Annotated in this window: 43 protein-coding genes and 1 pseudogene (1 of these 44 running past the window's edge); 40 read left to right on the forward strand and 4 right to left on the reverse strand. The window is 41.1% G+C overall.

Annotation, left to right across the window (positions count from 1 at the left end):
• Positions 1 to 9 precede the first annotated feature (9 nt).
• The 13 genes and pseudogenes from AMS59_RS10460 to AMS59_RS10515 all read left to right on the forward strand — a co-directional run bounded on the left by AMS59_RS10460 (position 10) and on the right by AMS59_RS10515 (position 22821).
• Entirely contained in the window at positions 10 to 2790 is a 2781-nt protein-coding gene (locus tag AMS59_RS10460; protein ID WP_255350013.1) for an amino acid adenylation domain-containing protein, read from the forward strand.
• A gap of 357 nt (positions 2791 to 3147) precedes the next feature.
• The gene (gene fabD, locus AMS59_RS10470; protein WP_053483699.1) at positions 3148 to 4416 is read left to right on the forward strand and encodes an ACP S-malonyltransferase; all 1269 of its coding nucleotides are present in this window, start codon (positions 3148 to 3150) and stop codon (positions 4414 to 4416) included.
• Positions 4407 to 9116, forward strand: a complete 4710-nt coding sequence (locus AMS59_RS10475) for an SDR family NAD(P)-dependent oxidoreductase (protein ID WP_053483700.1) — start codon at positions 4407 to 4409, stop codon at positions 9114 to 9116. The genes fabD and AMS59_RS10475 overlap by 10 nt, the downstream gene beginning before the upstream one ends.
• 28 nt (positions 9117 to 9144) lie before the next feature.
• The gene (locus AMS59_RS10480; protein ID WP_053483701.1) at positions 9145 to 14043 is read left to right on the forward strand and encodes a beta-ketoacyl synthase N-terminal-like domain-containing protein; all 4899 of its coding nucleotides are present in this window, start codon (positions 9145 to 9147) and stop codon (positions 14041 to 14043) included.
• On the forward strand, positions 14036 to 16042 hold the full coding sequence (locus tag AMS59_RS10485) for a type I polyketide synthase (RefSeq protein WP_053483702.1): 2007 nt from the start codon (positions 14036 to 14038) through the stop codon (positions 16040 to 16042). Before AMS59_RS10480 ends, AMS59_RS10485 begins: the two co-directional genes overlap by 8 nt.
• A 99-nt stretch (positions 16043 to 16141) precedes the next feature.
• Positions 16142 to 17527, forward strand: a complete 1386-nt coding sequence (locus tag AMS59_RS10490) for an MATE family efflux transporter (protein ID WP_053483703.1) — start codon at positions 16142 to 16144, stop codon at positions 17525 to 17527.
• 69 nt (positions 17528 to 17596) lie between these two features.
• Entirely contained in the window at positions 17597 to 18307 is a 711-nt protein-coding gene (locus AMS59_RS10495) for a thioesterase II family protein (protein ID WP_053483704.1), read from the forward strand.
• A gap of 13 nt (positions 18308 to 18320) precedes the next feature.
• Complete coding sequence (locus AMS59_RS10500; RefSeq protein ID WP_053483705.1) at positions 18321 to 19253, forward strand: ABC transporter ATP-binding protein; 933 nt, start codon at positions 18321 to 18323, stop codon at positions 19251 to 19253.
• Positions 19254 to 19273: 20 nt separating this feature from the next.
• Positions 19274 to 20407 (forward strand): ABC transporter permease, encoded by a 1134-nt coding sequence (locus AMS59_RS10505; RefSeq protein ID WP_053483706.1) that lies wholly within the window; start codon positions 19274 to 19276, stop codon positions 20405 to 20407.
• Entirely contained in the window at positions 20404 to 21528 is a 1125-nt protein-coding gene (locus AMS59_RS10510; RefSeq protein ID WP_053483707.1) for an ABC transporter permease, read from the forward strand. Before AMS59_RS10505 ends, AMS59_RS10510 begins: the two co-directional genes overlap by 4 nt.
• Positions 21529 to 21605: 77 nt before the next feature.
• A pseudogene (locus AMS59_RS26965) lies at positions 21606 to 21719 on the forward strand (hypothetical protein); the annotation flags it as partial.
• 206 nt (positions 21720 to 21925) lie between these two features.
• A complete protein-coding gene (locus tag AMS59_RS25815; protein ID WP_199777725.1) occupies positions 21926 to 22084 on the forward strand; it encodes a hypothetical protein in 159 nt (52 codons plus the stop codon).
• 281 nt (positions 22085 to 22365) lie between these two features.
• On the forward strand, positions 22366 to 22821 hold the full coding sequence (locus AMS59_RS10515) for a hypothetical protein (RefSeq protein WP_053483708.1): 456 nt from the start codon (positions 22366 to 22368) through the stop codon (positions 22819 to 22821).
• A 54-nt stretch (positions 22822 to 22875) separates the two neighbouring features.
• On the opposite strand, the gene AMS59_RS10520 is transcribed toward AMS59_RS10515, so the two are convergent.
• Both AMS59_RS10520 and AMS59_RS10525 read right to left on the reverse strand, forming a co-directional pair.
• On the reverse strand, positions 22876 to 23280 hold the full coding sequence (locus AMS59_RS10520) for an NUDIX domain-containing protein (protein ID WP_053483709.1): 405 nt from the start codon (positions 23278 to 23280) through the stop codon (positions 22876 to 22878).
• Between the two features lie 13 nt (positions 23281 to 23293).
• The gene (locus AMS59_RS10525; RefSeq protein ID WP_053483710.1) at positions 23294 to 23716 is read right to left on the reverse strand and encodes an NUDIX hydrolase; all 423 of its coding nucleotides are present in this window, start codon (positions 23714 to 23716) and stop codon (positions 23294 to 23296) included.
• A gap of 1036 nt (positions 23717 to 24752) precedes the next feature.
• Between AMS59_RS10525 and AMS59_RS10535 the strand changes: the two genes are divergently transcribed.
• A complete protein-coding gene (locus AMS59_RS10535; protein WP_053483712.1) occupies positions 24753 to 25163 on the forward strand; it encodes an Asp23/Gls24 family envelope stress response protein in 411 nt (136 codons plus the stop codon).
• Between the two features lie 83 nt (positions 25164 to 25246).
• Here AMS59_RS10535 and AMS59_RS10540 read toward each other — a convergent pair whose 3' ends face one another.
• Entirely contained in the window at positions 25247 to 26446 is a 1200-nt protein-coding gene (locus AMS59_RS10540; RefSeq protein ID WP_082337461.1) for an MFS transporter, read from the reverse strand.
• Between the two features lie 464 nt (positions 26447 to 26910).
• Here AMS59_RS10540 and nusB point away from each other — a divergent pair, with 464 nt between their 5' ends.
• From nusB to AMS59_RS10615, 16 genes are all read left to right on the forward strand, one after another.
• Positions 26911 to 27291 (forward strand): transcription antitermination factor NusB, encoded by a 381-nt coding sequence (gene nusB / locus AMS59_RS10545; RefSeq protein ID WP_053483714.1) that lies wholly within the window; start codon positions 26911 to 26913, stop codon positions 27289 to 27291.
• Positions 27292 to 27324: 33 nt separating this feature from the next.
• Positions 27325 to 28191 carry a bifunctional methylenetetrahydrofolate dehydrogenase/methenyltetrahydrofolate cyclohydrolase FolD gene (gene folD, locus AMS59_RS10550; RefSeq protein WP_053483715.1) on the forward strand — a complete coding sequence of 289 codons (867 nt, stop codon included), beginning with the start codon at positions 27325 to 27327 and terminating at the stop codon, positions 28189 to 28191.
• A gap of 486 nt (positions 28192 to 28677) precedes the next feature.
• On the forward strand, positions 28678 to 30030 hold the full coding sequence (gene xseA, locus AMS59_RS10555; RefSeq protein WP_053483716.1) for an exodeoxyribonuclease VII large subunit: 1353 nt from the start codon (positions 28678 to 28680) through the stop codon (positions 30028 to 30030).
• Between the two features lie 2 nt (positions 30031 to 30032).
• A complete protein-coding gene (gene xseB / locus AMS59_RS10560) occupies positions 30033 to 30266 on the forward strand; it encodes an exodeoxyribonuclease VII small subunit (protein WP_053483717.1) in 234 nt (77 codons plus the stop codon).
• 3 nt (positions 30267 to 30269) lie between these two features.
• Positions 30270 to 31151 carry a polyprenyl synthetase family protein gene (locus AMS59_RS10565; protein WP_053483718.1) on the forward strand — a complete coding sequence of 294 codons (882 nt, stop codon included), beginning with the start codon at positions 30270 to 30272 and terminating at the stop codon, positions 31149 to 31151.
• A 164-nt stretch (positions 31152 to 31315) separates the two neighbouring features.
• Positions 31316 to 33217 carry a 1-deoxy-D-xylulose-5-phosphate synthase gene (gene dxs, locus AMS59_RS10570; protein WP_053483719.1) on the forward strand — a complete coding sequence of 634 codons (1902 nt, stop codon included), beginning with the start codon at positions 31316 to 31318 and terminating at the stop codon, positions 33215 to 33217.
• The gene (locus AMS59_RS10575; protein ID WP_053483720.1) at positions 33217 to 34035 is read left to right on the forward strand and encodes a TlyA family RNA methyltransferase; all 819 of its coding nucleotides are present in this window, start codon (positions 33217 to 33219) and stop codon (positions 34033 to 34035) included. Before dxs ends, AMS59_RS10575 begins: the two co-directional genes overlap by 1 nt.
• Before the next feature lie 100 nt (positions 34036 to 34135).
• The gene (ahrC, locus tag AMS59_RS10580; RefSeq protein ID WP_053483721.1) at positions 34136 to 34585 is read left to right on the forward strand and encodes a transcriptional regulator AhrC/ArgR; all 450 of its coding nucleotides are present in this window, start codon (positions 34136 to 34138) and stop codon (positions 34583 to 34585) included.
• Positions 34586 to 34620: 35 nt separating this feature from the next.
• The gene (recN, locus tag AMS59_RS10585) at positions 34621 to 36312 is read left to right on the forward strand and encodes a DNA repair protein RecN (protein ID WP_053483722.1); all 1692 of its coding nucleotides are present in this window, start codon (positions 34621 to 34623) and stop codon (positions 36310 to 36312) included.
• A gap of 120 nt (positions 36313 to 36432) precedes the next feature.
• Positions 36433 to 37380 (forward strand): SpoIVB peptidase S55 domain-containing protein, encoded by a 948-nt coding sequence (locus AMS59_RS10590; protein ID WP_053483723.1) that lies wholly within the window; start codon positions 36433 to 36435, stop codon positions 37378 to 37380.
• A 327-nt stretch (positions 37381 to 37707) separates the two neighbouring features.
• Complete coding sequence (spo0A, locus tag AMS59_RS10595; RefSeq protein ID WP_053483724.1) at positions 37708 to 38499, forward strand: sporulation transcription factor Spo0A; 792 nt, start codon at positions 37708 to 37710, stop codon at positions 38497 to 38499.
• A 285-nt stretch (positions 38500 to 38784) separates the two neighbouring features.
• Complete coding sequence (locus tag AMS59_RS26655; RefSeq protein WP_255350006.1) at positions 38785 to 38907, forward strand: hypothetical protein; 123 nt, start codon at positions 38785 to 38787, stop codon at positions 38905 to 38907.
• Positions 38908 to 39792: 885 nt separating this feature from the next.
• The gene (locus AMS59_RS10600; RefSeq protein ID WP_053483725.1) at positions 39793 to 40173 is read left to right on the forward strand and encodes a PH domain-containing protein; all 381 of its coding nucleotides are present in this window, start codon (positions 39793 to 39795) and stop codon (positions 40171 to 40173) included.
• Positions 40174 to 40248: 75 nt separating this feature from the next.
• The gene (locus AMS59_RS10605; protein WP_053483726.1) at positions 40249 to 40443 is read left to right on the forward strand and encodes a hypothetical protein; all 195 of its coding nucleotides are present in this window, start codon (positions 40249 to 40251) and stop codon (positions 40441 to 40443) included.
• A gap of 296 nt (positions 40444 to 40739) precedes the next feature.
• Entirely contained in the window at positions 40740 to 42311 is a 1572-nt protein-coding gene (locus AMS59_RS10610) for a DUF342 domain-containing protein (protein WP_053483727.1), read from the forward strand.
• Positions 42304 to 43029, forward strand: a complete 726-nt coding sequence (locus AMS59_RS10615) for a glycerophosphodiester phosphodiesterase (protein ID WP_053483728.1) — start codon at positions 42304 to 42306, stop codon at positions 43027 to 43029. Before AMS59_RS10610 ends, AMS59_RS10615 begins: the two co-directional genes overlap by 8 nt.
• A gap of 68 nt (positions 43030 to 43097) precedes the next feature.
• On the opposite strand, the gene AMS59_RS10620 is transcribed toward AMS59_RS10615, so the two are convergent.
• On the reverse strand, positions 43098 to 43334 hold the full coding sequence (locus tag AMS59_RS10620; protein ID WP_053483729.1) for a DUF2627 family protein: 237 nt from the start codon (positions 43332 to 43334) through the stop codon (positions 43098 to 43100).
• 598 nt (positions 43335 to 43932) lie between these two features.
• Here AMS59_RS10620 and AMS59_RS10625 point away from each other — a divergent pair.
• From AMS59_RS10625 to AMS59_RS10670, 10 genes are all read left to right on the forward strand, one after another.
• Positions 43933 to 45027 carry a Glu/Leu/Phe/Val dehydrogenase gene (locus AMS59_RS10625; protein ID WP_053483730.1) on the forward strand — a complete coding sequence of 365 codons (1095 nt, stop codon included), beginning with the start codon at positions 43933 to 43935 and terminating at the stop codon, positions 45025 to 45027.
• A gap of 139 nt (positions 45028 to 45166) precedes the next feature.
• The gene (gene lpdA / locus AMS59_RS10630; RefSeq protein ID WP_053483731.1) at positions 45167 to 46594 is read left to right on the forward strand and encodes a dihydrolipoyl dehydrogenase; all 1428 of its coding nucleotides are present in this window, start codon (positions 45167 to 45169) and stop codon (positions 46592 to 46594) included.
• A gap of 57 nt (positions 46595 to 46651) precedes the next feature.
• Positions 46652 to 47668, forward strand: coding sequence for a thiamine pyrophosphate-dependent dehydrogenase E1 component subunit alpha (locus AMS59_RS10635; protein WP_053483732.1), 1017 nt, complete (start codon positions 46652 to 46654; stop codon positions 47666 to 47668).
• A complete protein-coding gene (locus tag AMS59_RS10640; protein ID WP_053483733.1) occupies positions 47668 to 48651 on the forward strand; it encodes an alpha-ketoacid dehydrogenase subunit beta in 984 nt (327 codons plus the stop codon). Before AMS59_RS10635 ends, AMS59_RS10640 begins: the two co-directional genes overlap by 1 nt.
• A 494-nt stretch (positions 48652 to 49145) precedes the next feature.
• A complete protein-coding gene (locus AMS59_RS10645; protein ID WP_053483734.1) occupies positions 49146 to 50489 on the forward strand; it encodes a dihydrolipoamide acetyltransferase family protein in 1344 nt (447 codons plus the stop codon).
• A gap of 120 nt (positions 50490 to 50609) precedes the next feature.
• Positions 50610 to 52313, forward strand: a complete 1704-nt coding sequence (locus AMS59_RS10650) for a methylmalonyl-CoA mutase family protein (RefSeq protein ID WP_053483735.1) — start codon at positions 50610 to 50612, stop codon at positions 52311 to 52313.
• On the forward strand, positions 52310 to 54463 hold the full coding sequence (gene scpA, locus AMS59_RS10655; protein WP_053483736.1) for a methylmalonyl-CoA mutase: 2154 nt from the start codon (positions 52310 to 52312) through the stop codon (positions 54461 to 54463). The genes AMS59_RS10650 and scpA overlap by 4 nt, the downstream gene beginning before the upstream one ends.
• Positions 54463 to 55560, forward strand: a complete 1098-nt coding sequence (gene meaB / locus AMS59_RS10660) for a methylmalonyl Co-A mutase-associated GTPase MeaB (protein WP_053483737.1) — start codon at positions 54463 to 54465, stop codon at positions 55558 to 55560. Before scpA ends, meaB begins: the two co-directional genes overlap by 1 nt.
• 189 nt (positions 55561 to 55749) lie before the next feature.
• Positions 55750 to 56190, forward strand: a complete 441-nt coding sequence (locus AMS59_RS10665) for a BrxA/BrxB family bacilliredoxin (protein WP_053483738.1) — start codon at positions 55750 to 55752, stop codon at positions 56188 to 56190.
• A gap of 522 nt (positions 56191 to 56712) precedes the next feature.
• On the forward strand, positions 56713 to 57671 hold the 5' portion of the coding sequence (locus tag AMS59_RS10670) for an aromatic acid exporter family protein (protein WP_053483739.1). The gene runs 19 nt beyond the window's last position; only the first 959 of its 978 coding nucleotides appear in the window; the start codon lies at positions 56713 to 56715; its stop codon lies off the right edge, out of view.

Below are 57671 nucleotides of genomic sequence, written 5' to 3' on the forward strand. Positions count from 1 at the left end.
ATTGTCGGATTGTTTATCAATACCATCCCGATAAGAGTTCGATCCAGAGAGAACATGACCATGTTGGAGCTGTTGAAAGAGCTTCAAAATCAGGGGACTGAGAGCGATCAGTATTCGTATTGCTCTCTCGCTGAAATTCAATCTTTGAGTCAGCAAAAAAATGAACTGATCAAAGTCTTATATGCATTTGAAAATTACTTTGTTGATGAAGAAAAGTTGAAGGCCGAAGAAGGAGGGCTTTTGTTTGAATTCGAGTCGGGTCGAGGACAGACCAGCTACAATATTAGCCTGGCTGCCTATTTAAAAGGTGACAACCTGATTTTCGATCTTCTATATAACCCTCATCTGTACGCGAAAGAGGAGATCCAGAGCATCCTGACAAGAATTGAAGTTGTCTTGCAGGCGATTGCGACTAACCCAAATGGGAAATTGTCGGAGATCGAAGCGATTACCGAACAGGAGCGAGTTCAAATCCTTGGTGAGTTCAACAATACGGCCCGCGAGTATGCTAAGGACCAAACGGTTGTGGACTTGTTTGAGGAGCAGGTTAGTAAAACGCCTGACGGGATCGCGCTTGTCTTCCAAGATGAGCAGTTGACCTATGCGCAGCTGAACCAGAAAGTGAATCAAGTGGCATGGAAACTCCGCGAGTTGGGTGTGAAGCCTGGTGATCGGGTGGCGATCATGGCGGAGCGCAGTATCGAGATGATTGCTGGAATTTACGGCATCATGAAAGCGGGCGGCGCGTATGTACCGATTGATCCTACGTTCCCGGCAGACCGTATCCAGTTCATTTTAGAGGATTGCCAGCCACAAGCGGTGCTGCTCTACCAAACGAACCTAGAAACGGAGCTGCCTGTCCTCGATCTTGCAGGCTGTGTGCTCTGGAAAGGTTCGTCTGACAATCCAGAAAAGGTCAACAAGCGCGATGATTTGGCGTATGTCATCTACACATCGGGAACCACTGGCCAGCCAAAGGGCGTCATGCTCAAGCATCAAGGTGTTGCAGCGTTGCGTATCTATCTGCAGGACCTGTACCAGGTAACCGAGCAAGACAACGTGTTGCAATTTGCCAACTATGTCTTTGACGCGGCGGTCTGGGAAATGACCCTGTCGCTGTTGCTTGGTGCAAGGCTGACGTTGATCTCGAAAGAGATCATTGCAGATATCGGAAGCTTCAACGCATTTGTGAATCAGAGTGGAATTACGCTGACCGTGTTGCCGCCGCAGTATTATCTACAGACCGAGCTGACAGGCCTAAAAGTGCTAACGACCGCTGGATCGGCATCGAATGCGGAAATCATTCAAAAAGCAGGCAATCATTGCCGATACGTCAATGCCTATGGACCGACGGAAAACACCATACAGGCTACTAGTTGGGAATATGACGGGTTGAGTGACATCCCGTATCCAATACCGATCGGCAGACCAATCTCCAATACGCAGGTATACATCATGAACGATATGAATCTGTGCGGAATTGGCATCCCAGGGGAATTGTGCATCGCTGGGGACGGCGTGGCACGAGGGTACCTAAACAAGCCGGAACTGACAGCCGAGAAATTCATCGCCAATCCGTTTGGGGAAGGTAGACTGTATCGTTCGGGAGACCTGGCAAGATGGCTGCCTGATGGCAATATCGAGTATCTTGGTCGAATCGACCAGCAGGAAAAGATTAGAGGGTTCCGCATCGAGATGGGAGAAATCGAAAGTGTGCTACGGAAGCTGGAACACATCGTCGATGTCGCAGTAATCGCAAGAAACGATCAACAAGGTGACAAGGCCCTCTATGCATATGTCGTATCCGATGTCGAGATCGGGACGACAGAGATCAAGGATGCCTTAAAAGGAGTATTGCCCGACTACATGATCCCTGCTTTCATCATGCAGATCGACAGTATTCCAATCACCAGAAGTGGCAAGTTGGATAAAGATGCGTTGCCAATGCCTGATTTGGACCTGCTTCGTAAGAGCAATAGCTTCGTGGCTACACAGAATGAGCGTGAGCATGATCTAGCTGTTATCTGGAAGAGCATCCTTCGTTTCGACGAAATCGGTATTCATGACAATTTCTTCGATTTAGGTGGCAACTCGTTATTGATTACCAGCATGTTTTTACAAATCGAAGAGAAGTACCCTGGCACTGTCAAGGTGGGAGATCTGTTCGCCAATCCGACGATTGCACAACTTGCTGCACATATTGAAGCGAACGGTCTTGGAACTATGAATTGCAAGCAGATTCCATTTCCTGATTCCTACTTCAAACAGTCCAATAAAGCGCTTCTTGATTCTGTATTCAAATTGACGGATACGGGGAACTTGTATCAAATTGTTAAAGCCATGCACGCTGCCAATGAATCAGAGCTTCATGCACGGCTGCTGTTCGCCTACAACTATCTGCTGTTTGATGCAACTGGCCAGCAAGAGCTTACCGTATGCACCGCCAATCAAAAGGACTATGTTTCCTTTGATATGGTAGGCGAAGAGGATCTAAATGTTCTATTGGAAACCATCAGCCAGAACTATCAGGATGCACCAAAATTCCAGAGGGCGAAGATCCGAATCGAAAGCAAGGAAAAAGGCCTGATGCCGATTTTCCTCTACCAGTTTAGCGGAAACGAATTCTATAAGGACTATTATGATTTTTCTATTATTTTCCATCTGGGAGAAGAATCTGTCACATTTGCCGCCGAGGTATTGAACAAGAGAATCTCGGAGGAAAAAATAAAAGAGCTACTGGAAGGGTTTGTTCAAATCTTCCAACATATGTTGGGAGCTACTATAAAGTAAAGGTATGCGAAGAGGATAGGATCGGATCTAAATGTTCTCATGGAAGTCATCCGCCAGACTATCAGGATGCGCCAAAATTCCAGAGAACGATGATCCGAATCGAAAGCAAGAAAAATGGCCTTACGCTGATTTTCCTCTACCAATTTAGCGGAAACGAATTCTATAAGGACTATTATGATTTTTCTATTGCTTTCCATCTAGATGAAGGTTCTGTTACATTTGCCTCCGAGGTTTTGAACAAGAAAATCTCGGAGGGAAAAATAAAAGAGTTACTGGAAGGATTTACTCAAATCTTCTAGCATCTGTTGAGATCTACTTAAAAGTAAAAACCATAACAAGTAAAGGGTGATAAAAATAATGCAAAAAAAAGCATTCGTATTTCCGGGGCAAGGCTCTCAGTATGTTGGAATGGGGAAGAAGCTTGTTGAAAATTTCAAACTTGCGTCTGATGTGTTTGAAGAAGCCAATGAAGCTTTATCCTTCGATCTGAAAAAAATGTGTTTTGAGGGTGATAAGTCGGAATTGACGCTCACGTATAACGCACAACCGGCGATTCTGACTACCAGTGTTGCGATGTTCCGTGTGTTGATGGCTGAAGAAGGGATTACGCCTGACCTGATGGCAGGTCACAGCTTGGGTGAAATCTCCGCGTTGACAGCTGCTGGCGCGATCGATTTTGCCGATGCGGTCAAGATTGTCAGAAAACGCGGGGAATTCATGCAGCAGGCGGTTCCACCTCAACTAGGGTCCATGATCGCGGTGATGACCCGCGATGTAGAAAAACTCAAAGACATCTGCCGTTCGGTTTCTGGTTCTAGCGGGATTGCAAGCATTTCCAACTTCAATTCCAGAACACAGACCGTAATTTCGGGTAATCGACATACGGTTGATCAAGTGGTCAAGATCTTGGAGGAACAACAGATCAAATCGAGTCAGCTTAATGTCAGCGCACCTTTCCACTGCGCGCTGATGGAGCCAGCTGCGGAGATGTTTAAGCAGGAACTGGCCAATTATACATTCCATGATTTCAAGTATCCGATTCTCTCGAACGTAACGGCTAAACCTTATCAGGGCAAAGAGGACATTGTCGAGAATTTGACCGCTCAGATTGTGATGCCAGTGCGATGGGTTGATTGCATGACCTACGCCAAGATGGCAATGGTGCAGTATGCGGTCGAAATTGGACCAGGCAATGTACTGAAAAATATGATGGGAGGCATCTATTCGGACATCCCGTTCTATTGCTATGACATTCCTGCCAATGTAACCGTTCTGAAAAAACATATCGAAAAAAGCTACATCCCGTTCTTGTCGAGAAGTTTGGGAATCTCTGCAGCAACACGCAATCACAACTGGAATGAGGAAGAGTATCGCAAAGGTGTTATCGAGCCTTACAATCGAATCAATGAACTTCAGCAACACATCGAAAAAGATGGCCGAACAGCCACGCTAGAAGAAATGCAGCAGGGCATCGAGATGCTGCTCACGATGTTCCAAACTAAGAAAACCCCTCTTGATGAGCAAGTTGCAAGGTTCCAGGAACTGTTTCGTGATTCGGGAACTGAAGCTTTGTTCCAAGATTTTGACTATCGTGCTATCAAACAAGGGGGATTTGCATGGATTTGAATACTTTAAAGAAGCTATCAATTTCCAAACAGAGTCCTGTGTCTGAATCCTCTTCTACCGAAGTTCATGCCAATGACATTGCGATTATTGGCCTAAACGCAGAAATTGGAAGTGCTAAAAACGTCGAGGAACTCTGGGGAAATCTGTGCAATGGCTTTGATTTGATACGAGATTTCCCAGAAGAACGTTGGGGAGATGCTAATCGGTTGCATCAATTGAAGTTTCACAAGCCGTTGTCTGAAGAACTGATTCCGTGCTCCTATCTGGATCGATTGGATCAGTTTGATGCAGGACTGTTCCAGCTTTCTCGGACAGAAGCGGAAGTGATGGACCCAGCTCAACGGTTATTTCTCGAGTCGGCCTGGTCCGCATTGGAGGATGCCGGATACGGCGGGGTCCAGTTGAAAGGGAGCAAAACTGGGGTGTTTCTAGGGTATAGAAGCGAGTATAACTCTTACGGTGCGATGATTGGAGCGGCTGACGCTAATACATACGGCGTCGCGTTATCCGGGAATTTGGATGCGATTATTGCAAGCCGGATCAGTTACTTGTTGAATCTGAAAGGGCCGGCGGTAAACATCGACACTTCTTGCTCATCCTCGTTGGTGGCCGTACATCTTGCCTGCCAGCAAATCAGAGACGGCGAGATTTCAATGGCGCTAGCGGGTTCCATTCGTTTGAAGACGGTGCCGCCTGTGCAGGTCGATAAAAAGATGGGAATAGAGTCCTCTTCCGCCCGAACAAAAACATTCGATGACCTTGCAGATGGTACCGGTGCAGGCGAAGGTGTCATCTGCATCGTTCTCAAGTCGCTCCGGCAGGCTATACGGGATCGTGATAATATCTATGCAGTTATCAAGGGCAGCAGCATTAACCAAGATGGTGCATCTGTCGGCATCACCGCACCGAATGCAGAGGCACAGGAAGAGGTCATCCGTGACGCATGGAAGAATGCCGGAATTAATCCGGAATCGATTTCCTATATCGAGGCGCATGGTACGGCAACGAATCTTGGCGACCCGATCGAAATCAGCGGCATTGAACGAGCATTCGGCCGTTTTACTGACAAAAAACAATTTTGTGCCGTCGGTTCTGTGAAGACAAATGTCGGCCATCTTGACTGCGCTGCAGGGCTGGCTGGTTTACTAAAAGCGGTCTTGATGCTAAAGAACAAGAAAATACCGCCTACACTCCATTTTGAGGTGCCGAACCGTAAGATCGACTTTAGTTCGTCTCCTGTTTATGTCAATGACAAATTGATGCCATGGGAACCGGGAGACAGTCCGAGAAGATGCGGGGTCAGCTCCTTTGGAATGAGCGGGACGAACTGCCATCTGGTTCTGGAGGAAGCGCCCATGCTGGACGGCACTGAGACAAGTGCCGCTCCTGTACGAGTCTTGACTGCCTCGGCTAAGAACAAAGATACGGTTCTGCATTTACTTAAGAAGTATCAGGCCCATCTCAAGCAGTTTCCAAATTGCAACTTGGCCGATTTCTGCTATACGGCCAACATCGGCCGCGGACATTACAACTATCGCTTTGCGATGGTCCTCGATTCGGTCGATGATTTTGTAAATATAGCCTTTGACCAAAGTCTGCTTGACGATGAACGTTGCTTCTATCACGAGCACAAAGTAATCGATACGGAAACGCAGTTGGAGGGATATATCTCTTCCTCTTGGAAAAAGACGCTGACCGAGCAAGCAACACTGTTGATCGAACAAGCTGCAGGGGAGCATGATGCCGCTGCGTACAAGTTTCTGTTGCAAGAGATAGTGAAGCTGTATGTCCAGGGTGCGGATGTTCCATGGGAGCGGCTATATAAAAAGGAAGCCCGGCACAGACTGAGCATTCCTACCTATCCTTACAATCACAAACGCTACTGGATTACGCTTCCCGACAAGAAAATTCCGTTGCTGCAAAAAAAGGAAAAGGCAAAGCTCCATCCCTTGATTCATCAATGCGTCCTAGATACCCATCAAATGCAAGTGTATGAAACTGAGTTAAGCATCGATACCTGCTGGGAACTGAAGTACCACAAGATCAACGGCGTACATGTACTGCCAGGAACCGCCTTTATCGAGATGGCTCAGTTTGTCAGTAGACGGTATTTGAAACGCGATCGTTTCGAGCTCCAGGAACTTATCTATATGATTCCGCTTGTCTGTAAGGTAGATGAGGTACGGACCGTTCACACAATGGCGAAAATGGAAGACTCCGTGTTGACTATCACCTGCTACAGCAAAAATGAAGACGAACACGAGTGGACGAGTCATCTGGAACTGGTGGTTCGAGAAGAGTGTGAACAAGTCGACTTTATCTTACATTCGGATGAAATTATCAACCGCTGTGAACAGGTGGATAGGTCAAAAAAATTAAACACACTGTCGTTCGTCGAGGTCGAAGGAGATAAGTGGAAAAGCTTAAAGAACGTCTATTTAAATGACGAAGAAGTCTTGCTTTACTTTCAAATAAATTCGTCCCTTTCACAGGAAATGAAAGAGTACTTTTTGTATCCGTCCTTGTTGGATCCGGCGATTAACGGTGGGGGACTCTTTATGTCAAACGTTTGTTTGCCGTTCTCTTGTTCAAAAGCCAGATTTTATGAAGCGCTACCGGAAAAAATGTACAGTCACATCAAAAGGAAAAACCAAGGCAAGGATACGAATGAATTCATAGCCTTCGACATTACACTTTTTGCGGATGATGGACGGGTGGTTGCCGAACTGGAGGACTATATCATTAAGAACGTACATCAGCCAGAATTTTTCATGATGAATCAAAACAGTCAACATAATATGTACCATGCAACAAGCTGGGTTCCTTATGAAAAAACTTATGCAAACTATTTGGAATACCAAGGCGATAACGATCTTCTTCTAGTGTTGCACCGTCCTGACCAAGAATCCAGTTCTCTGATAGAACAACTGCATCACCGGTTTGGCCATCGATTGGTGACAGTTCAACTGGCTGAAGAAAATGATTTTGATAGCTTGCTCAGCAGCCTTCCGAAAGAGAACATCAAGCATATCGTCCAAATGGCATCTCTTGTGAATCCAGTCCTTCAGTCCGTCGAGGATGTGGTGTCTGAGACAAAACTTGTTTTGAAAAGTACATTTGAGCTTGTCAAAGCGCTACTGAATCACAACGTAAGGCAGGAAATCCGTTTAACCCTGATGACATCGAAAGCTACTCTTGTGACGGGCGATGAAGAGCAGATTCATCCGATGCACCGTGCGTTAATCGGAATGGGTGCTAGCATTGGGGAAGAGTACGCGAATATCTTAACCCGTGCAATAGATTGTGACGGACACACCGATGAAGGAAGTCTTTTGGAAGAACTGTTGCACGATGAGCCTATGTATGCAGTGGCATACAGAGGCAACAAGAGATACATTGAACAGATGGACACCTTGCCATATGAGCAATTAGCTGAACAAAAGCTGGAACTCAAAGATCAAGGCACGTACATCATCACCGGTGGATTGGGTGGCATGGGGCTTGCTTTGTGCAGATATCTGTTCAGCGTGAATCCAGAGATTCATGTCATCCTGCTGAATCGAACGTATTCGCGTGAAGCGTTTGAAGCATTGACAGCCCATGACGATGTTCTGCTTCAGAACAAGATCGACCAAGTGAACAAACTTTGGACAGAAGGAAAGAACCTAGACATCTTGCAAGTCGATATCGCTGAATATGATCAGATAAAAGCGACACTGCAGGACATCCGCGATCGGAACGGAGCAATCGACGGAGTGATTCATGCAGCCGGTGTAGCCGGTGACGGATTCATACTTACGAAAGATTGGGAAACATTTGAAGAGGTCTTGAGTCCGAAGATTTATGGGACATGGGTGCTTCATGAATTGACCCGCGACGATCAACTTGATTTCTTCGTCATGTGTTCATCCTTGACATCTGTATTTGGGACGGCGGGCCAGAGCGATTACATTGCGGCCAATGCTTATATGGACAGCTTTACGTACTATCGAAGAAATCAGGGAGTACCGAGCCTGACCATAAACTGGACCGGCTGGAGTGAATCCGGCATGGCGGTTAGCAACGGTGTAAATGTTAACGGCATGTATGTTCATTTCGTGAAGGATACGGAAGGGGCCAATGCGTTTGCTCACGCCCTGCAGACCGGGTTGCCTCGAGTGCTGGTGGGTGAGATCAACTACTCAGTGTTGGCATCTGGTGGTCAAACCTATGCCAAAAAGATTAGGCTGTCCGAAAAAATGACGGAAAAGCAGGGCGCTACTGCGAAGGTAATAACACCTACCGCCAACCGTGATATACAGAATGTCGTCGTGACCGGCAAGAGCATGGACAAACTGACGGAGATTGAGAAGAATGTCATAGCCGCATGGGTTCAGACCCTTGGCGTCGATGAAGTGGACGTTCATGACAAGTTCTTCGAATCCGGAGGGAACTCGTTGCTGGCTTCTTATCTGCACAAAGAAATGAACAAAGTCTATCCAGGGATGACGGCTATTACCGATATTTTTGTTTATTCTTCGGTGGTAGAGATTTCGAGCCATATCGAATCGAAGATGGGGCCAAGTGCTGAAAAACTTGTGATCGAGGAAGATGACAACAAACAGAACGAAGAAGATCTCGAGAAATTGGTCGAACAATTTGCCAGCGGCGATATGGATCTTAATCAAATGTTGGCGCTGCTTATTGATGAAAAAAATTAAGAGTAGACACGATTAGGGAGTGAATCAGTTGAACAACGTAAAACGATTTATTTTGGATCAGCTCGGCAAACAGTTGTTGTCGCAGAAAGAAGCGGTCCAATTGTTAAGTGAATTGCAAACGAAAGACACGAAGAACACGCAGGAAATTGCTATTATCGGTACGGCATGTAGATTGCCGATGGCAGGAGATACTGAAGCGTTCTGGGACAATCTGATTAACGGGAGAACCTGTTTAACACCGAAGCCAGCGGGACATCTGTTCTACGAAGAAGCCTATAAAAATAAGCACTATGCGGAATTTGTCGGGATGACCGAGGGACTGCCGGATGATACTGAAAATTTGGAAAGTTTCAGTGGCGCTTATGTTGAGCACACGGATAAATTTGATGCAAACTTCTTCGGCATCCCTCCAAGAGAAGCGCGCTACATCGACCCTGAACAGCGCGTTTTCATGGAAGTGGCTTGGAGCGCAATTGAAGACGCAGGCTATGGTGCCTCGAATATCAAAAATACCAAAACAGGTGTGTTTGCCGGCAAGGACGGTACCAACTCAATCAACTACAAGTACATTACCGAAGATGATCCAATGAAACTGATCGGCACCTGGAACGGGATTCTGGCCAGCCGCATCAGCTACCTCTTTAACTTTAAAGGACCAGCGATAGTATTCGATACAGCGTGCTCCTCCGGTTTAGTTGCGATCCATGAGGCGTGCAACGCGATTCGAAATCAGGAATGTGAAATGGCGCTCGCTGGCGGGATTTCTATTGGCGCGGGTGGCACAAGAACGGATGAAGAAGAAGAGATAGACGGCGATGACAGCCTCGTGCAGGCCTTATCGTCCAGTGACAACCGGGTGCGTTCTTTTGATAAAAAGTCCACTGGTACTGTTTTTGGTGAAGGTGTTGTCGTGTTTCTGCTGAAGCCGCTCGCCAAGGCGGTAAAAGACCGTGACCATATCTATGGTATTATCAAAGGCAGTGCCATCAACAATGACGGTGCTTCCAACGGTCTGACTGCTCCGAACCCGCTGGCACAGGAAGAAGTGATCATCGACGCGTGGAAACGGGCAAAGGTCTCGCCTGAGACGATCAGCTACGTGGAAGCGCACGGGACGGCTACACTGCTCGGCGACCCAATTGAGGTCCTTGGTCTCTCGAATGCCTTCTTGAAATTCACTGATAGAAGACAATTTTGTGGTATTGGTTCGCTCAAGACCAATATTGGCCATACGATCGGTGCTTCGGGGGCTGCTAACCTGCTGAAAGTGGTTTTGTCCATGAATCACCACACGTTGCCACCGAGCCTGAACTTTGAAGAACCGAACCCGCATATCAACTTCATGGAATCAGCGACCTATGTCGTAGACAAAGTCACTCCTTGGGATAACGAAGAACAGCCACTGCGCGCAGGTATCAGTTCCTTCGGGTTCAGTGGAACCAATTGCCATATGATTGTTGAGGAATATAAAACTCCGCTGGAAATGGAGACGGTCACAGACAAGACCAACATCCTGACGCTGTCTGCAAAAACCGAGACGGCCATGATCAATATAATCAAGAATTACAAGAAGTTCCTCGAAAACAAGACCGATCTGAACATGAACGATGTTTGTTTCACAGCCAATACGGGACGCGGGCATTACGTCTACCGCTTGGCTTTGGTTGTCAACAGCTTGGATGAATTGAAGGGGAAAATTGATTTGGTTGCAGCAAATGGTTTGAAGTCCATCGAGGACGAGAAGATCTATTACAGCAAGAACAATGTTGTATCCGACAAGCGTCAACAAAAGCTGGAAGGCGAAATTTCGGAAAGTGAACTACGCATTTTCACGACCCAAGCCAAAGCTATCATCGACACACTGAAGGATCATGCAGACGATGAGGATTATCGGACGAAGCTTGTTAATTTATGTGCCTTGTATGTCAAGGGTGCCAATGTGGACTGGACACGGCTGTATACTACTGAGCTTGTCAAGCGCATCCCGCTTCCAACCTATCCGTTTGACAGAATTCATTACTGGGGCGACGTCAAAAAGACCAAAATCAAGAGCGAAGATGTCGAGGATACTCAAACGCTCCATCCTTTGGTCGAGAAGTGCCTAGTTGATTCCATGAAACAAAACATTTACCTGGTGAACTTCAATCTGAAGAAACATTGGGTACTGCAGGATCACAAAATCATGGGCGGCAATCTTCTGGCCGGAACAGCTTTTATTGAAATTATCAAGGAATCATTCCGTCAATGTTTTGACAACGAGAACATCGTGATTAATAACATTGTATTCCTTTCTCCATTGGTGGCTTCTGTTGAAGATGAGGATATAGAAACCCACATCGTGATCACCAAGGAACAGGGCGAAACGAGCTTCACGGTCGTCTCTAGACATGCGGACGCAAACGGCGAAATCTGGATCGAACATGCAAAAGGTAGTGCGTCTTTCCATGAGGACACGGCTACGAAGCAACTTGATTTTGGCAGCATTTTGACGGACCCTGAGGTGGAAGAACTTCCGTTAAAGACTAAGGTGGATGAAAATGGAATGAACGCCTTCGGAGAAAGATGGAGCTGCGTGCAGCACTTCTACCGGAAAAAGGACGAGGAAGGCGAAACCATCTTTACAGAAGTTAAGCTTCCCGACAAGCTATCGAAGGATTTGGAAGAATACGCTTGCCACCCTGGCATAATGGACACGGCTATCAATATGGCTACCATGCAACTCTATGCCGGCGGAGATTTCTTCTTGCCGTTCTCTTACAAGAACTTGAAGTTCTACAGAAGACTTCCAGGACATTTCTACAGCAAAATTAGAAAGATTCCAAAGGGCAACGATTCCGAACTCATGAGCTTCCAGGTTACCCTTGTAGATATGGAAGGAAACACCATCGCCGAGGCAGAAGAGACTTCGCTGAAGAAAATCAACAAAATTCATGAGTACGTGACCAGTTCCTTCTATGGATTGCGCTGGACTCCACAAGCGGCGGAAGAGCGAGAATTTTCGATTCCAGAAGGCAACATCTTGATTTTAGCGGATCGCTCCGGCTTTGCGAAAGAACTGACGGACCGCATCCAAACGGCAGACAACAATCTGTATTTCGTTTCCTTCGGCGAAGTCTATGCACAGCTTGATTCGACGCACTATACCGTTGGCGGAGCGGAAGAGGATTATGTGAAGCTGTTGGAAGACATTGGGGTGGATACGTTCTCGACCGTCTATCACCTGAGCACTCTTGATTTCAACCAATCGGACTATACCTTGGAACAATACCCAGAGACTTTGAATCAGGGGTTGTACAACCTTGCCTATCTGACAAGAAGCTTCCTTAAAAAGATTAACGGCAACGTCAACTTTGTCCTCGTGACAGAGCATGCGCACGATGTAGACGGGGAAGAAGCTTATATCAAACCTGCTAACGCATCTTTCTTGGCTCTAGCTAAAACTACCCAAGCGGAATGCCCGGAATACGAATACAGAAGCATCGACATCGATTCCCGTACCGATATGAATACTGTCTTGAATGAAGTACTTCGTAGCGGGGAGCAAACCTTCCGTGTCGCATATCGCAACAATGTCCGATATACAGAAGTGCTGACAGCCCTGGATGTTCAGCGTGACGATATCGAGGTAGTCAAAATCAAAAAAGAAGGTGTCTACCTGATCACTGGCGGTACTGGCGGTCTGGGCCTTGAAACCGCGTTGAATTTAGGCGGCTTGGGACCATGCAACATCTGTTTGATCGGTCGCAGACAACTGCCTGAGCGTTCCGAATGGGAAGCTGTACTGAAAAAAGATAAAGACAAAAAAGCATCCGACCTGATCCGCGGAATCCAGCGTCTTGAAAGCAAAGGATGTAATGTCATCCTGCGCTATTCGGATGCGTGTGATGTAGAACAGATGACCAGTATTACCGAGGAGCTGAAGAAGGTGTATGGCCATATTAACGGAGTCGTCCATTGTGCGGGCGTTGCGGGCGACGGCTTCCTGTTCCGCAAAGACATGGACGTATTCAATCGTGTCATAAATCCGAAAATCTACGGCACTATCATCTTAGATCAGTTGACAAGAGATCAGGAGCTTGACTTTTTCATCCTGTTCTCATCGATGCAAAGTTTGTTCGGCGGACCAGGGCAAGGCGATTATACTGCGGCTAATACATTCCTTGACTCATACGCTCCGTATTTGTGGAAGAAAGGCTTGGCAGCCCAAACCATCAACTGGTCAGGCTGGAGTGAAACAGGCATGGCGGTCGACTATCAAGTGAACGATTCTAATACCCTGTTCCGTTCGCTCGAGACTCAGGTCGCGATCAACGCATTGAACAACGTCATAAACTCCAACATGAGCAACGTGGTTCCAGGTAAAATCAACTTTGATGTACTCGGCCAAATCGGAGCAGACAACCTACCGTTTGCACTGTCCGCTGGTCTGAAAAAGAACTTGGCGCGTCAAAAAAGCAAGAACCGCGATATGGGAAGCAATGAAGTGAAACAATTGCTAAACCCAGAAGATCTGGTGATCTTGGGCAAGAGCAAGGAGTACACCGAAACAGAGAAAAATGTAGCCTACCTCTACGCTATCGTATTGGATTTGAAGGAAATCGACATCTACGAAAACTTCAATTCCGTCGGCGGTGACTCTATCCACGCCATGCAGTTGCTGAAAGAATTGGGTGCTCTGTATCCAGGTATGGTTGACGTTTCAGATATCTTTACCCATCCAACGGTCGAAGAACTTGCCGAATTTATCGATAAGAAGAGAGGCGTCGGCAAGGAGAATATCGTGGACGAGGTGATTGCGCAAAAGTCGGAAGAAGAGTTGTCCGACCAAGTGTTAATGGAATTACTGGATAACATAGAGAAGGGCGATTCCTCACTTGATGATGCACTGGTTATTCTGAATGAAGTGGGGGAAGGTCAAGATGAGTAGTAGACAGGTACAGCTTCAAGAACTAAACAAGCAGATCATCAACATGGTGAGGGATGGAAAAATGAGTAAGCAATTGGCTTTTAGCCTTCTAAAAGAGCTTACCAGCCGAAATGATGGCGGGCAGAAAAGTGATGTTGCTGTAGTCGGACTGTCCCTCAGATTTCCGGGTGCGAACAATCTGCAAGAATATTGGGATCTGTTGAAGAAAGGAGAGAGCAGAATTGGAAGCTTCCCGCCGTCAAGGCGGGAAGATATCTATCCAATACTGCCTGATGCTCTGCGCTCCGCAAAAGACCCTTTTCTTCAAGCCGGTTATCTTGAGGAAATCGATAAGTTTGATGCCGCTTATTTCCAGATTTCACCTGACGAGGCGGAACTGATGGATCCATATCATCGCCTGTTCTTAGAGGTAGCCTATGAAGCGCTAGAAGACGGAGGATACGGCGGAGACAGTCTCAACGGAAGCAAAACGGGTGTCTATGCCGGAATTGATCATACGCACAAAGCTAATTTCTCTTATTTGCATCTCATCAAGAATCCAGATTTTTTTGCCATGACAGGTTCGAAGACGGCGATTCTCGCTAGTAGGGTCTCCTATTCGTTAAACCTGAACGGACCAAGCATGGTGTTCGACACGGGTTGCTCCTCTTCTGCGGTGGCTTTGCATGCGGCTTGTAAAGCGCTGCAAAACAAGGAATGCGACTTGGCACTGGCAGGAGGGATCAACCTGCTCATGCTTCCGCTCGATGTCGGTATGCTCAGTCCGATCGAGGCGGTCGGTGGCGAGGTTAAACCTTTCGACAAGGACGCAACGGGTGCCTGTTGGGGAGAAGGTGTTGGGGTAGTGCTATTAAAGCCTCTCAACAAAGCCCTTGAAGACGGGGACACTATCTATAGCGTGATAAAAGGGAGTGCGGTAAACACCAACGGCGCTTCTAACGGGATTACTTCCTTTAATGCAGAAGCCCAAAAGGATCTGCTTTTGACTGCCTGGAAGGACGCCAGAATCAAACCGGAAACCATTTCCTACATTGAGGCACATGGTATGGGTACGCTGGTCGGCGATGCCATGGAGGTCAGTGGACTGAACAACTCCTTCAGGTTCCATACCCATGAAACCCAGATCTGTGGGATCGGCTCAGTGAAAGCAAATATCGGGCATCTGGTAGGTGCTTCGGGAATGGCCTCGTTGTTCAAGGTGATCCTCTCCTTCAACAAGGGGTTGATTCCTGCTACCTGCAATTATCGGGAGCCTAACCCTACGATTAATTTCAATGATTCGGCCGTTTATGTGGTGGACAAACCCACACCTTGGGAGAAATCCAAGGAAGCACGTAGAGCGGGCATTAGCTCTTTCAGCCTTAGTGGAACAAACTGTCACTTTGTGGTTGAAGAACCGCCTCACCACGCTCCGGCTGTGGTAGATGGTAAACACCAACCACACGTCTTTGTATTGTCTTGCCGAACAAAGGTAGCGCTAGAACGATTAGTGGAACGCTATCATACCTATTTGGTAAGCAATGATTCTAACAGCCTCGATGATATTTGCTTCACTTCCAGCGTGGGCAGAGGGCATTACCGCTACCGAATTGCGATAATAGCAAGCACTCTCGAGGAACTGAAAGAGAAAATCGATGTGCTGAATGCCCAAGGGATAGAGCATGTAGAGCAGACAGACGTCTTTTGTGGCGAACACAGCATTGTTCCAAGCACCAAGTGGGATAGGAATTGTAGCGAGATCACCGAAGGCGAAAAAAGGCAGATGAGCAAGTCTGTTAGCGCATTGATCGCACAGGAAACAGATAAGGACTGCACCGATCTGCTCGAAACCATTTGCGTGAAATACGTACAAGGTGCAGATGTTGACTGGAAGCAGCTTTACTTGGATCGAAAAACGCGCAGGGTCAACCTGCCAGTATATCCTTTGGAGCGGACGAGGTATTGGATAAAAGTTGCTCAAGATCAGAAAAAAGACGATTTGTCTGTGACAATCAAGTAACAAACCGGAGTTGAACCTAGGCGTTACGTAAAGGGCCATTCCGAGTGGTGGAATGACCCTAGATGCAAATAAAGTTCAAAAAAATAAGAAGGTGACGGCTTGAATACTAATTTAGGTAAAGATCTTACAGTCGGAAATGCAGGAACCCTACTAATGGGCATGTGGATTCCCCTTGTGATTGGATCGATGTTCACGATGGGATACAGCATCATCAATGCCATATGGGTTGGTCAAATCCTTGGCAGCAAAGAGATGGCCGGCGTGGCTGTGACTATGCCGATCGTCCAATTGATGGGCGCACTGGCCACAGGGATCATGACAGCTGTATCAATCCTGATTGCCCGATATTACGGAGCTAAAGAAGAAGGACAGATGAAAAACATCGTGTTTCATGGTTGGGTGATCACTGCGATGTTAATCATTTTAGTCACAGGTGGCGGTATCCTGTTCTGCGATCCCCTGTTAAGGGCAATGGGAACACCTGAGGATGTGCTGACACTCACGTCCGGTTACATGAAGATTATCTTCGCCAGCTTCATTTTCTCCACGATACTCTCCTTGGTCTCCTCGATCTTGCGAGGAGTGGGAGATACGAAAAAACCGATGGTATTTGTGCTCCTCTCGATCATCATCAATGCTATTCTTGACCCGTTGCTGATTATGGGTGTTGGTCCGATCCCGCAGATGGGACTAAACGGAGCAGGGCTGGCTTCGCTGCTGTCATCGGCTATAGCAGGCGTATTTGCCTATGGATACATGAAAAAGCAGTCTGGCAATCTAATCAAAATAGCAATATCTAAGCTCGACTTCGCTGTTATCAGGGATATCTTGAAAATTGGCATTCCGACAGCCGGGCAGCAACTGCTCTTTGCCTTCGGTGCCATCTTCATGGTGGTGTTCGTAAATACATATGGCGTTTCAGCCATCGCAGCGTACGGCGCGGTAACCAGAATCGAATATTTTGTCATACTACCTGGTATAGCTATGTCAATGGCGCTGTCCATCATTATTGGGCAAAATCTAGGGGCCGGAAAAACGGAACGCGTCAAAGAATTCTTCAAATCGGGTATCATCATCGGCTCTGTTTACACGATCCTAGTATCTATCCTCACGATCGTCTTCCCGAAAGCACTAATGTCTATGTTTTTGGATGATCCTACGGCGCTAGAAGTAGGAATCGACTATTTTCGAATGGTCGGGTTTTCCTATATCTTAATATCGATCATGTTTGTTCTAAACGGAATTATCAACGGAGCAGGAAAAACCATCATCTCCCTGATGCTGTCGTTCGTGTCCATCTGCCTGGTACGGATTCCCCTTGCGGGATACCTACCATACACCGGCATGGGGATCAAGGGGATATGGGCAGCTTTCATGATCGGTTCTGCGGTCAGTGTGATTCTTTTTATAACTTACTACTACTCTGGGCACTGGAAAAATAGTACAATTGTAAATGATAAGCCGATTGAACAGTCATTAAATTAATTACCAATGATTTATAAAGTTTACTAAAATGTTCCTGGAAGCAACACAAACCTTGAAGGGGGTGTCTATATGAAAACGATCAAATTATTTTGTATCCCCTACTCAGGGGGATCGGCCGAAATCTATTGGAAGTGGAAAAAGTCTTTATACAATCACGTTGAGTTGTGTCCACTTGAGATCGGAGGGCGGGGAAAGCGCATTTGCGAATCGCTTCCTGATCGATTTGAGAATGTCGTCGAAGATTTGGCTACTGCCATCATGGATCAGTTGGAGTCAAACGAGAGATACGCGATTTTTGGACACAGCATGGGATCCTTGCTTGCTTTTGAAACCTATTACAAACTGATGGAAAAAGGTTGCCACGCGCCTTGTCATATGTTTTTCAGCGGGAGGTCTGCACCTCAAAGTCCCCGAGACAAAACCTCCTACCATCTGTTGCCGGATAAGGAGTTCTTAAAAGTCGTATTGAGTTATGGTGGCAACACCGAGGGAATTCTCGGCAACGAAGAGCTTTTGCAACTGTTTGTACCTATCCTAAGAGCAGATTTCAAAATCAGCGAAAGCTATGAGTACGAAGAAAAAAGCAAAAAAATCGCTTCGGATATTACCGTGATTAACGGAAACAACGATCGAAGTGTTGCAAATTTTGACATAAATGATTGGAGGCTCCATGCAGGAAAGAAATGTGAAATCAAGAGAGTAATCGGAGGGCACTTTTTTATTACCGAAGACCCCCTGTATGTCGTAGATATTATCAATCACGCATTGCAAAACGTTTGAGGAGGGAATTAGGATGATCATTGAAGTAACGGGTCTGGTAAAAAAGTACAAGGATTATACAGCTGTAAACGGTGTTGATTTGAGTATTGACGAAGGTGAAATATTTGGCTTGCTAGGACCTAACGGTGCAGGCAAATCGACAACGATGAATACGTTGTTGGGCTTGTTAAGAGTCAACAACGGCACAGTGAAGATGTTCGGCAAGGATTTTTCCAAACATGCGAGAGAAATTAAACGATCTGTCGGATATGTGCCGCAGGAATACGCTTTTTTCGAGACCTTAAGCGCCATTGACAATGTGACGTATTGGGGTAAGTTATATGGATTGCGTGGCGAAAAGTTAGATAAAGCCGTGCAGGAAGCGCTAGAGTTTACCGGACTCTGGAACAGAAGAAAAGGCATTGCTAAGACTTTTTCGGGTGGTATGAAGAGGCGTCTAAACATCGCTTGTGCGATTGTACATAAGCCGCGTATCCTGTTTATGGATGAACCGACGGTCGGAATCGATCCCCAATCGCGCAACAATATTCTGGAATCAATCAAAATCATGAATCAAAATGGGATGACTATCATCTATACGACACATTACATGGAAGAAATCGAGGCCATCTGCGAACGAGTTGCCATCATGGACTTTGGCAAAGTGATCGCACTAGGAAGCATCGAAGAGCTGATCGATTCCATTTCGACAGGAACTCGCTTGAGCCTGGAGCTGGTATCGAATACCGAAATTGCCATTTCAGTGATTGAAAAGACGGAAGGCATCATAGCATGCAATAACATAAACGGAGTACTTGACATCCATTTGGAAAAAAACGAGAAGTCCCTTACGGCATTATTGGAAAATCTAATCCAGGATGGATTTGGAATTAAATCCATGACGATGGAAAAACCGAATCTGGAGACGGTGTTCTTGCAGTTAACGGGTAAAAAACTGAGAGACTAATTCGAGATGGTGGTGAAACTATGAATATTCTTACACAAATTTTTTATTCAGGAAAGCGGATCCTGATGGATCCTAAACCAATCTTCGTCAGATTGCTCAGTTTTATGGTGATTATCTTAATATTGGGTACAGCATTCAAAAACCAGTTTAGTGTTACCTCCTTGGATAAAGTTAAGGTTGCCTACAGCAATGCGGATTCTGGTCAACTTGGTGAACTGTTCATCAAGTCTATGATCGGTTCAGAAGAAATTAAATCTTTGGCGGAGTTTGAACAAGTTCACTCTCTTGATGAGGGACGAGAGATTTTAAACAACGAAGAGGCAGTTGCGTTTATCTTTATTCCTGATGGATTCTCCAAGCAAGGAGAATCTGAAGGGACAAGTAAAACGATTGAAGTCTATCTTGCCAAATCTTCTGGCGTGGATACGACAATCGTCCGGAATGTCGTGGACAGTCTGGTGAATGGCATGAATACTGCAGGCGTAGTCGCTACCATGTCGGGCAATTTGCAAATGGAACAAGCGAATTCGGATACTAGTTTGGAAGAAGTACCTCTAACCAATTCCAAATCGGCGACAGCGATAGGGTATTATTCCATTGCGATGCTTCTGATGTTTCTGTTACGCGGCCAGGAATACGGCGCGTCCGGGATGGGAGAGGATTATTTGGGCACAGTGGGTGATCGGCTCAAGCTTTCGCCGATTAAACCTTTTGAACAATACCTAGGTAAAACGATTGGTCTTTCCTTGGTCACCTTCTTGCAGGGCATGGTGATTATCCTATTTACAAAATATGTATACGACGTTGATTGGGGGAACCACTTTGCTGTTATCGTTTTGGTCGTCTTTGTGTTCTCCTTATTATCCACGACGCTCGGTGGAATGTTAACCATTCTCACCCAGGATTCCGTAAAAGCCGACGCTATTGCCAACATTGTGACCCTGGGGTCAACTTTCCTTATTGGCGGCTTTGTCATTGTTGATTTTGGAGCCTTCGCAGCAATTGCCCCAAGCTATTATGCAAAATCGGCAATATTCAATGTCGTGTATAACGATCAGCTAGGTCCTGCTTTTGTGAATATTGGTCAGATGTTGGCTATCACGATGTTATTCGCGGTGACTAGCATTTTGGTTTCAAGGAGGAAAAGAGCATGACAATCTTATTCAACAGCATAAAACGGATATTTCGCAAACGAACAAACATCTTGTTTATGCTTGTGATTCCGATCCTACTGAATATGTTTTTGATTTCAGCTGTAACCAAAGATGTAAAATATAATTTAGGCATACTGGATCAGGATTCTACCCCGTTCACAGAGGACTTTGTCTCGAAAATGCAAGAAAAATACAATGTAACATTATTGACCCCAAGCGACGATGTGAAGGGCTTAGTTGTCAACAAAAAACTGGACATCGCTTTTACTTTTCAATCGGGATTCACTGCAGATATGCTTGAAGGGAAAGATGTTGCTGCTCTTAGCTATGCCCTTGAAGCTTCCAATGTGGCGAAACCCGTTCAAGTGTACGTGTCCAGTTACATATCGTCTGCGAAACAAATTGCGACATCTGCAAAAGGGAATGAAGATGTATTCTATAAGGGGATGGAGGCTTACAATAAGAATACATTTGCGGCTGAATATAAGAATTTTTCCACAGAGTTCTCTGAAAAAGACGTGAGCAATGCGGTTACCTCCTTGGGATTCATCGCGTTTGGTATGCTGCTTCTGATTACCTTCTCTACAAGCTTGATTCTGGAGGATAAGCTTACCGGAGTCTATGATCGAATCACCGCAACACCGCTAACACGCTCCAGTTATTTCTCACAACATATGTTAGCTAGCTTCCTTGTTGCAGCGATTCAGGTTCTGCTGTTAATCAGTTTTTTACCGGACATGGTCGATATATCCTATGGTTCAACGCCAAATCAGAAACTAGAGGTCATCGTAGTTTGTCTTGCGTTCGTCCTTGCCTGCGTAGCCATTGGCGTAGCTATCAGCAGATTTTCAAAAAGCGCACTGATGGCAAGCTCTCTTACGGCTTTGATCAATATCCCGATGCTGATGCTCGGTGGATGTTTTTGGCCTAGAGAAATCATGCCAGATTTTATGCAGCGAATCAGTGAATTTATGCCGACGACTTGGTTTTTACAAGCAGGGGAGACTGTTTTGTACGGCAAAAGTTTAAACGGTGCCATCTCTGAATTATCATATTTGATTTGCTTTGCTGTTTTGTTGTTGATTGTAACATTTGCCTTTAAGTCGGAAAAAGTGAGATAAATACAATTAAACTTCAGTCATGTTAAGTGCATCCCATGGTCAAGGGGTATAGAGGAAGCCTATACGTTCTTAAATCTTTAAGAACAACAATTCCTTTCCACCAAGCATTAATGAACAATGACGTTTTCAAATCTACGCAGTTCAATACGAAGTTCCTTGAAGATAATGATGTTTTGGAGACAAGTAAGTAAATGTTTCGTTAACAACGGAATAGAACGCTAACGTCTATTTCTTTATACCTTCTGACTTTACTAGTCAGGAGGTTTTTTATTTATCACCGTTCAGGCTTATTTGATTTAATTTAACAGTATTGACACCTTTTATGAAGCGTATAATTTAGATGTGTTATAATCTACATTAACGGTACAGTATCGTTTAATGAACTTGGGGGCAGATGATGGATAACCAATATGTCGTAGGTTGGGGTACATTGGCGTTGATAAATGCTGCACTTGCACAAGGGAAGAATAGAACGGGGTTAAATTGGTTTTTACTTTCTCTTGTGTTAGGTCCATTGGCAACACTAATTTTGTTATTTGTTGAAAAGAGACAGTAACACTATATATTCACAATAATTTATATAAGTTAATAAAGTGAGAAGCGTGGTCGTGTAGACTCTCGCTTATGGGGTATTTATTAAATGTAAGTCGATTATAGGATCGGCTTATTTTTATATACTATTATACTTATTGACGCTTAAATAAAATAAATTTTGGAAAAATGATACAATGAAAATAACTCAGAATCATCACAAAGTAAGTACCTTGCAAATAGACTGGATATGGAGTGGAAGGTGGAGCAATGAGGTAATTACAATTAGTGAAAGGGGGATGTGGTATGAAGAAATATTTTTTATATTTAGTAGCTCTTTTTGGACTTCTCATCATGGGGTGTTCAAATACTAATGGATTGTCGGGAGGGAAGCCTCCTAAAGCCTATATAGAGATTGATAATAAAAAATTTGAAACTACACTCGGAACTTATTGTTGGCCAAGTAAATGTGTTGATACTGCTGGACCAGTTGAACTTTTAGAAGGTAAAAAGCCTATAAAAGTTAAATCTGGTGAAAATATAACTCTTGTGATGGATTACGAACCAAAACCAAATGAAATTCATGTTGTACAAATGAGTGATAACAAAGAAACTGAAGTCATGGTCAAAGACAATCATTTTACCGCACCAACACAGCGTGGAGTTTATTATTATTCTTATGGCGTTTGGTGGTTGGATGAAAAGGAAGCGAATTTATCTCATGGCGACGCTTTCTATGCATTCGTTTTAGAAGTAGATTAGTTAGTCCATTAAAGGGAGCTGTTATTGCATAACATAAGGAAAAAATGGCTCCCTTTAGAGTAAATCGAAAACATTATGTTTTTTATAATCATTAATTATTACTTCAGGTAATAATTCCATCAAATCATCTTTAGTAGCCCATATAAATTGATCATGTTCATCTGAAAGAAATACTTCATCATTCTGACATTCACAAAGGAATGTCAAAAGTACAATTTGTCGTAAATTATGAGTTAAAAAGGTCGTTGAAAAAAGATGTGTACTTACGTTAATATTTAGACCAACCTCTTCAAGAAATTCTCGTTTCAAAGCAACCTCAAATGATTCACCAAATTCTAAAACACCACCAACGCTTTCCCATGTGCCTGCTCCTGTTTCATCAAAAGCAGAGCGCTTCACAATTAACATTTTATTATTTTTTATCAAAACACCCTTGACTGCTACTTTTATTTCTCCCATTAGTTCACCTACTTTAGAACAGTGCTAACTCCGCCCATTTTATATATTCTTTTAAAAATAACGGTGCTTGAGGGTTGTTAAGTATTTCTTCCGTTGCTAATAAAAATACGTTTTCTACTTCTTCAGGTTGTTTTACAAAAAAATCACCTGATTCATATTCACAGAGGAAAATAATATCAACAACGTTTTCTCCTTTATCTGTTACAAACGAAGTGCTATGTATATATTTCAAATTCTCTTTAACCTTAACACCAATTTCTTCAAAAATTTCTCTTTTCAAAGTTTTTTCTAATATATTTGGTGAATTTCCTTCAATATCTACTTTTCCTCCAATAAGTGAAAGTAATCCACCTGCATGCTCTTCTTTTTTACTTCTTTCAACAATTATCCACTTGTCATCTTTTCTTATTGCTCCTTCAACATTGACAATAAACATATTTAATTCCCCCATCTAATGTCTTTTTCTTACATAAACCAAGACTTTTTCGCTTTTCATTTTTTATCGATATCACGCCTTTGAGAGAAGTTTCGTTTGCAAAAATTCATTGAATCTGCAATTTACTTAAATTATCTAGAATTAAGATCATACGGACAAACCTAGAATAAATGTTCAACTTAATCGCTTGAATTTTCTTCTTTATCTCCTTACATATTCTTAATTATTCAGAAATTCCATATATAAGGGAATTATAACGTATTAAGATTGTTTGTTGAAAGTTAAATGGAAAAAATGAAATATTTTGGTGTGTTATCGAAAGTCGTAGGTGATAAAAGCAACGTCAGGTTTCTAAGTGAAAATTGGCAAGTAGGAGGATTCATTCTTTGTAAGTTAAATTTGGTTAATTAAATTCATTTTTTAGGGTAGAAGCTGTATTCGCTTTTTCAACAGTAGTATCGCCTACATTATTGACATTAGCAAATTATGAATCTAATCTAGAGTTAACTTTAGAATATAGTTTAGGGGATGAATTAGTTTGAATATTCTTCTTAGTGTTCTAATAGCTATTGTTTATGTTAGGTTTATGTATTTTATTTTTGGGCTTTTAATGAATTTCATGAAACGGAAGAGTTCTGAGTTCATTGTGCAAGTTTTACCCGGATGGATTTTAATAATGGTATCAAGTAGTGGTGTATTATTATTAACTCCGGATTATTTAACATATCAAAAAAATTTCAAGCTAATAATGTTTACTTCTATTGGAGTTTGTATTATTTCGTTATTTTTATTAATTGTGGTAAAAAAGATCAGTTTAAATAAATACAATTATTTTGAAATTGAAAGCAAATAGGGGTATAAAATAAGGGATACTTCTTCGCTTTTCATTTTATCAAGAGGTTATTTGAATTTATCGACATGAACCTATCCCAAATAAATTAAATCGGCTTTACGAAGCCAAACCTTCCTTTTTATAGTATAATAAGCGTAAGTACAGCATTTGTTTGTGATGTGTAAGGGAAAGGATGATATTTGTATGGCAGAGAAAGTAGGACAATCTTTCGTACAACCAACGCCTTCTGGAAAAGAAGAACTTGGGAAAATTGAAGTAGCAGCGGAAGTAATCGAGGTTGTTGCTGGAATCGCAGTGAACGAGGTAGAAGGGGTCGCGGCAACTCGTGGTAATATTGCTACAGGCGTAGTAGAACGCTTCGGTAAAAAAGTTCACAATAAAGGCATCAAATCGGGTGTTACTGAAACTGGTGAGATTGCCATTGATGTATTTTGCTCTGTAAAATACGGCTATACAATCCCAAAAGTGGCGAAGGAAGTACAAACTCAAATTCGCCAAGCGATTTTTAATATGACAGCACTTGAAACAGCAGAAGTGAATGTACACATTACTGGTATTCACTTTGAAAAAGAAGAAGTAGCAGTACAAGAATAGAAAGAAGGATTGCCGTTTAGGCAATCCTTCTTTTTCGTATTGTTAACGGAAATTGATCAGTAGTGATTAGTATCGTTTATTTATTATATTTCAATATTTTTTGGCTTTCTCCAGAAAAAAGCAAGTATAACGCCGATTGTTAAAACAATTGTCGCAAAGTAATATGGATAGTTTAAATTGATATCGAACAATACCCCACCTAAAATAGGACCAAATATATTACCGAGACTTGTAAACATGGAGTTCATGCCACCAACGAAACCTTGTTCATTACCAGCAATTTTCGATAAATAGGAGGTAACGGCAGGACGTATTAAATCGAAGCCGACGAAAATAAAGAATGTGACAAATAATATTGCGAAATAGTGGCTAACAATGGTCATAGCAAAGGTTAAAACAGCAGATAGGATGAGCGAATAACGAATAAGATTGATTTCGCCCATTTTCTTTGTCAGCCCATCGAATAATACAAGCTGAGCAAGGGCCCCGACTACTCCACTCCCCGTAATAATGATAGCTATATCAGAAGGTGTAAATGCAAATTTATGATCCACAAATAGGCTAAATAACGATTCAAATGCAGCTAAACCAAATGATAGTACGAAAATAAGTACGAATGGAATAAGGTATAGTGGGCTAAAAATACGCTTCACACTGCCTAAAATTGATGGTGCAGATTCTTCATTATCTGAAGCACGTGTCGGTTCTTTTAACAAAATAAATGACAAGATACCTGCTAAAAATCCAAGTATACCAGCAGCGTAAAATGGTATGCGTGTTCCGAATTCTGCCAAAAATCCACCGATACCAGGACCGATAATAAAGCCGGTACTAATCGCTGCACTCATATAACCCAGTGCCTTTGGGCGTTGTGACAGGGATGTAATATCAGCGATATAAGCAGTCACTGCTGGCATAATGAAGGCAGCACTCACACCGCCAAGCATACGTGAGATAAAGAGTATTTCAACTGTGCGTCCGAGCCCGAATAACAGCTCTGAAAAACCGAATATAAAAAGACCCACAACGATCATAATTTTCCGGCCAATAGTATCCACCATTTTACCTGAAATAGGTGACACTATAAGTTGAGTAATAGCAAATGCCGCCACCATATAACCAACGACTGAGCCTGAAATTTTTAGCTCATTCATGATTGTAGGTAGTACGGGTATAACTAAACCAATACCTAAAAAGGCAATGAATAAATTCGATAATAAAATACTTAAGGTTAAAATTTGTTTCTTATTCATATTGTTCTCCTTCAATCTTTCACGATACATGAATCTAAGTCTACTAGAATATTACCATTTCATACAATAAACCCTATAGTAACTATAGGGTCAAAAGATTTGTTTTATTTTTTCATTTTTTTATAAGTGTGGAAGTATTAGTTCGCAGTTATACAAGGTGGCACGATAAATTTCTTTTCATACTACGTAGTTGAGTGTTGCTTCTAATAATAATTGCGAAAGAAATAGCTTGTACATGTAACTTCATAATGTATAATGAACACCTCAAAAAATGAACTTTAATTCCCTTTATTATAACAATCTTGTTATTTACACAATAATGTGGATTTTTAATTTCAACATTTTACTTAGTAAAGTTAATTGCAGGGTGTTAAAATAAGCAAAAAGTTGCTTGAAAAAGGTATCAGATTATTGAAAACTTGCTTGAATTCGTGTTTCTCTCACGAATTTATGCTATTATAAACCTTAATGCCACTTAAGAAGGAGAGCTTTACATGAAACGACATGAAGCACGCGAAAAAGCGTTGCAAGTTTTGTTTCAGCTAGACAATACCGATCTAACAGTAGAAGAAGCAATGGGTCATATTAAAGGCCAGCCAACAAATGTCTTCTACGAAAAGATTGTTACTGGAACAGTTGAACATTTGGAGGAAATCGATGCTGCTTTAGAACAGCATCTTGAAAAGTGGTCACTTGCCCGTTTACCTAAGATTGAAAGAACGGTTTTACGTCTAGCTGTATACGAAATTTTATACATGCCAGAAACACCAAAAAGAGTAGTACTTAATGAAGCAATCGAGTTATGCAAAACATTTGGAGACGATGGTTCGTCGAAATTTGTTAATGGCGTACTTTCTAAATTTACAGAACAATAAAATGTGTTGAATTGGAAGGAGTAACTAAGGTCTATGTCAAGTGCAATTATTAATGGTAAAGAAATTGGTCAAGAAATTCGTAATTCAGTAGCAGAGCGAGTAACACGTTTAAAAGAGCAAGGATTAACACCAGGCTTAGCGGTTGTTTTAGTAGGAGACAACCAAGCCTCGGCTACATATGTGAAAAATAAGCAAAAATCTTGTGAAGCCATTGGTATGTTTTCTGAGTTAATCAAACTGCCAGAAGAAACTACGCAGGATGCATTATTAGCACAAATTGAATTATTAAATAATCGTGAAGATATTCATGGTATTTTAGTACAATTACCACTCCCAAAACATATTGATGAGGATACTGTTATTGCCACAATTGCTGTTGAAAAAGACGTTGATGGCTTCTCACCAGTAAGTGTTGGGAAAATGATGCTTGGCCAAGAAACATTTTTGCCTTGTACACCGTTTGGCGTAATGAAGCTTCTTGAATATTCAGGAATTGAAATAGCAGGAAAGCATGCGGTCATCGTGGGTCGTAGTCATATTGTTGGGAAACCAATGGGACAACTTCTTCTACAAAAAGATGCAACCGTTACATACACGCATTCCAAAACACCAAATTTACCTTCATTCACTAAACAAGCAGATATATTAATTGCGGCAGTGGGACGTGCAAACTTTATTACGAAGGAACATGTTAAAGACGGCGCAGTTGTTATAGATGTTGGCATTAATCGTAATGAAAACAACAAGCTTTGCGGTGATGTTAACTTCAGTGAAGTCGATGGTATTGCTTCTCACATTACACCTGTACCAGGCGGCGTAGGACCAATGACAATTACTATGCTACTATTCAATACAGTTCAAGCAGCAGAAAATAAGCTTGCTCATATAGTTAAGTTATAATTTTGAATGACTCTTTCATATGCAAAAAGCTATCTCAATATTTTTATTGAGGTAGCTTTTTTGCATTATTTTACTAAAATATTCTTTTGTGGCTGTCGCTGCACTTTCGCACAAAAAACATCTGTTGCTGTCGTTTAAATCAGAGTGACAACCTAAAGAAACATACTAAGAGAAATGGTTTGATTGGAGTGGAGGCTGGGCGACTCCTTGCGGCTCATCGGACGTCCCTAGGAAGCTTTGCTCTGTGTGAAAGCGAAGCGGCAGCAACAAAGCGCCATCTGGAACGGAAATCACCCCCTCGCTTTGCTGAAAAGTCGTACTTTATTTAATACTACATCTTAGATATGTTATAGTAAGGTTTTCAATAGTATGAAAGACAGTCGTTTTTTCTAACGAAACTACATTTTGGCACGTCAGAAGCAATAAAAAATGTTATGATAGGTGTAGTTTTGTGAAAAACTTGATTTTAGTAAAGGAGCCGGAAAAATGTCATCTGCTTCTTATTTAACTGTAAAAGCATTAACAAAATATATTAAACGGAAATTTGATGCTGACCCGCATTTACGTGAAGTCTATGTAAAGGGAGAGCTATCCAATGTCAAGATTCATCAATCAGGGCATATTTACTTTACATTAAAGGATGATGGAGCACGAATTGCGGCTACCATGTTTAAAACAGCAGCCACAAAATTAGCGTTTGAACCAAAGGAAGGTATGCAAGTATTTATCCGTGGAGATGTAAACGTTTATGAAGGCTACGGTACATATCAATTATATGTACAGGAAATGCAACCAGATGGAATTGGTAGCTTGTTTGTTGCCTTTAACCAGCTGAAAGAGCAGTTACAACAAGAAGGGCTTTTTAAACCTGAGTGGAAACAACCAATTCCGAGGTTTCCAGAAAAAATCGGTGTTTTAACGTCGACAACAGGTGCCGCCATTCGAGATATCTGTACAACATTAAAGAGACGCTATCCACTTGCTGAAGTTTTTATTTATCCAACCCTAGTACAGGGAGCACAAGCAGCGCCAAATATTGTTCACAATATTGAGCGAGCAAATATTGATGCGAGTTGCGATGTACTGATTGTTGGGCGTGGCGGTGGATCGATTGAGGATTTATGGGCATTTAATGAGGAAGCTGTTGTGCGAGCGATTTTTGGAAGCCGTATCCCTATTATTAGTGCAGTAGGTCATGAAACCGATACGACTATCGCGGATTATGTAGCTGATTTGCGCGCACCGACACCAACGGCAGCGGCTGAAATGGCTGTACCGGATCAACAAGATTTATTTCAACGGGTGCTTACACAAAAATCACAGCTTCATCAAATAGTAAGAGCGCAACTTATGGCAGAACGTCAACGTCTAAATAAGCTCCAACAATCATATCCGTTATCAATGCCAGAACGCCTATATCGACCATTTACGGAAAGGCTAGCACAACTTGAATCGGGATTACAAAAAGCAATGCAGGTCGATTTGATGAAGAAAACAGCGCAGTTTCAACAATTACATAGTGCGGTAGAACAGCACTCGCCGAAAAAGGCATTAGCTTTCCATCAACGAGAGCTAGAAACTCACGTCCAACAATTAACTCGTGCTGCAACGCATTATGTAACGAAGCAAAAACAACAATTTGAGGCAACTGTTAGAACTTTAGAGGCATTGAATCCACTTGCTATTTTAACAAGAGGCTTCACTGTAGCTTATAAAGATCATCAAATGTTAAAATCATCAGCTGATGTAAAGCCACAGGATCAATTAACACTTTCCTTCCATGATGGAAAGGTTATTGCTGATGTGGTTAAGATCTTGCCGAAAAATGAGGGGGAATAATTGTGGCAGAAAAACAACAAACTTTCGCAGATGCAATGACGGCACTTGAGGAAATTGTCCGTCAGCTAGAGCAAGGTGATGTGCCGCTAGAAAATGCGATTGATCTATATAAACAAGGTATGGAGCTATCACAATTTTGCCATAGCAAGCTACAACATGCTGAGGAGCAGTTAATTTCTATTGTCCAAGAGACAGGTGAGACTACAGCATTTGATCCACTAAAGGGAGAGAACTAAGAAATGAACGAGCAATTAAAACCTTTTATTGAAAGCAACATACCACAAGTTGAAGCTGAAATGTTTGCACTAGTTGAGAAAATTGATGCACCAGCCAATTTAAAAGAATCAATGCTTTATTCATTAAAAGCTGGAGGTAAACGTATTCGTCCTCTTTTCGTATTGGCTGTTCTTGAACTATACAATAAAAATTTGAAGGATGGTTTAACTGTAGGATCAGTCATTGAAATCATCCATACGTATTCGTTAATCCATGATGATTTACCAAGTATGGATAATGATGATTTCCGAAGAGGAAAGCCAACAAATCATAAAGTTTATGGTGAGGCATTAGCGACACTTGCAGGCGATGCATTGAATACACTTGCGTTTGGCATTTTAGCACGCATGGATGTATCAGCTGAAAAACGCATTGAACTAGTCAATCTGTTAAGTAAAGCAGCTGGTGCAGAAGGTATGGTTGGGGGTCAAGTACTCGATATGGAAGGTGAGAAGCGTCAGCTAAACTTAGCTGAGCTTGAGCATGTCCATGTCAATAAAACGGGCGCTCTTTTACGATTTAGTATTGAAGCGGGAGCAGTGTTAGCAGATGTAACGCAAGAAAATCGCGAAACTTTAAAGGAATATGCGCATCATATCGGTCTTGCCTTCCAAATTCAAGACGATATTTTAGATATTGAGGGGACTACAGAAGAACTAGGTAAAACTGCTGGTAAAGATGTAGCAAGTGATAAAAGCACATACCCAGCTCTATTATCTTTAGATGGGGCAAAAGAAAAGCTTGCTGAGCATTATCAGCATGCCATTAACGCACTAGATAAATTGGAAGTAGATGCCAGCTTGTTACGTGAGTTTGCAGCCTATATCGTGCATCGTAAAAACTAGGGTAAAAACGAAGCGTTAACGGCACATAATATGCTAGAATAGGTGAGGGCGTTTGCAGATGTGCAAACAATAAAGTGTTCGTACTTTTAGCATATTAATAACACTGTTATAATGGTGGAAACACAATTACGGTGAATAATTTATTGAAAAGGTGTGTGAGAAAGGTGGATTTAAATAAGATAACTAGTCCAGCCTTTTTAAAAAGCTTAGATAAGAAGGGTCTTGAGCGACTAGCACAAGAAATTCGTACCTTCTTAATTGAAAAATGTTCTGTCACAGGTGGTCATATCGGACCGAACCTAGGTGTTGTGGAGCTTACGATTATGCTTCATAAAATGTTTGACAGTCCACAAGATAAGTTTTTATGGGATGTTGGCCACCAAGCTTATGTGCATAAAATTTTGACAGGTCGTGCAAATCAATTTGACACATTGCGTCAGTTCAAAGGGCTTTGTGGTTTTCCAAAGCGTGTGGAGAGTGAACATGATGAGTGGGAGACAGGTCATAGCTCGACATCTTTGTCAGCAGCTATGGGTATGGCAGCAGCACGTGATATCAAAAATGAAAAGAACTTCGTGATACCAATTATTGGAGATGGAGCTTTAACTGGCGGTATGGCACTGGAGGCATTAAACCATATAGGTCATGCTGAAACAAATATGATTGTCATTTTAAACGATAATGAAATGTCGATCGCTCCAAACGTCGGAGCGTTACACAATGTATTAGGACGTCTTCGTACAGCCAAGGAATATTCAAAAGCAAAAGAAGAACTGGAATCGCTCATTAATAAGATTCCTGTATTAGGTGGTAAGCTTGCTTCAACGGCTGAGCGCTTAAAAGATAGCTTAAAATATTTAGTGGTATCAGGTGTGTTCTTTGAGGAGCTAGGCTTTAAATATCTAGGACCGATTGATGGACATGATTTCGATGCTCTTGAGACAACATTATCACAAGCTAAAAAAGTAAAAGGCCCAGTGCTCGTTCATGTTATTACGAAAAAAGGCAAAGGATATAAACCTGCTGAAGATGATACAATTGGTAATTGGCACGGAACAGGTCCTTATAAAATTGAAAATGGTGCCTTTGTAAAGTCAGAGGCGAAAGGCCCAGCTTGGAGTAGTTTGATTGCTGAGACAGTTCGCAAAATTGCCCATGAGGATAAACGAGTTGTCACAATTACTCCTGCAATGCCAGTGGGCTCGAAATTACAAGGTATCCAAAAGGATTTCCCAGAACGTTTCTTCGATGTGGGGATCGCTGAACAACATGCAGCAACAATGGCAGCAGGTTTAGCAACACAAAAAATGAAGCCATTTTTAGCCATTTACTCAACATTCCTACAACGTGCTTATGACCAAGTATTACATGATATCGCACGTCCAAACCTAAATGTCTTTATTGGCATTGACCGTGCAGGCTTAGTTGGTGCAGACGGTGAAACACATCAAGGCGTATTTGATATTGCATTCCTTCGTCATATACCAAATATGACAATTATGATGCCAAAAGATGAAAATGAAGGTCAGCATATGGTGAAAACAGCCATTGACTATGATGGCGGTCCAATTGCGTTACGTTATCCACGAGGTAATGGTATAGGCGTTCCGTTAGATGATGAGCTTATGACGTTACCAATTGGAAGCTGGGAAGTGTTACGTGAAGGTAAGGATGCAACGATTTTAACCTTTGGTACGACGATTCCTATGGCAATGGAAGCAGCCACTATTCTAGCACAGCAAGGTGTAGAGATAGAAGTAGTCAATGCGCGTTTCATTAAACCGATGGATGAGGATATGCTTCACCGTATATTAACGAGCCGTAAACCAGTATTGACGATTGAAGAGGCAGTCTTACAAGGTGGTTTTGGTAGTGGTGTATTAGAATTTGCCCACGACCATGGTTATTTAACTGCAATAATCGATCGTATGGGAATACCTGATCATTTTATTGAGCATGGTAATGTAGATCAGCTGCTCGCTGAAATTCATATGACGGCTGAGGATACAGTGGCACGTATGCATGTGTTACTTCAACAAAAACAGCAAGTAGGTTTGAATAAATAATGACAAAACAACCAAAAGAACGTGTAGACATTTTACTTGTAGAGCGTGGGCTATGCGAAACGCGAGAAAAAGCAAAGCGCTCTATTATGGCAGGACTTGTTTTTTCTAATGAAACTCGCATCGATAAAGCGGGGGAAAAAATTGCTATAGATGCACCACTGCAAGTAAAAGGCTCAGATTTAAAATATGTTAGTCGTGGCGGCTTGAAACTTGAGAAAGCGCTACAAATTTTTGATATGTCTGTAGAGGGGAAGCTAATGCTTGATATTGGCTCCTCTACAGGAGGGTTTACCGATTGTGCACTACAGCATGGTGCAAGACATGGTTATGCATTAGATGTTGGTTCCAACCAACTAGCATGGAAAATCCGATCTGATGAACGTGTAACTGTAATGGAAAAAACAAATTTCCGTTATACGACAGCGGCAGACTTATCAGAGGGCTTACCAGACTTTGCAACAATTGATGTTAGCTTTATTTCATTATCGCTTATTTTACCTGTCTTAAAAACATTGTTAATGCCCGGTGGCGATGTAATGGCACTGGTGAAGCCTCAGTTTGAAGCTGGGAAAGATAAAGTCGGTAAAAAAGGTATTGTTCGTGATAAAAAAGTACATTTAGAAGTTTTAGAAAAGACAGCTGCAATGGCGACAGAGGTTGGCTTTGTCGTTAAGGATGCTTCGTTTTCGCCAATTACAGGAGGCGAAGGAAATATTGAATTTTTATTCCATTTAGTGAATCCTATTGGTAATGAAGAAATTCCTGCATATACAGCTTTTAATGCACTAGTTGAAGAAGCGCATAGTGCACTAAAATAACACGTGCTCGTTTATAGAGCCGTGTTTTTTCTTGTGCTTTTATGTTTAAAATGGTAGTGTAAATATACAAATATTCAACTATTTATAAGAGGTGACCGACATGAACAAAGGACAAAGACATATACGAATTCGGGATATTATTGCCAATCATGAAATTGAAACACAAGATGATTTAGTCGATTTTTTAAAAGATGCAGGCTATAATGTGACACAAGCAACAGTATCACGTGATATTAAAGAGCTTCATCTTGTGAAAGTACCTTTACAGGATGGACGCTATAAATATAGCTTGCCCGCAGACCAACGTTTCAATCCTATACAAAAATTACACCGTGCGTTAGCTGATGCTTTTGTCAGCATTGACGGTGCATCACACTTTTTAGTAATGAAGGCTCTTCCTGGTAATGCCAATGCAATTGCATCATTACTTGACCATTTAGATTGGCCTGAAATTTTAGGTACTATTTCTGGAGACGACACTATTTTAATTATTTGTCGTAACGAAGATGAGCGTGAAAATACAAAAAATCGCTTATTAGACATGCTATAAAATAGCAAGGTAATTTGATACAGAGGTGACATTTTGTGTTAAGAGAGCTTAGTATTCGAAACTTTGCCATCATTGAGGATTTAACAGTTAGTTTTTCAGATGGTTTAACTGTTTTAACAGGTGAAACAGGTGCAGGAAAGTCAATTATTATCGATGCAGTGCATTTACTTGCTGGTGGCCGAGGGAATTCGGAATTTATTCGCCATGGAGCTAAAAAGGCTGAATTAGGTGGTTTATTTCAAATTTCAAGTTCTGGGCATCCTGTTCATAAGAAACTTGAAGAGGCAGGCATTGAAATTGAAGAAGATACCATTATTTTGCGTCGTGATTTAAATGATTCTGGAAAAAGTGTTTGTCGAATAAATGGTAAACTTGTGCCATTATCTGTACTACGTGATATTGGGTCTAGTCTTATCGATATTCATGGACAGCATGAAAATCAAGAACTTATGGATGAGAAACAGCATATCTATTTGCTTGACCATTTTGCCGAGGAACAACTGACACCAATTCTAGATTTGTACAGTTCGCAATATGAAGAATATCGTTCACTTAAAAAAGAATTAGCTTCGATTTCGATTGATGAACAGTTAATGGCGCAACGTATTGATTTGTACCAATTCCAAATGAAAGAGCTGGAGGATGCCAATTTAAAACTTGGCGAGGAAGATGAGCTACTTGATGAACGTCGCCGTCTAATGAATTTCAATAAGATTTTCGAACGCTCCAGTGCAGCGTATGAAGCTATTCAAGGTGAATCAAAAGGCCTTGACTGGATTGGCAATGCAATGGGTGCTTTAGAGGATGCTGCGACTGTTGACGAGCAATTTAAAGAGGCATCAGAATCCGTCACTACTGCATTTTATGCGTTACAGGATGCTGCCTACCAAGTCAAAAATGTCTTGGACGAATTAGAATTTGATCCTGCTCGTTTAAATGAGGTTGAGCAACGTTTAGCCTTATTACAAAATTTGAAGCGTAAATATGGCTCAACAGTTGAAGAAATTTTAGCGTATTACGATAAAATTAAAACAGAGCTAAATGAGCTGTTAAATCGGGACGAAATTTTGCAAGTAAAAGAACGAAAAGTACTGGAAATGGAAGCGGTACTAAATGAGCTTGCTGCAGAACTTTCCACTATTCGAAAGGATGCTGCACATAACTTAAGTGAAGCTATTATGGCCGAACTACGTGAATTACATATGGAAAAAGCAAAATTTATTGTTAATTTTGATGAATTGCCTTACTTTGATGCGAATGGTAAAGATCAAGTAATTTTTTATATTTCTACAAATGTAGGCGAGCCGCCAAAATCTTTACCGAAAATTGCTTCTGGTGGAGAATTATCGCGTATGATGCTTGCGTTAAAGACGATTTTCTCATCCTCTAATGGCATAACATCTATTATTTTTGATGAGGTAGATACAGGTGTAAGTGGACGTGTAGCGCAAGCAATCGCAGAAAAAATTGCAGCAGTATCCATTAACTCGCAAGTTTTATGTATTTCGCATTTACCGCAAGTAGCTGCGATGGCCGATCATCATTATTTTATTAAAAAAGAAGTCGAGCATGATCGAACATTTACGTCATTGCTGGAAATAGATACGGATGCTCGTATTGAAGAGGTTAGTCGTATGATATCCGGAGCGGAAATTACAGATTTAACTTTGCAACACGCAACAGAGCTCTTAAAAATGGCTGATGAACGAAAAAAACAAATGAGATAGCAAAAAATCCAGAAACAGCTCGTTGTTTCTGGGTTTTTTCTTTTTGCACAAATATTTACCGCTTATAAGAATGCCACAACAACACATAGTAAAAAGACAAAAACAAAAAGGAGGTGTCGTATGTATCGTCGTTGGCGTCAATTTGTCATTTTGCCTATGCTCATCGTTTTATTATTCATGCCCGTAAATGCTTTTGCCGCAAAAAAGCTTATTCCGATGGGCGCAGCAATTGGAATCCAACTTCATTTATCTCATGTATTTGTAGCGCATGACGTGCTATTAGCTTCCAATCAATGGATGAAAGGAGGCGCTGTTATTGAAAAAATTAATGATATTACAGTAAAAACGCTTGCAGATGCCAAACAAGCTGTTGCTCGGCAAGGACAACAGAAATGGACGATAAAAAGTGAAGGAAAAGAAGTGACACTTGATTTACAGGAGCAAGAAGCAGAACATGTTATTTCCTTTCTAAAGGATGAAACAGATGGAGTAGGAACATTGACATACATTGATCCAGAGACAAAAAATTACGGTGCGTTAGGCCACCAAATCGTTGATTCAACTTTACAAGAAGCCCCTATTTTCCATGCTGGCTCCATTTTTTTAGCTTCGATTCAACAAATTCGTAAAAGTATACCTGGCCAACCTGGCTATAAAATATCCTCCATTGAAAAACATCAGGATCGATTAGGGAGTATAGATAAAAATACAGTTTATGGAATTTTTGGCCGTTGGGAAGACGGTTATCAACAAAGATTACCTAAAGCAATTGAAATTATGCATGAAAAGGATATAAAAACAGGGAATGCTGAAATCTACACGGCGATCGAGGGCAGTAAGGTGGAAACTTTTTCAATTGAAATTACCAAGGTCGAAAATGAACGCCTTGAATTCATAGTCACTGACAAAAAGCTCATTGAAAAAACAGGCGGTATTTTGCAGGGGATGAGTGGCAGTCCTATCATTCAAGACGGTCGTTTTGTAGGTGCGGTTACACATATGTTTGTGGAGGAGCCAAAAAAAGGAGCAGCACTTACAGTAGCAGAAATGTTAAAAAAATCATCATAAACGAAGGAGCTGCCTGAGGTAGCTCCATTTTTTCATGAAAATATCTTGTTCACCAAGTATTTCGTTTATTTATGAAGTGATTAGCGATAGTTATAAGAAACTGTAGTTTTATCTCAATTTTTTCACTAAAATAAATGGTATAAGCATTAGGTATTTATCATAACTTGTCGATATAAAAAGAAAGTATCGGACTACATACTCATTTTTGGAAATAGAAAAGGTTTTTAAAACAAAAATGTCGAAAATTCCACAGTGTGCAAAAAATGCATAAGGGGATAGGTAACGCTTTGAGATGATTCAAAGCAAAGTTCAAAAGGAGGAATTTAAATGACAAAGGTTAAAGTAGCGATTGCAGATGATAATCGTGAGTTATTGAAAACAATGGAGCAGTATTTTCAAGGACATCCTGAAATTGAAATAATTGCAACTGCTTCAAATGGGAAAGTATGTTTGCAAATGCTAGAGGAATTCACTCCAGATATTTTACTTCTAGATATAATCATGCCACATCTTGATGGGTTAGCTGTTTTAGAGTCGATGTATCAAAATGAACGAATGTCATCAATTCAAGTTATAATGTTAACTGCTTTTGGTCAAGAAGATGTGATGAAACAGGCTGTAGACTTAGGTGCATCTTATTTCATGCTAAAGCCATTTGAATTTGATCAATTGGTTCAAAAGATCTTACATTGTGCTGGACAGAAGGCAACACTTCCTAAAAAGACGAGCGTTTTACAACCAGCGGCACCTCAAAAATTAAATCAACATCAATTAGACAGCACGATTACAGCCATTATTAAAGAAATTGGCGTTCCTGCACATATTAAAGGTTACTCATATTTGCGAGAGGCTATTCAGATGGTGTTCGAAGATATCGAGTTATTAGGCTCTGTGACGAAAATTTTATACCCAGAAATCGCTAAAAAATTCAATACAACGCCATCACGAGTTGAACGTGCGATTCGTCATGCCATAGAAGTCGCGTGGAACCGTGGCAATTATGAATCGATTTCGTCGATGTTTGGTTATACGGTACATCATTTAAAATCGAAGCCGACAAATAGCGAATTCATCGCCATGATTGCAGACAAGATTCGCATTGATATGATGGCTAGTTAAACGACGACAGGCTTAGTGGAGAATGACCGATAAAACTTATTATTTATTGCAATTATACTGCGTATTTTATAACGCCTTTTTAGACAGTGTACGCCGACTGTTTGAGGGGGCGTATTTTTTATGTCTAAAAATCGAAATTGAGCGTTATATGTTGGTTTATTCCGTAAAAGGTCTTGCACCTAAAACATTATAATCGTATATTGTTTTATAACAGATGAACCTAGCGATATTGAAATTCCAATACCTATTGAAGTTGTATAAAAATTTGAAGAAGTGTCTGTGAAAATGGAAGAAATGGTTGATATAACAGAAGATGAATTGTTGGTTAAGAAGATAGCATACTGCAACGGTATTTTAGAGGTGGAAAAGAGTATGGAGATAGTGCTGAGGGGATATGCCAAGAAATAAGGTTATTGTAATCCTCTAAATCCATTTCAATCTAAAAAGGCCCACCAGTTTTAATTATTAGGTTGTCTCATTGATTTCATATGACTATCCTATATAAGCAGAAAATTAGGTATTGTAATACAATCGCATATGGAATATTATGAACCTTATGGAAAGGTTGGATATAAATGAATTTAAAGACTGCTAAAGAAGTTATTGAAGAACTACAAGAAACTATGAAATCACATATGTGTTCAGAAGAAAGAATGAAATTGGAAGTTTGGCTTAAAGAGTATTACATAGACGAACTAGTAAAAAAGAAAGTACTGATGAATTCGGATTGCTAGTCATTTAAAAAGGGGAGTCATTTAACCTATTTCAGCGGGTGTACGAACATCCGCTGAAATAAGTTAAGCCTCTGGAGCTTACTGGCGAAGACTTGCTTATTGAGTTTGTTGTTCAAAAAAACAGATTAAGACGATTTCGATTTTGCTGGCGCTGATAGTTTAAGTAAAAAGGCAATGATCATTTAAAATCGAAGCCGACAAATAGCGAATTCATTATCATGATCGCGAGTTAAACGTTGATGTGACTGTGTTTATGGACGGAAAACTTAGCGGAGAATGAACGATAAAGATAAACTTATTATTTATAGCAATTATACTGCGTATTTTATAACGCCTTTTTAGACAGTGTACGCCGACTGTTTGAGGGGGCGTATTTTTTATGTCTAAAAATCAAAATTGAGCGTTATATGTTGGATTGTTCGGTAAAAACCTTAAAGAGCCCACTTTCTTAATTTGCCTTACTGATGTTTGATGTTTAAATAACCAGTTTTACATTGAATTTATGGAAAAATAAACTCATATTTTAAATGGAGAATGGTCATTTGGAGGAGGAATGAAAATGGGGTTATTTGATGGGATAATAGGTAATGCGAGTGAAGTGAATTTAGAAAAATTACAGGAAGAAGTTAAAGATTTATTAACGCCGAATGAAACAATTAAGAATGCCTATAAAATTATAAGAGACACTTTTATTTTTACGGATAAAAGACTTATCTTAATCGATAAACAAGGAGTAACTGGGAAGAAAACGCAATATCATTCAATTCCATATAAGAATATTCTTCATTTTGCAGTTGAAACTGCGGGAACATTTGATCTAGATGCAGAGTTGAAAATTTGGGTTTCGGGTAGTGAATTACCGATTCAGAAAAACTTTAATAAATCAACTAACATCTATAAAATTCAAAGTGTGTTAGCGGAATATGTATTAGGTAAGTAATAAAAATAAACGACCAAAAAATTGTTGGTCGTTTATTTTTGCTTGAACGTATATAATTCAATCAGGTGATAACATATGAAAAGCGTAAACTTACAACTTGACGAAAATAACTCGTTAGAAATAACACAGATAGAAGAAAATTTATTTGAGGTACGACTTGGAATGAATGGAAGCATTAGCATTTACTATATGACGCGTGAACAGCTCCTAAATTTCGATCAACTTGGCGCTCATATTCGCATTGAGGCTATTCTAGAGGCTGACTTGTAGCCATAGTATTGAAGGCCTAATGCATGTTTATGAAAATTAAGTTAGTTAAAGATTTAGTGAATTTTCTGATTTTCAACAGTTGAATTTAAACAATTAAGGTAGGTGGATTTTTGATATTGAGTAAAACCTTACCTTTTTATAGTATAAATCGACTAATATTGACGTGAAAATTAAAAGGATGTTTGAAAGTATTACTTACAAAGTATGGGTAATTTCTTTCTTAGTAGTGACAATTGTCTCTAAACAAATGTAAATAGATTGTATATACTTACAGTTAGAAGGAAGGAGGAGGTAGCTTGATTCTAGTTCGAAATGATAAATTCGAAATAACGGAAGAAAATGGAAAGGTCTATATGCTCACGTACAGTGCCGGTTATCCATTAAAAGAATTTGATAGTATTTTACGTAGTCATCCCCGACTTAAATTGTCGAATTTTTCAATATTAAAAAATGTCTTAGCAACAGAAGGCACAAGCCCTGTGGAAATTGGACGTTGGCTACCGAATGTTGAAGCAGAAACTGCACGGGATAAAATGTCTGCCTCAATATTTGTATATGAGACACATGATTATATTCTAAAAAATAAAGAGAAATTAACTCAACAAATTCTGGAAACAATCGAGAATGAAGGTATAGTTCATGGAATATTAGATTTTGATATTTCTAAGATTGAGCCCGGAAAAGCATGTTTAATTGCACAAGGAACACCACCTGTAGCAGGAGCAGATGCACAAATTACATACTTACCTAAACCAGAGAGAAAGCCAGTAATTCGCGAAGATGGGAAAGCGGATTATTATGACATGAACTTTATTTCTGAAATTTCCGAGGGTTCATGGCTAGGCGAGAAAATCCCTGCGACATTAGGTAAACCAGGGAAAAATGTACTAGGAGAAATTATGTCTGCTGTACCAGGTCGTGATTTCCCTATACGATACGATAAAAAATCAGCTTATGAAGTGGAAGAGGATGGGAAAATTGTCATCCGTTCAAAAATAGCTGGTGTATTAGATGATGTTAAGGGCATGATCGGTGTTAATAGACATTTACCAATTAATGGGGACGTTGGCGTTGAAACCGGGAATCTCGAATTTAATGGCTCTTTAAGCATTAAAGGAACAGTTACATCAGGCTATACAGTCATTGCTACTGGAGATATTTCCATCGAGGGTGCAGAAGGTGTAAGCGGTGCCAAACTTATTAAATCCATTGAAGGCGACGTTTATATTCGTGGAGGGATTTTTGGGCTAGGCTCAACTCTTGTAGAGGCAGGTGGGAATATTTTCGTTAAGCATGTCAATGAGGCAAATCTAGTTGCAGCTGACAGCATTCATATAGGATTTTATGCATTGGGATCACAGCTCACTGCACATTCAATCTTTGTGGACGAACGAAAAGGGAAAATTATAGGGGGCCGTGCAGTTGCCAAAAATACAATCGTCACAGCCATCTCGGGAAATCGTTTAGAGCGTCGAACTGACTTGATCATCGAAAGTGTTAATAAACAGGCAAGCTATTCGATTATGCAAGAGAAGGCAGCACAGCTTAAGTCGCTGCAATCAGAAATCTCTGTGCACGAGGGGATAATTAAAAACTTACTGCCACTCCTTAACCAAATGTCTAAGGAACAGATAGCTACATTTGAGGAAACAAAACAAAGCTTAACAAAATTGAAAGCGGAAGCAATGACAATTGATCGTGAGGTTAAGCTAATAGTGGATGAAATGCGTCATGCTGGAAAAGAGGAAATTATAGTGACGAAGGAAGCTCATCCTGGTACTTATATTCAAATTGGTAAAAAATCATCCTTATTAAGCAAGATGACAAATGGTAAATTTCTTATCGAATTCGGTGAGTTAAATGTCTAGTGAATCTTCCATTCCTATATTTGCACATCGGGGGGCTTCAGCGTATGCACTTGAAAATACTATGAAGGCTTTTGAAAGGGCATTAGAGCTAGGGGCAGATGGGATTGAATTAGATATCCAACTTTCAAAAGAGGGCATTCCAGTTGTGTATCATGATCCACAGCTGTCTAGATTGGTTGGCATCAATAAGCCTGTGAACGAATGTACGATAGAGGAGCTAGTAAGCTTTAAACTGGGGAAGCCGTGGAGGCGATTATTCTCAACGTATAAAATCCCGACGTTTGATGTAGTTTTAGCATGGGCAAATTCACAACAGCTACCCCTTAATATTGAATTAAAATCAACAATTCTTAATAATAAAAGCGCACTTATTCAAATACTTCATGGGCTTACTTTGCCTGTTGGCAGTCATTTTTCATCGTTTCACTATGAGCTTCTGGAGATTGTGAAACAATATAAGCCGGACTATGAAACAGCACTTATAGCAACAAAAAAATTAAAATGGGATTTGCTTAGTGATTACAAAGCTATTGATAGTGTTCATATGCATAAAAGGTATTATAAACCAAGATATTTAGAGGCTTGTGTAGCGAGTGACAAAGCATGTCGTTTTTATGCAATTGATGGGGATGAAACATTTTTGTTGAATCCGCATCCTTCTGTCATTGGTTGGATTACTGATTTTCCTGATAAAGTAATTGCGAAACAGCAACGATAATCATTCTGATGAATGAAGATAAAAATAGCTATCCAATAAGTCATTTGGACTTAAAAGGATAGCTATTTTTATTTTTTTTGGAAGCGCGGAGCTACTTTTCCATTTTTTCGATCGCGGTGAAGTAAGAATCCTGCGAAAAAGCCAAAGCCTATAATAAAAAAAATAATGCCAACGACGAATTGTAGCCATAAAAATGGGAAAGGTGAGATGAGCTTACCAAATAATGTATCACGCATAAATTTAATGCCACCTGCAGCCATAAGACCTGGAATTAGCATCACAATAAAAGCAGCTAAACGACCCATGCATGTCCCCCCTTATTCCTTAGTTTAATTGTACCTGTGGATATTGGAATGTCAAGGAAGGTTATAAAACTAGATACCCAAAAACAAGTAAGAAATAACATAGAAACTGTAACTGAATCTTTAGAAAATTCTTACTTAAATAAGAAAGTGTAATAATAGTTGCTAAATTGTGAATTTGTCAGTATTGTAAAATTAAATGGAGCAATATTATCCATTGTTAAACAATTTTAAATTCTTTTAGCTGGTGTTGAAAGAATTTAAAGCCTCCGGCGGATGTCACGGAATCTGAAAGTAGTTCATAAAGGATGTTAGCCTAAAATCATCGCATCCATGCGATAACGGCTAACTGACCTGCATAGGTAAAAACGCCACGTCCTGTGGCATTACCGAAATGACCAACATCGTGTTGGCCCTCGGTAAAAGCGCCACGTCCTGTGGCATTACCGAAATGACCGACATCGTGTCGGCCCTCGTGCAGGCATAAGCACAAAGTCGATTCCTGACGCAATTATGCCGAGGCATATTTGAGACATTAAATATACTGAATTGGGATGGGCATTAGGGGATAGCACTTTCCAAAGCAAAGGGGCGAGTTTTCATGGAAATCTTCAAGTATATGGAAAAGTATGATTATGAACAATTGGTATTTTGCCAAGATGAAGCATCAGGGTTAAAAGCGATTATCGCTATCCATGACACAACACTTGGGCCAGCATTAGGCGGGGCACGTATGTGGACATATGCATCAGAAGAAAATGCGATAGAGGATGCATTACGTTTAGCAAGAGGGATGACCTATAAAAATGCTGCAGCTGGTTTAAACCTTGGCGGTGGAAAAACGGTTATTATCGGTGACCCATTTAAAGATAAAAATGAAGAGATGTTCCGCGCACTAGGACGTTTCATCCAAGGGCTTAATGGTCGTTATATTACGGCAGAGGACGTTGGTACAACAGTGACAGATATGGATTTAATGCATGAGGAAACAGATTATGTAACGGGAATTTCTCCGGCTTTTGGTTCTTCAGGAAACCCATCTCCGGTGACTGCTTACGGTGTATATCTTGGAATGAAAGCAGCAGCAAAAGAAGCATTTGGATCTGATTCATTAGAGGGGCGTACTATTTCTGTGCAAGGTCTAGGAAATGTAGCCTACAAGCTTTGCGAGTATTTACATAATGAAGGAGCAAAACTTGTTGTTACAGATATTAATCAAGGGGCAATTGATCGAGTTGTGAATGCTTTTGGTGCGACTGCTGTGGCACCAGAGGAAATCTATTCACAGGATGTTGATATTTTCTCACCTTGTGCATTAGGAGCGATTTTAAATGATGAAACGATTCCGCAACTAAAAGCAAAGGTTGTTGCAGGTTCTGCCAATAACCAGCTACAAGATTCTCGCCATGGCGATTATTTACATGAATTAGGGATCGTTTATACACCTGATTATGTGATTAATGCAGGTGGCGTAATAAATGTAGCCGATGAATTATATGGATATAACCGTGAACGTGCGATGAAGCGTGTTGAAGGCATTTATGACAGTATCGAAAAAATCTTCGAGATTTCTAAACGTGATGGTATACCGACATATGTAGCAGCTAATCGTTTAGCAGAAGAACGTATCGCTCGAGTATCAAAGTCTCGTAGCCAATTCTTGAAAAATGAAAAAAATATTTTACACGGTCGTTAAAAACCGCTTATTCGTTTAAAGAAGTCGCATTGTCGACTTCTTCTATCTTTATAGTAAATTAATAGTGTAAATGAATTCATTTAACTTAGGTACCAAAGGAACAAGATGCTTTAGCATTTTCTCATAAGGGGGAATCCATATGGCTCAAAATTATGATGTTGTCATTTTAGGCGGAGGTACAGGTGGCTATGTTGCAGCAATTCGAGCTGCACAGCTAGGCTTAAAAACAGCTATTGTCGAACGTGAACGCCTAGGTGGAACATGCTTGCATAAAGGATGTATACCAAGTAAGGCCTTACTTCGAAGTGCAGAAGTGTATCGTATGGCAAATAAAACAGCCGCAGAATATGGTGTTGATATTGAGGGAGTTACATTGCAATTCGACAAAGTGCAGGCAAGGAAGCAAACGATTGTTGAGCAATTGAACCAAGGTGTGAATACACTGATGAAAAAGGGCAAAATAGACGTTTATCAGGGAACAGGGCGAATTTTAGGACCGTCCATTTTTTCACCAATGCCTGGCACTATTTCAGTTGAAATGAACAATGGCGATGACAATGAAATGCTAGTTCCAACAAATGTGGTCATTGCAACAGGATCAAGGCCAAGAGGAATGGCGGGATTAACGGTTGACGGTAAATATGTGTTGAACTCTGATCATGCACTGGAAATGGAAGATCTGCCAAAGTCATTGTTAATTGTTGGCGGAGGAGTTATCGGAATAGAATGGGCTTCTATGCTTTGTGATTTTGGGGTTTACGTAACGATCATTGAATATGGGCCATCCATTTTACCTGCAGAGGATTCGGATATTGTAAAAGAAGTAACGAAGCAGCTTGAAAAAAGGGGCGTCCGAATTGTGACAAACGCCCGCTTAGATTCAGGAACCTTTAAAATTGAAAATGATAACGTTTTCATTTCTGCAAAAGTTAATGATCAGGATGAATTATTTGAGGCTGAAAAATTATTACTTTGTGTTGGACGTGAAGCAAATACACAAGGTATTGGATTAGAAAATACAGAAATAGAAGTTGACAATGGGTTTATCAAAGTCAATGATTCTTATCAAACAAAGGAATCACATATGTATGCCATTGGGGATGTTATCGGTGGCTTACAATTAGCTCATGTTGCTTCACATGAAGGGGTATCTGCTATTGAGCATATTGCAACGGGTAAAACTGAGGCACTTGATGTTCTAAATGTGCCAAAATGCGTTTATTCTTACCCTGAGGTCGCAAGTATTGGCTTAACAGAAAGTGCTGCACGTGAGCAAGGTTATACATTGAAGGTCGGTAAGGTTCCATTCAAGGCGATTGGAAAAGCGTTAGTAAATGGAGAGACAGATGGCTTTGTAAAAATTGTTGCTGATGAAGAAACGAATGATATTTTGGGTATTCATATGGTAGGACCACATGTGACAGATTTAATTGGAGAAGCATCACTTGCTAAATTATTGGATGCAACTCCTTGGGAAGTAAGTCAGGCTATTCATCCACATCCGTCACTAAATGAGGTACTAGCGGAATCAGCGTTAGCAGTAGATAATCGCGCCATTCATTTTTAACTTCTTTAAGCAAATGTTTTTTGTAGCGAAAGCGAAGCGTCAGGAAGGGGTGTTCGTATGCAAGATGTTCAAATCAAGCATGAGGATTTAGGTTTATCAAATGAAGATGTACTTGCAATGTTCGAAACGATGTTAATGGCAAGAAGACTAGATGAACGTATGTGGTTATTAAACCGTTCTGGTAAAATTCCATTTGTTATTTCTTGTCAGGGTCAGGAGGCAGCGCAAGTAGGGGCAGCCTTTGCTCTTGATCATAACAGAGATTATATTGCACCTTACTATCGTGATATGGGTGTTGTTTTACATTTTGGCATGACGCCAAGAGAATTGATGTTATCTGCGTTTGCCAAAGCAGAGGATCCAAACTCAGGTGGGCGTCAAATGCCAGGTCATTTTGGACAAAAGAAAAATCGTATTTTAACAGGCTCTTCGCCAGTTACTACACAAGTTCCGCACGCGGTAGGGGTAGCTCTAGCAGGGCGTCTACAAAAAGAAGATTTTATTACTTTTGTTACGCTTGGTGAAGGTTCTTCTAACCAAGGTGATTTCCATGAGGGTGCGAATTTCGCTGGAGTGCATAAGCTTCCAGTCATTATAATGGTAGAGAATAATCAATACGCAATTTCTGTGCCAGTTGAACGTCAATTAGGCTGTGCGAAAGTGTCAGATCGCGGTATTGGCTATGGTATGCCAGGTGTTACTGTTGATGGGAAATGTCCGTTACAAGTCTATAAGGTTGTGAAAGAAGCAGCTGATCGCGCACGTAGTGGTGAAGGTCCTAGCTTGATTGAAACAGTGACTTATCGCTTAACGGCTCATTCTTCGGATGATGATGATCGTCAATATCGCACTGCCGAGGATATAGCGGAAGGAAAGGCGAAGGATCCCGTTTTGTTATTTGAAAAGTATCTAATGGATGCTGGAGTTATGACAGAACAGCTACGTGCTGAAATAGAAGAGCGTGTCATGGCCGAGGTGAATGCAGCAACAGATTATGCAGAAGCTGCTCCGTATGCAATGCCAGAGCATGCTTTGAAATACGTATATGCACCAGCGGACGGAGGTGACGTGTAATGGCAGTAATGTCTTATATTGATGCGATTACATTAGCGATGAAGGAAGAGATGGAACGTGATGAACGTGTTTTCATTTTAGGAGAGGACGTTGGTCGTAAAGGCGGGGTTTTCAAAGCAACAACAGGTCTTTACGAGCAATTTGGTGAACATCGGGTACTTGACACGCCTCTTGCAGAAAGTGCTATTGCAGGTGTTGGTATTGGTGCTGCGATGTATGGAATGCGCCCAATTGCTGAGATGCAATTCGCTGATTTCATCATGCCTGCCGTCAACCAAATTGTTTCTGAGGCAGCGAAAATCCGCTATCGTTCAAATAATGACTGGTCTTGCCCAATGGTTATACGTGCACCATTTGGCGGAGGTATTCACGGAGCGCTCTATCATTCGCAGTCTGTCGAGGCACTTTTTGCAGGAACACCAGGGTTAAAAATTGTTATACCTTCAACACCGTATGATGCAAAAGGTTTGTTAAAAGCAGCAATCCGTGATGAAGATCCAGTACTGTTTTTTGAGCATAAGCGTGCATATCGACTCATTAAAGGTGAAGTCCCAGTAGATGATTACACTTTGCCAATTGGTAAGGCAGATGTTAAGCGGGAAGGGGAAGATGTTACTGTCATTACGTATGGTTTAGCTGTCCATTTCGCATTACAAGCAGCAGAGCGCCTAGCGGCAGATGGTATTTCTGCCCATATTCTTGACCTACGCACGGTATACCCACTTGATAAAGAAGCAATCATTGAGGCGGCAAGTAAAACAGGCAAAGTTTTACTAGTTACCGAGGATAATAAAGAGGGCAGCATTATGAGTGAGGTTGCAGCAATCATTGCAGAGCATTGTTTATTTGAGCTCGATGCACCAATTCAGCGCCTTGCAGGACCAGATGTTCCAGCTATGCCATATGCACCAACGATGGAAAAATATTTTATGATCAACCCTGATAAAGTAGAGCGTGCGATGCGAGAACTTGCAGCATTCTAATATAGAAGAGCTTAAAAGTTTATACCTCTGGCAGATTTACAAAATTTTACTGGAGGTAAAACGTTATCTACTCATTGTAGTAAATAGAAATTTATGAAAAGTTATAATCCGTGTGATTGTTTATCTACGCGTCATAGCCTAAAGCTTATAAATATCACAGGTATTTTAAGACTCTTCATCGAAAGCTCGGGGTGACATTTCTTAAAACGTTATGTCATGTATATAAGTTGATTGGAGTGGAGACTGGGCGACTCCTTGGGGATTAGCGTCACAGATGAGACCCTGGAGCGAGCTTTGCGAGTGAAGCGGCTCATCGGACGCCCCCAGGAAGCTTTGCTCTGTGCGAAAGCGTAGTGCTAACGTAGCGGCAGCAACAAAGCGCACAGTCGGAACGGAAATCAACCCCCACTTTATTGTGATGAGTTTATTATAAATATGATAGTATTTCGATAGATACAATTACACCTAGGCATAATTGATGGGGGGAATAGATGATGGCTATTCAAAATATTACAATGCCACAGCTCGGCGAAAGTGTAACAGAAGGTACGATTGAAAAATGGCTTGTCAAGCCAGGCGATACGGTAAAAAAATATGATCCTCTAGCAGAAGTTGTAACAGATAAAGTAAATGCAGAAATCCCGTCTTCTTTTGAAGGAGTTATTACAGAGCTACTTGCAGAGGAAGGGCAAACGTTACCGGTTGGTGCAGTCGTTTGTTGCGTTGAAATCGCAGGAGACAGTGAGTTGCCTCCTCCGCCTCCACCGAAAAAATCAGCGGTAAGTACGGCAATTTTAAATGCTGGCGTACAAAAGAAACAGGAGACACAGCAGCCAGCTACTGCTATAAAAGCATCGCAAAAAACAGTTCGCCAGGATAAAGTACGTTATTCACCTGCAGTTCTTCGACTTGCACAAGAGTATGAAATTGCACTTGATCAAATCACAGGTACTGGTGAAGGGGGACGTATTACAAGAAAAGATCTAATGAAACTGATTGCAGCAGGAAATGTGCCAACTTCTTTAGTTGAAACACCGCCTGCAGTCGATTCAGTCGTTCCACAGTCAGCACCTGTTGCAGCACCTGCATCACAGGAAAATCCTAAATCAGCCATATCTGCACAACCAATTCAAGCGGGTGATATTGAGATTCCAGTAACGAAGGTGCGCCGTGCTATCGCTAATAATATGGTACGCAGCGTTCATGAAGTGCCACATGCATGGATGATGATGGAAGTAGATGTTACAGATTTAGTAACATATCGTGATAGCATTAAGGCAGAGTTTAAACAAAAAGAAGGCTTTAATATTACGTATTTTGCTTTCTTTGTAAAAGCCGTTGCTCAAGCTCTAAAGGAATTCCCGATGATGAATTCCATGTGGGCAGAGGACAAAATTATTCAAAAGCATGACATAAATATTTCCATTGCAGTCGCAACAGAGGATGCATTATTCGTTCCTGTTATAAAACACGCAGATGAAAAATCGATTAAAGGTATTGCGAAGGACATTCATGAGCTTGCGACGAAAGTTCGTGCCGGAAAACTAACGATGGATGATATACAAGGTGGCACATTTACGGTCAATAATACGGGTGCATTCGGCTCTGTACAGTCGATGGGCATCATTAATTATCCACAAGCGGCTATTCTTCAAGTGGAAAGTATTGTAAAAAAACCGGTTGTTTTACCTGGTGGAATGTTCGCTGCACGAGATATTGTGAATTTATGTTTATCTTTAGATCATCGTGTTCTTGATGGACTTGTCTGTGGTAAATTCCTAAATAGAGTAAAAGAAATACTCGAAAATACAAATATATCTTCAACGTCAGTCTACTGATGACTTGTCGGAAGCCTGTTATATAACGGTTTCCGATTTTTTTTTGCTTTCCGAGTCGCAATTTGTCATGTAGAATAACAAATAGAAACTACTAAGGGGGGAAGCTGATTAAGCGTCCGCATGTCAAACAACATGAAAAATATTGAATTTGAAAAGCCATCCTATTCAGAATGGCAAGATGCAGCAATCAAGGCTTTAAAAGGGAAACCATTCGAGTCTCTTTTAACGAAAACGAGTGAAGGTATTACATTAGAACCTCTTTACACCCAAGAAAGTTTAGTAGCAAAACTTGGTGAAGAACTTGATAAACAAGTTGCTACAATCCGTTCCCTACAAAATAACGAAGCATTTCGAGTAGCACAGCAAGTATATGCTGATACAAGCGAGGCATTTTTTGCACAGCTTGATGATAGCTTAGCTCGAGGCAATGAAGTAGTAACAATTGATAGCCGTGTGAATTTTGAATGGACTGAAGAAGTATTGGCACAATTAGCGACTTATTTCTCTGAATATTCGTTTAAAATTACGGTTGAAAATTCAAATGATCCATTATTAGCAGTGTTCGACAAAATAGCAGTTAATCAGCGAGAAACTGTAAAAGGTTTCATCGTATCGAAAGACCCGATCTCTTTAAATGAATACCCGAGCGTGCGCTCAGTCGGTGCAGACACGACGGTTTATCATAATGAAGGAGCAAATGCTGTGCAAGAGTTAGCATATGCACTTGCATTAGCCGCAAAATACGCAAAACAAGAAGAAAGCTTTGAAGCGTTCGCGAAGAAATTTTATGTATCCTTTGCAGTTGATACACAGTTCTTTACAGAAATTGCAAAACTTCGTGCCTTTAAAGTACTTTGGAAAGCGTTCTCATCCGCTTATGGAGTAGCTAATTGCGTAAAAGTTCCAACTATTGCCGAAACATCGTTAAGAAGCTTCTCGAAGCTAGATGTTTATGTAAACTTATTACGTTCAGCGAATGAAGCACTTTCTGGCTTAATTGGCGGTGCGGATGTCTTTACAGTTCACCCTCATGATGCATTAACGAAACCAACAGATCAATCGGTTCGTATTGCACGAAATGTATCGTTAATCTTAAAAGAAGAAACAAATGTTTTAAAAGTTATAGACCCAGCTGGTGGCTCTTACTTTATTGAGTCATTAACAGCAGATTTTGTGAAAGAAGCTTGGGCATTATTCTTAGAAATTGAAGCAGCTGGAGGCATTGACGCTTACACTGCATCTGGAAAGCTTGCGGAGGAACTAGAAAAATCCTATCAAGCTCGTATCAAGGCGGTGCAAACGCGTAAGCAATCATTAATCGGTACAAATATTTATGCTAATCCAGCAGATGTATTTGAAAGCGAAACAAACCCAGCGTTTGCAGAAATTAAGCGAATTGCTAAACCTTTTGAGCAATTACGTGCGGAAATGACAGCGGCAAATGTGAAAACTGGAATCCTAGCATTAGGTACACTAAAAAGCTCAAAACCACGTGCCGATTTCGTGTCAGGTTTCTTAAACACTGTAGGTCTAGTACCAGAAAAAAGTGAGCCAGTTGCTACAGCTGAAGAAGCATTAGCTTGGTTAAACGCTACAGAAGCAACATACGTGGTAATTGCAGGTAATGATGACAATACTAAAGAATTACTACCAGCAATTTTAGCAGGCAAACCAGCTAACGTAATTGTTGACGTTGCAGGTAAATTTAAAGACGAAGAAGAAGCTTGGTTAGCAAACGGCTTAAACGGCTTTATTTTCGCAGGACAGAACATCATTGAAAAATTAAATTCAGTGTTCGCTAGCATGAAGGAGGTCCAACGATGAGCAAGCCAAATTTTAGTGCAGTTGAAATCGAAAAAGTTTTAGCAGCTGAGGCACCTCAAGCGTCAGAAGAAAAATTCATGACCAATGAAGGTATCGAAATTAAAGATATATACACAAAAGAAGATATTAAAGAGGCAAAACATTTAAATGATGTTGCAGGTATAGCACCAAATACGCGTGGTCCATACCCTACTATGTATGTAGCTCGTCCTTGGACTGTTCGCCAATATGCTGGTTTCTCAACAGCTGAAGAATCAAATGCATTCTACAAACGTAATCTAGCGATGGGTCAAAAAGGACTTTCCGTTGCCTTTGACTTAGCAACTCACCGTGGCTATGACTCAGATCATCCTCGTGTAACAGGGGATGTTGGTAAAGCCGGAGTAGCGATTGACTCTGTAGAAGATATGAAGATTTTATTTGACCAAATTCCTTTGGATCAAATGTCCGTTTCAATGACAATGAATGGTGCAGTATTACCAGTTCTTGCATTCTATATCGTTGCTGCTGAAGAGCAAGGAGTTACACCAGACCAATTAGCAGGTACAATTCAAAACGATATTTTAAAAGAATACATGGTTCGTAACACATATATTTATCCACCAGCAATGTCGATGAAAATTATTGCAGACATTTTTGAATATACAGCGAAGTATATGCCGAAATTTAACTCCATTTCGATTTCTGGTTACCATATTCAAGAAGCTGGGGCAACAAATGACATTGAGCTTGCTTATACATTAGCAGATGGTCTTGAATATGTGCGTACAGGGCTAAAGGCTGGAATTGATATTGACGCCTTTGCACCGCGTTTATCATTCTTCTGGGCAATCGGTATGAACTATTACATGGAAGTTGCAAAAATGCGTGCAGCACGTCGAATTTGGGCACAAATGATGTCCACGTTTAATCCGAAAAACCCTAAGACATTAGCACTTCGTACACACTCACAAACATCTGGTTGGTCTTTAACAGAGCAAGATCCATTTAACAATGTGGCACGTACATTAATCGAAGCGAATGCGTCTTCAATGGGGCATACGCAATCACTGCATACAAATGCACTTGATGAAGCGATTGCTCTACCAACAGATTTCTCTGCACGTATTGCACGTAATACACAGCTGTTCCTACAAGAAGAAACGGCAATGACGAAAGTCATTGATCCGTGGGGCGGTTCGTACTATGTGGAAAAATTAACAGACGAAATTACAAAATCTGCGTGGGCATTAATCGAAGAAATCGAAGAACTTGGCGGTATGGCGAAAGCGATTGAAACAGGTCTTCCAAAAATGAAAGTCGAAGAGGCTGCGGCAAAACGTCAAGCGAAAATTGACTCTAAAACAGAAACGATCGTTGGTGTAAACAAATATCGTTTAGAAAAAGAAGAACCTATCGACATTCTTGACATTGATAATACATTAGTTCGTCAAAAGCAAATTGAACGTTTAGAAGCAATGAAGGCAGCTCGTGATGAAGCGGAAGTACAAAAACATCTAGCTCGATTAACGAAAGCGGCGCAAGATGGTGAAGAAAACTTATTAGCAATAGCAGTTGATGCAGCGCGTGCTCGTGCTTCTTTAGGTGAAATTTCTGATGCAATCGAAGTTGTTTCAGGTCGCCATAAGGCAGTAATTCGTTCAATCTCTGGCGTTTACTCAGCAAACTTCTCAGATGAAGAGCAAATTGCTGAAATGAAACAAATGACAGAGGAATTCCTTGAAAATGAAGGTCGTCGCCCACGTATTTTAGTAGCGAAAATGGGACAAGATGGACATGACCGTGGTGCGAAGGTTGTGGCAACGGGATATGCTGACTTAGGCTTTGACGTAGATATTTCACCATTATTTATGACACCTGCTGAAGCAGCTCAAATGGCTGTAGAAAACGATGTTCATGTCATTGGTGTATCTTCATTAGCAGCTGGTCATAAAACATTAGTTCCTGAATTAGTAGCAGAGTTAGAAAAACTGGGCCGCGAAGATATCATTATTATTGTTGGAGGCGTTATTCCAGCACAAGATTATGAATTCCTATATGAAGCTGGCGCAGTAGCGATTTTTGGACCTGGTACAGTTATTCCTGTATCGGCGCAAAAGATTATTGAAGAAATTTACAAACGTTTAGGCTACGAGGAAGTGTCTGAATAATGGACAAAAACAATGGAATGCCTGAAAGTGCGCTATTTGTTATGGACGGAGTAGAGGCAACTCACGACGGAATGCAATATGGTACACCGAAAAAATTCCGAAAGAAAAAAGCAGACAATGTAAACATACAGGAGCTTGCACGAGAAGTACGTGCAAGCTCTCGTACACACTTGTCAAAAGCTATTACACTCATTGAAAGTTCAAATGCGACACATAAAGTGCAAGCACAAGAACTCTTACAGGAGCTGCTACCACATACGGGAAACAGTGTTCGTATTGGGATCACAGGTGTTCCAGGTGCGGGAAAAAGTTCGTTCATTGAGGCTTTCGGAACGATGCTTTGTGAGATGGGGAAAAAAGTGGCAGTCCTTGCGATTGATCCAAGCTCTTCTTTATCGGGAGGAAGTATATTAGGCGATAAAACCCGAATGGAGGAGCTCGTGAAAAAGCCTAATGCATTTGTTCGTCCCTCTCCATCAGCTGGTACCCTAGGGGGTGTTCATAAAAAGACACGTGAGACGATGCTTATTTGTGAAGCGGCTGGCTATGATGTCATTTTAATAGAAACAGTCGGTGTTGGACAAAGTGAAACGTATGTCCGGGGTATGGTTGATTTCTTCTTGCTGTTAGTTTTAACAGGTGCCGGAGATGAGCTACAAGGCATGAAAAAGGGCATTATGGAGTTAGCAGATGCCATTGTTGTTCATAAGGCTGATGGTGATAATGTCCGTCTTGCTAAAAAAACAGTATCTGAGTACAAGCAAATTTTACATTTCTTACAGCCTGCAACTCCGGGTTGGATGTCCACAGCAATGCCGGTAAGCTCGTGGGAAAAACGTGGTCTCGACAAAGTCTGGAGTACGATAGGGGAGTTCAGACAAATCGTTGAGGCCAATAATTACTGGTCAATTAGACGCCAAAATCAGACGAGAGATTGGTTCCAATCGATGATTACCGACCATTTAATCGATATGTTTTATGGTAATCCAGAACGTAAAGCACAGGTGCAACTTTTAGAACGTCAAATTTTAAATGGACAGTTGACAGTCACACAAGGTGTAGATCGTTTATTTAGCGATGAACAATCACAGAAATAATATGATCCTTAATATGAGCAACTAGGTGCACAAATTCGTCACTAACTGCTATGATAGGAGATGTATGAGCGTTGAATATCTAAAGCTAGTAAGTTAACTTCTTTCAGCTGAAAGAAGTTAAAGCCTTCGGATGCAATTATGCTGCGGCATAATTAAGGATGACGCGAACTTGAAAGGAGCTATCGCTATATGAACATGGATTACGATTTATTTATGCAAGAAATTTTAAAAACAGCACGTGCAGAAATTGAGGGTGCTGGTTATGAGCAGCTTCGCACACCAGAAGCTGTTGAAGAGGCGTTTGCTCGTCCAGGTACAACATTAGTCATGGTAAACTCAGTATGTGGCTGTGCAGGCGGTATCGCACGTCCAGCAGCAGCACAATGCGTACATTACGATAAACGTCCAGACCATCTTGTAACAGTATTTGCTGGTCAAGACAAAGAAGCAACTGCAGCTGCTCGATATCACTTCGGTGAAGATCATTTACCATCCTCCCCATCATTTGTGTTATTAAAGGATGGCCAAGTAGTAGCAGAAGTTGGACGCTATGAAATTGAGGGGCATGACCCAATGTCAGTAGTAACAAACCTACAAGCAAACTTTGAGGAATACTGCGACGAACTTTAATTTTATGAGTTAAAAGAGGAGCTATTAGTAAGCCCCGCAGCTACAAAAACATCTGCGGAGGCTTACTGCTTAGCCATGATAGTTGATCCCCGATTAGCATGACTCCATAGATAACCTTCTTTTATATTCAATATATTAGTCAATTGACATTCGGAATATTTGTAATATTGGCTAAATGATTCACCTATAGTTTGAAATGAATAAAATTAACAGGTGTGTTGATTAGAAATATTGGGCATTATTGTGGTGAAACCCATTATTTTTCTAAAACTATATAGTGCGGCTCATCACCAAAAGTTGTGGGTGACATTTGTAAAAACCTATTCAATGAATATTAGTTGATTGGAGTGGAGGCTGGGCGACTCCTTGGGGAAAAGCAAAAGAGGAACGAAGGCTCATCGGACGCCCCTAGCCGGAACGAAAATCAACCCCACGTTATGGTGATGTGCCTATGTTTGTAGTGATATATAGCCTTCAACACATTTGTAAAATTAGAGTACTGAAAGATAGGAGGCAGTCGACTTGAAGAAGTTTTCAATCGGCTATCGTACATTAAAAACGGCATTTGGTACAGCAATCGCTATTGCCATTGCCCAATACTTTGAATTAGCTTCTTATGCATCTGCTGGTATTCTAACAATATTATGTGTACAGCCAACGAAGAAAAAATCTCTTCATGCGGCTTATACACGATTCGTCGCAAGTATTATCGGTATGCTTTATGCATTTTTGAGCTTTGAGCTATTTTCCTATCATCCGCTTACATTAGCAGGTATGCTGATCGTTTTTATACCAACAATTGTGTCATTAAAAGTAGCGGATGGCTTTGTCTCTAGTGCAGTTATTATCATGCATATTTATGCGGCTAAAAGCTTTTCATGGGCACTTGTTTCTAATGAATTCGCATTAATGGCAATTGGGTATGGTACGGGAATAGCTATAAATATGTATATGCCAGACATTCAAAAGGAATTAAATTACTATCGAGTTAAAATTGAGGAACTTTACAGTAAGATTTTTTTAGAAATTGCCAACTATTTAAGAGAAGGCGATACATTGTGGGATGGGCAGGAAATTATTGACGCGATACAAGCATTGAATAGTGCGAAATCCCTAGCGTTTAAAGATGTTGAAAATCATTTTACGAGACGTGAAAATGACTACTACGTGTATTTTGATATGCGTGAACAGCAGCTAGAAATTATCGATAGGGTTCTTCCGAAAATAACGGCACTTCCTGTTATAGTACAAGAGGCGGTTATCGTTGCTGACTTTTTACAAGACCTCGGTGAGCATGTTCATTCAGGAAATACGGCTAGTCATTTTAGAGAGAAATTAGAGCAAGTAAAGCGAGATTTCGCTCAATTACCTTTACCGAAAAATCATGAGCAATTTCTAGCGCAAGCGGCACTCTATCAATTTATAGAGGAAATGGATCGATATTTAGAAATTAAGCAGTCTTTCAAGGGGTTGAAGGTAAA

The sequence above is a fragment of the Lysinibacillus sp. FJAT-14745 genome, from assembly GCF_001275675.1.
Lineage (GTDB): Bacteria > Bacillota > Bacilli > Bacillales_A > Planococcaceae > Lysinibacillus.

What these genes read in the sequence shown, in the direction of transcription:
- fabD (WP_053483699.1), top strand. Translation starts at nt 3,148, where the DNA reads ATGCAAAAAAAAGCATTCGTATTTCCGGGGCAAGGCTCTCAGTATGTT.
- AMS59_RS10475 (WP_053483700.1), top strand. Translation starts at nt 4,407, where the DNA reads ATGGATTTGAATACTTTAAAGAAGCTATCAATTTCCAAACAGAGTCCT.
- AMS59_RS10485 (WP_053483702.1), top strand. Translation starts at nt 14,036, where the DNA reads ATGAGTAGTAGACAGGTACAGCTTCAAGAACTAAACAAGCAGATCATC.
- AMS59_RS10495 (WP_053483704.1), top strand. Translation starts at nt 17,597, where the DNA reads ATGAAAACGATCAAATTATTTTGTATCCCCTACTCAGGGGGATCGGCC.
- AMS59_RS10500 (WP_053483705.1), top strand. Translation starts at nt 18,321, where the DNA reads ATGATCATTGAAGTAACGGGTCTGGTAAAAAAGTACAAGGATTATACA.
- AMS59_RS10505 (WP_053483706.1), top strand. Translation starts at nt 19,274, where the DNA reads ATGAATATTCTTACACAAATTTTTTATTCAGGAAAGCGGATCCTGATG.
- AMS59_RS10510 (WP_053483707.1), top strand. Translation starts at nt 20,404, where the DNA reads ATGACAATCTTATTCAACAGCATAAAACGGATATTTCGCAAACGAACA.
- AMS59_RS25815 (WP_199777725.1), top strand. Translation starts at nt 21,926, where the DNA reads ATGGATAACCAATATGTCGTAGGTTGGGGTACATTGGCGTTGATAAAT.
- AMS59_RS10515 (WP_053483708.1), top strand. Translation starts at nt 22,366, where the DNA reads ATGAAGAAATATTTTTTATATTTAGTAGCTCTTTTTGGACTTCTCATC.
- AMS59_RS10520 (WP_053483709.1), bottom strand. Translation starts at nt 23,280, where the DNA reads ATGGGAGAAATAAAAGTAGCAGTCAAGGGTGTTTTGATAAAAAATAAT.
- AMS59_RS10525 (WP_053483710.1), bottom strand. Translation starts at nt 23,716, where the DNA reads ATGTTTATTGTCAATGTTGAAGGAGCAATAAGAAAAGATGACAAGTGG.
- AMS59_RS10535 (WP_053483712.1), top strand. Translation starts at nt 24,753, where the DNA reads ATGGCAGAGAAAGTAGGACAATCTTTCGTACAACCAACGCCTTCTGGA.
- AMS59_RS10540 (WP_082337461.1), bottom strand. Translation starts at nt 26,446, where the DNA reads ATGTATCGTGAAAGATTGAAGGAGAACAATATGAATAAGAAACAAATT.
- nusB (WP_053483714.1), top strand. Translation starts at nt 26,911, where the DNA reads ATGAAACGACATGAAGCACGCGAAAAAGCGTTGCAAGTTTTGTTTCAG.
- folD (WP_053483715.1), top strand. Translation starts at nt 27,325, where the DNA reads ATGTCAAGTGCAATTATTAATGGTAAAGAAATTGGTCAAGAAATTCGT.
- xseA (WP_053483716.1), top strand. Translation starts at nt 28,678, where the DNA reads ATGTCATCTGCTTCTTATTTAACTGTAAAAGCATTAACAAAATATATT.
- AMS59_RS10565 (WP_053483718.1), top strand. Translation starts at nt 30,270, where the DNA reads ATGAACGAGCAATTAAAACCTTTTATTGAAAGCAACATACCACAAGTT.
- AMS59_RS10575 (WP_053483720.1), top strand. Translation starts at nt 33,217, where the DNA reads ATGACAAAACAACCAAAAGAACGTGTAGACATTTTACTTGTAGAGCGT.
- ahrC (WP_053483721.1), top strand. Translation starts at nt 34,136, where the DNA reads ATGAACAAAGGACAAAGACATATACGAATTCGGGATATTATTGCCAAT.
- AMS59_RS10590 (WP_053483723.1), top strand. Translation starts at nt 36,433, where the DNA reads ATGTATCGTCGTTGGCGTCAATTTGTCATTTTGCCTATGCTCATCGTT.
- spo0A (WP_053483724.1), top strand. Translation starts at nt 37,708, where the DNA reads ATGACAAAGGTTAAAGTAGCGATTGCAGATGATAATCGTGAGTTATTG.
- AMS59_RS26655 (WP_255350006.1), top strand. Translation starts at nt 38,785, where the DNA reads ATGGAAGAAATGGTTGATATAACAGAAGATGAATTGTTGGTTAAGAAG.
- AMS59_RS10600 (WP_053483725.1), top strand. Translation starts at nt 39,793, where the DNA reads ATGGGGTTATTTGATGGGATAATAGGTAATGCGAGTGAAGTGAATTTA.
- AMS59_RS10605 (WP_053483726.1), top strand. Translation starts at nt 40,249, where the DNA reads ATGAAAAGCGTAAACTTACAACTTGACGAAAATAACTCGTTAGAAATA.
- AMS59_RS10615 (WP_053483728.1), top strand. Translation starts at nt 42,304, where the DNA reads ATGTCTAGTGAATCTTCCATTCCTATATTTGCACATCGGGGGGCTTCA.
- AMS59_RS10620 (WP_053483729.1), bottom strand. Translation starts at nt 43,334, where the DNA reads ATGGGTCGTTTAGCTGCTTTTATTGTGATGCTAATTCCAGGTCTTATG.
- AMS59_RS10625 (WP_053483730.1), top strand. Translation starts at nt 43,933, where the DNA reads ATGGAAATCTTCAAGTATATGGAAAAGTATGATTATGAACAATTGGTA.
- lpdA (WP_053483731.1), top strand. Translation starts at nt 45,167, where the DNA reads ATGGCTCAAAATTATGATGTTGTCATTTTAGGCGGAGGTACAGGTGGC.
- AMS59_RS10635 (WP_053483732.1), top strand. Translation starts at nt 46,652, where the DNA reads ATGCAAGATGTTCAAATCAAGCATGAGGATTTAGGTTTATCAAATGAA.
- AMS59_RS10640 (WP_053483733.1), top strand. Translation starts at nt 47,668, where the DNA reads ATGGCAGTAATGTCTTATATTGATGCGATTACATTAGCGATGAAGGAA.
- AMS59_RS10645 (WP_053483734.1), top strand. Translation starts at nt 49,146, where the DNA reads ATGGCTATTCAAAATATTACAATGCCACAGCTCGGCGAAAGTGTAACA.
- AMS59_RS10650 (WP_053483735.1), top strand. Translation starts at nt 50,610, where the DNA reads ATGTCAAACAACATGAAAAATATTGAATTTGAAAAGCCATCCTATTCA.
- scpA (WP_053483736.1), top strand. Translation starts at nt 52,310, where the DNA reads ATGAGCAAGCCAAATTTTAGTGCAGTTGAAATCGAAAAAGTTTTAGCA.
- meaB (WP_053483737.1), top strand. Translation starts at nt 54,463, where the DNA reads ATGGACAAAAACAATGGAATGCCTGAAAGTGCGCTATTTGTTATGGAC.
- AMS59_RS10665 (WP_053483738.1), top strand. Translation starts at nt 55,750, where the DNA reads ATGAACATGGATTACGATTTATTTATGCAAGAAATTTTAAAAACAGCA.